This is a genomic window from Pontibacter diazotrophicus (assembly GCF_003367245.1).
Taxonomy (GTDB): Bacteria; Bacteroidota; Bacteroidia; order Cytophagales; family Hymenobacteraceae; genus Pontibacter; species Pontibacter diazotrophicus.
Window position 1 is genome coordinate 173,015 of record NZ_QRGR01000003.1, and the last position, 57,671, is coordinate 230,685.

The following is a 57,671-nucleotide window of genomic DNA, read 5'->3' on the forward strand; positions in this document are numbered from 1 at the left end:
AGAGCAGGTAAGTGAAAACACAAATGGCCTTTACACCCTTGCTTTCGAAGATTTGCAGATTAACCTGCTGACCGGAATAATCACACTGGAGCAACTGCACATTTCCCCCGATACGGCTGTGCACCAGGAGCAGCGCAGCACTGGTGCGGCTGCTCCACTGCTCTTTGAAGTGGAGACACCACACTTCCAGATTTACCATATAAACCTGCTGGATGCCCTGTTCCATAACCGGGCAAGCATCGGAACAGTAACCGCAGAAAGACCTCTTATCACGCTAATAGAGGATGAAAGTATAAAGGATGACACGGTAATTGATGAACAGCAAGACGGTGGTTCGCTTCCTGGTTTTCTTGATGCTTTACAAATCGGGAAAATTGATATTCAGGATGCTACTTTCCGCTACTCAACCCTTAGCGAGCGAGACCTTCTACAGCATGAGATACCGCAGGTTTCTTTGCTGCTGCGTGAGTTCAGCATCCCACCGCATGGCGAACCGGATTCCTCCCGCCTGTTTCATGCGGATGGCGTACAGCTCACGGTCAGGGACTATACCTACCAGGCACCTGATGGCATCAATCAGCTGCAGGTTGGCTTGTTATCTTACTCCTCAGAGGAGGCCACTCTTACGGCTGAGGGTATAGCGCTCCTGCCAAACCAACAAGCTAACGCAGCCCTCCCTCCTGAGGCAGCCAACCAAACCCTCTACAATGCAAATGTACCGGGGCTGCGCATGACAGGCATGGATTTGTTAGAAGCCTATCGCACAAAGCAATTACACGTCACCGAACTTCTCCTGGAAAAGCCAGTCCTTCATATTCTAAACGATTTAAATGTTCCCGCAACCACTGAAACGGCTGACTTATCTAAGGTATACAAGGAAGTATCAGCGTACCTGACAGAGATAGAAATTGGGGAGCTGCGCCTGACAGAAGGAACTATCAAAGTAAGTGAAAGCCTGGAGGAGCCTGTTACGGTGCACGAACTGACCGGAACGGAAATAGCCCTGCAGGAAATCCGCCTTGACTCCAGCACACTATTTCTACCGAAAAACAATCTCTTCGCTGAAGCACTGCTTTTTTCTGCAGAAAGCTATACCTACCAGCATCCTTTTAGTCCGCATACTATAATAACCGGCAACCTGGAGCTCTCTACCCGTGGCAATTATTTTCATCTGGACACCATACAGGTTATAGGTGACAAGGAGAAAAACGACAGGCTAAAACAAAACGGCAGCGCGCAGCCACTCATTTACAATATTAATGCACCTGGCCTGCGCTTTAGCAACATGGATCTGATTCAGGCCTGGCAAACCGACAGTCTCACCATAGGCACAATAGATGTTTTAAAACCTATCATAAAAATAGGGCGCGACAAATCTGTGCCTAAAGCAGATACTGAAGCCCAGCTGCAGGAGGCCTATACTGCTGTGTCTGGTTTTATCAGCGGGCTTTTTGTAGAAAACATAAACATACACGATGCATCCTTCACGCATATTACCGGAACCGGTCAGCTGAAGCGGGTCCAGGAGTTGCAACACATCTCCCTTGGCGCCACCGGACTGAAAATAGATTCAGCCTATATCTTCACCCCTTTAGCAGAAGACCTTCCTGTGGAAGAGGCTGTCCTGACAGCGCATGATTACACCTTCTGGACACCGGATAACCTCTATACCTTTACGCTGGACCGCATACACTACTCTACCCGCAAGCAGTTGCTTTCCGCCCGGTCTTTGGCACTGTCATACAACCAGGGAGCTCAAAACAGGATGAAGGGTACAGGTGATGCCAGCCGGAACCTCTATGATATTTCTGCCACTGGTTTTAGCGTGACCGGCCTCGATATCATAAAAGCGATTGAAACAGGCGAGCTCCTGATGGACCAGGTGTTGCTCCGGCAACCGGACTTTGCCATGCTGAAGGATCAGACTATACCTGCACCACAGGAGCAACGAGGGACAATGGATGAATTGTATAGTATTTTAAACCCTATCAAGGTGAATGTCCTGCGTATGGAGGATGGCACCTTTACATATTCTGAAAAAAGCGCTGACGTAACCCGCACGCAACTGTTGGATCATGCCTCCGCCACGGTGCTGGGCCTTAACCTTGGTTCTGCCAGGTTAGGTGCGCTGGATGACGTTCTCCCGATGCAGGAGATGAACCTGACAGCGGGAGATTATACGTACAGGTCGCCTGATGGTATTTATACTATCACGCTGGACAGCCTGTTATACTCCAGCCAACAGCAGGAGCTTTCTGCCCGCCGCATTGATGTCGCTTCTGATAAAGAAGCAAATGCACGCCTTAAACTCCAGGGCAGTGAACAGGCAAACCGCAACCTTTTTGATGTCTCCGCTGAACGTTTTCGTGTCAGAGGGTTAGACCTGATTCAGGCGTATGAAACAGGACAGTTTGCCATGGCAGAAATGCTCCTCACAGCACCCGAAGTAGCCGTTCTCCAGGACCGAAATGTGCCTCCCCGTAGCACAGATACCAGGGACGAAGAGGAAAACACGGAAGATTCAGAAGCACTGGAACAGATAGCCGAAGTAGTAGAGGCATTCAGAGTGGACAAACTGCGGGTAAATGACGGCAATGTTACCTTCAACATCCTGCAGGACACGGTAATGGCAAGCCAGAGTATAGCACATGTGTCGGTGGCAATGGATCAGCTACGAACTATATCTCTGGAGGCCAGTGATCCGCTGGAAATGTTCCGGGCAGATGAAATTGGCGTGCTGGTGCGGGATTACTCCTATTTACTTCCGGACAGTTTGTATAGGCTGGATATTGGGGAAATCAGGACATCACTGCAGGAGCAGTCCCTCTACATAGACAGTTTGCGCCTGCTGCCGCTTTACGGCAGAGATGAGTTCATGAGCAGGCTCACGTATGAGAATGATCGCTTTGATGTGCATGTTCCGCAAGTGCAACTGAGGGGAATAGACCTCGATGCGCTCTTTAACAACCAAGATATTATCATCGGGCAAGCACTCCTCCTTAACCCGCTACTGGATATTTACCGGGACAAGCGTATCCCGGAAGATCCGGACCGAAGGCCCCCCACCCCGCAGGAAATGCTTCGGCAGGTAGAGTATTATGTTGATGTAGACACCATTACTGTGGAAGGTGCCAACCTAACGTATGCAGAAGTAGCACCCAATGGCGAAAAACCAGGTGTACTAAGCTTTGTAGACGCTAACATGGAAGCCTATAATGTCACGAATGTTGCTACGCTGTTAAGCCAGGATAGTATTGCTCCGGTAAATGCTTCTGCTTTGTTAATGGGTGAAAGCGAGCTGAGTGTCCAATTCCTGTTTCACCTGAATCATCCGGAAGACCTGTATACTTACGAAGGAACACTGCAACCGATGGATTTCAGTGCCTTAAATCCCCTGTTTAAGAACCTGATTTTTGTAAGTATTGAAGATGGAAAGATTGATAAAGCCGCCTTTTCAGTTAAATCTACAGAACACATGGCAGAGGGGCAAATGCGGTTCTTCTACAATGACTTTGAAATATTGCTCATAGATGAAGATAACCCGGACAAACCTGGCTTTCTGCGTAAATCAGGCAGCTGGCTACTAAACAAATTTATCATTAAATCCAACAACCCGGCAGGGCGCAGGGATTTAAGAGAGGGAAATATAGAAGTGGAGCGTGACTATTCAAAATCTGTATTCAATCACATGGGTAAAGCTATGATTGATGGCATCACCTCCAGCCTGATGGTACCTTTTGTAGAACGCATAGCAGATAAGCTCATAGAGTTTTAGCATGGGACCTATACTCTCTGCTGGAGAAAGCACGAGAAGAAAGTAGTCTGGAATTTTGAAGATATACTTTTCGCTAAACATGCCCTAAAGTATGCATCAAGCGCCGAAGGCATGGATAGCTAAAAGGACTGAAAACAAATGAGCGTAGAGAATTATAGAGCCTCCAGTCCCATATTACCGTAATAGGACCCGGCAGCCATCAGAATACAGGAAATAATCACGCCTATACTTATCGCCAGGAAAGCACTTCCACGGCCAATCTTAAAAACATAAGCAGCAATGGTACCCATGTATGCTCCTGTACCGGGAAGGGGAATCATCACGAAAATCATCAGGCCCCAAAAACCATATTTCTGAACCTCATTCCCCACACCTTTCTTAGCTCTCTTAGATAAGTTGATGACACTTTTCCGATAAGTACGGTTAGGCCAAAGCTTAAGGCTGAATGTATCAATCAGCCACGAAAGCAGGGGGAATATCAGCAAGTTAGCAACCAAGCCTACCATAAAAGCCCAGGCTAAAGGCAAATCATTTAAGACAGCGTAAGGAATGCCAGCACGTGCCTCACCAAAAGGTGAAATGCTCAGCAGAAAGGTATAAATAAGTGTTTCCAGCATGTATTCTAAATAAGATGCGCAATTTCGCTAATTGCCGGAGAATTTTTATTCGGTTGGAGAAAATTTCAGTTGTAATATTTTGCCATGTCGCAAATTTCAGACCAGATAAGACACATATGTATTATGGTGCATATTTACTTCCAGCCTGACTACCCCCTGAAAAACAATTAGCAGGTAAGAACCATTCATATCAGTTCTTTTAACACAAATAACCACCTGTAATTAATTTTAACTAAACTTGTAAATTGAATAAGCGACAGGAACATCAATTTATGAACAAGCTCCTCAACCACAGGCATACCTGGATTTACTTTATAAGTGTCATTAGCTTAGCTTTATTAATCGGTGAAGTAGTGAATGAACGGCTATGGATGCATGACCTGGAGGTATAATGGCCTTTCTGGCTGTTGTAGTACATCTACACCGGGAATGGCACCTGGGCCAGGTAAATTTACTGCTATTGGGAATTTACATTTTCCTGATAAGAAGCTTTGTGCAGGAGAAGCCTGTCTTCACCGGATTGTTATTGGCAGTTAGCTTGTTCATCAAACCGTTTGGTTTGATCTTTTACCCTTACCTGCTCCTCAGGCAGCGGTATCGTGCCACCCTCTATTCAGTAGGATTTCTTATCCTGCTAGGGCTCTTGCCATTTTTGTTTTATTCCTCCATCCCAGCCTTTAAGCACTTATATACAAGCTGGTTTCAGGAATTGTTTTTTGAACTGCGGGCAAAGCAAAGCCTGCTCTCAGAGGGCAACCATACCATATTCTCAGTATTAGCCCGCTATACTCCGGTGCAATACGTTTTGACCAGTGCTGCAGCTATAAAGATTTACCAGTTCATTATGCTTGGCATTATCGGGAGCGCATTTCTGGTGTTTGTCAGATGGGGACGCCACTTGCCGCAACATAAAGTGCCGGAGTTATCCTTTTTGATAGCGCTGATTCCGTTATTCGCGTTTACAAGCGAGAATGCATTTTTGTTTACAGCCCCCTGCATCATTTACCTGATTTATCATTATCAGAAGTTTTCCCTTGCAGGCAAAGTGTGCCTGGTGTTGGCTTGCCTGCTCATAGGGGCTAACATCCGTGATTTAGTGGGCGCTGCCTTGTACGGGTACCTGCATGATATTTCGGTTTACAGCTTTGGCACTGTGCTACTTTTATTCCTGCTGTTTGTATTGAGGTATAAGAGAAGAACGCTTTTGAAGGATGAGCAATACCAGAAGGGGGAAGCCCTTACGGCTTAAGAGACTCCTCCTGCTTAGTGGTTTGCTCCTCTTCTTCTTGTGCTATGCCAGTTACTGCTCCTGCATACTGCGGAAACGCTAACATAGGCAGATGAAGCTCTTCAAGCAGTCTGCTTGTAATGCTGCTTTGAAGCAGGTTTTTCCAGAAGCCACGATTAGAAACGGTGAAGGCAACTAAGTCGGCATTATAGCCTTCTACAAAATGCTCTATGCCTTCCGCTATGTTATCACATCTTATTTGAGAAAAGGTATACGCATCTTCCGGGAAATTCTTCATCAACTCATTCCTTCTGACATCGATGTTCACATTACTTTCCTCCTGGCCGCAATTAACGTGCAGGAGCGTTATCGAAGAATTGAAGAGTTTTTGCACATCCGCCAGTTGCACCAGGGCATCTGCTTCGGCAGGGTCGAGCGCAGAGGCGTAAACAATCCTTTCAAGGTGACTGATCCAAGCCTTTTCAGGAACAGCTAAAACAGGGCTGGATGCATTTTTCACGAGATGCCTTGTGGTGGAACCGAACAGCCTGTTTTCTACGGATCCGCGCCCCGTGGTACCCATCACAACCAGGCTTACCTTCCTGTTTCTGGCCAGTTCCAGCAACTCCTCTACCACGCCTCCTGTCACTATGGTGCATTTTATCGGCACAGCCACCTCCGAATTCTTTCTCACCAGCTTCACTAATTTCCTTAACTTCTTCATAGCATCCTGCTTTGTGTCATATGCCGGTAAGGCATACACCGGATGATAGGCCTCTGCAACATACACAGGAGACTGGTACACATGGCATAGCAGTAGCTGCGCATGCACGCGGGAGGCTACATTCAAGGCAACTTCGAGTGCCCTGATGGATGCTTGGGAATAATCGACAGGAACGAGTATGGTTTTCATCTGTTCGGGTAAAAATTTCTGGAATCTTTCAGCTATATCAAAGTTGAACCTCGGTAAGCTTCTCTAATAGAGCGCTATTACTTTGCATGTTAACAGAAGGTAAAGCCAGCAGCGGGACAAAAGCTTTCGCCATCATTCGCTGTGTGATGCTCTTATTCAAGATGTTCTCCAGGAAAGAGTGCTTCTGAGGGATTAGTACAAGAAGCTCCGCATGCTTTTCGTGCACAAACTCCTGGATAGCCTCGGCTGCGTCGTTCCGCTGCTGGAAAATAACATCATAGTCAATGTCGTGCAGGTGCTTGTCTAGTGTGTCTAAAGCAGCTAAGGCATTGTCCTGCTGGTCATGCCGCATGTCTTTGCTATACAAGTGCAATACCTGTAGCTTGCTACCAAACGCCTTTACAAAAACACGAAGCGCATTAAATACCTGGGCAGATGGCAATTTGGATAGGTCAGAGGCAAAAACGATTGACTCTAACCCTTTATCGCATTCTGTGGAACAGCCAGTACAGGCACATGCACATCCCGCATAACGGCAATGGTCGTGCGGCCAAGCAAAGCCCGCTGTATCGCTCCTCCTCCCCTAGTTCCCATCACCACCAGGTCTGCCTGATGCACATTAACGGCTTTCAGAATTTCATCGAAGGCAAACCCATACTTGCACACACACTTTATTTTCAGCTTCGCTTTTTCAGCTGCCGGATTATGTATGTCGACGGCATGATACCCGCTTTTGGTTCGCTGCAGTTTGTTTCTCTCTTCTACACCTGTGGGAACTGTGGTAAGAAAGCGGAGCGAAAAGTCTTTAAATAACGACTCCCTGGCCTCATGCACATAAGTCTCCAGCTTCTTTACTTTTTCTCTTTCCTGCTCATGCACTACTGTAGAGAAATCTATGTGGTAGGGGTAAGATAGCGGCTTATAGAATGCATGAAACAGCACAATGTCTGACTCTGTTGCCTTTGCCAGTTCTATGGCATAAAGCAAGGCATTGTGTGCATTCTGAGAATAGTCGGTGGGCACTAAAATCGTTCTCATAATTTCCCTATTTAAAGTTTAATGTTCTACAGCCGCATCCTTAATTAGCTGGTTTACAACACAAAGCTACATTTAACAGCATGCTTCAGAGATGATGCACATCAGCAGAAATATTGATCTTCATCAACTTACATTGCTCAGGCCTTTGTGCTTCCGGGGAGTCGTTAACATCAGGCTATATTTAATTCTGTCTCAAACATAAACAAGGAGTTTGCTCCTTCACAGGACAGAAATAAGTCGGGAAAATGATTTGTGTCATTCTGAAGATCCCTTAATAATTTTATCTTTATACTATTGATATATAGCCACTTAATCTGCTGTCTGGTTTTATGCGCATGTAACGCAGCTTATATCATAAAAAGAATCACAGCAATATTTATTTGATAGTATAAAAGAGAATTAAGATGAAAACGGATAGAACAATCACTGTACTTGTGCTGCTCATTACGCTGTTAGCACTGGTAGCTACAGCAACCGGGATTTTTTCTGATGAGGGTCCGGGAGTATATGAGTATACTTCCATTCACGGGCAGGTAGTAATGATTTATGGAAAAGGACTGTACCAGCATATGTCCGCGGAGGTGGCCCCACAGGGTATTGCCCAGGATGTGGTTACCCTGGCAGTAGGCATTCCTTTGCTGTTGCTCTCACTCTTGCTGTTCAGGAAGGGGTCTCTGAAAGGCATGTTTCTCCTTAGTGGCACCTTAGGTTACTTCCTGGTAACGTACCTGTTCTACATGGTTATGGGAATGTATAATGCCCTCTTTCTGGCGTACGTCATCCTGCTTGCTTCCAGCTTCTTTGCTTTTCTGCTTTCGCTGCGTGCCTTCCGTACAGACACTATTCGCCCTTCTTTTGCTGATAACGCACCTGTAAAGTTTGCAGGAGGCTTTCTGATGTTTACCGCATTAGCCATCGGGGCACTTTGGCTAAGCATTGTAGTACCTCCACTTTTTGATGGTACTGTTATTCCCATACAGGTAGAACATTATACCACACTGGTAGTGCAGGGCCTGGACCTGGGGATTCTGCTACCTGCTGCCTTTGTCGTAGGTCTGTTACTGGTAAAGAAGAAGGCAATCGGTTATGTACTGGCACCCGTTTACCTTGTTTTCCTCTCCATCCTGATGACGGCCTTAACAGCGAAGGTGATTGCTATGGCTCTGTTAGGGTATAATGTAGTTCCAGTCGTTTTCATCATCCCACTGTTCAATATAACTGCAATTGTTAACGCTTGTTTCATGCTTAAGAGTATAAGGGAAACGAAAAATACACAAACCGGGGATATAGTAGTAGACCCATCAGGTAACCTAATATCTACCTCCTGAGTTGTGGGGAGGAACAATTTGACAGTTCAAAGCTATAGCACCACTTCACTTGCTGTTGATTGACGTTTTGCAAACCTAAATTGTGGCAGGTGATAAGTCCCAGCGGGACGACCTGTTGATAGTAATCCGTCCAACTACTTCTATAGCTCCAGAGGAGCGACCTGTATATTTTTCACAAACAGGCCGCTCCTCTGGAGCTAAGAGTACTTTAAGTTGAGCTAGCTATCAACAGGTCGTCCCGCTGGGACTATATCGCATATTTTATTCTTTCTTTAAAAGCGACTCTCTGCATCCCCCTTAAAATCTACTGCACTACTACAGGTCAACTTTATGCTTGTAAAGCCGTTTCAGAACCTTTGAAAGCATAAAGAACATTCATAGAGCTATAAAGAATTTAAATGACTCTTGATCAAAACGCAGAAAATATTGTGAGGGAACAGCTGGTGGAATTACTCAAAGGCGGCTTTGCTCCTAATGTTATCCTCCTAAAGGAATTTGACTACAGAAAGGCTGGAATCATGCTGGAGGGGCTGCATTTTTCTGCCTGGGTACTTTTGGGACACATAAAGGCACGGCAGCACACGCTGCTCAACTTCATGAAAGATCCGGAAAACTACCTGGATGTATGGCCGGATGCGCATTGGCCTGAAAACCACGTGCCTGAAACGCAGGCCGAATGGGAGGAAGCCATCAGTCAATATGAAGCGGAACTGCAGGAAATGATGCAGATTGTGGTGGATCCTGAGACACAGCTATTCCAGAAACAGGCAAATGGCTTAACCCTCTCCTGGGCTGCCATGACTACGCTACACCATACAGGCTATCATATCGGACAGCTCAAAACGGTTGGCAGGCAGTTGGGCGTTTGGTAGCTTAAATCAGGTATACAGCACTTCCTGCGAAGCGATGATTTCCTGTTTCAGCTGATCAAAATCCTGGTGGTGGTCGGGCTCTGTGGAAAATGTCATTGGCTGCCCCTTCTGCTCCGGATAATTCAGGAATCGGATCAGAGGACCCGCTATTATATCTGCTTTCTCAACTTGTTCATCCTTCAGTTGGTCCATCCAATAGCCGGACTGGCCCTTCTTCAGGTGCTTTGGATTTTTGCTTTTCAGGGTAGCGAAGCTCATGGCTTCCTGTAATGCATCTCGCTGGGCCTGGTTCAGGTCAATGTCAAGGTAATCCAGCAGCCGCCCCAGTTCCTGCTGAAAATCGAGCAGGAAGCCTTCATAAAAAGCAATGTGGATGTTGTACCTGCGGCTCAGGCGAAGGTGGTCGAACACATGCCACACCCACTCCTGCATCAGCTTTTCGAAGTTTTTCTCCAGGAATTGCTGCGGGTCCTTTTCCTCCTGGGGGTAATACTTCAGCATGTAATCTGAGCAGTAGTATTTAGAGGCTGATATGGCCCGGTCCCTTGAGTCTCTGATGATGTATACTTTCTTGTCGAACAGGTCCAGCAGTTCTCCGCTTCTTTTGCAGACAGGGGAATGTGTCCAGACATGATTTGTACGGGAGAGGTAGCTTTGGATATCTGTGATGGGCATTCTGAATATGCTGCTGATGCGGTAGCTGTATTGCAGGTCCGTTATCTCCAGCACATCAATGCTGGCCTGGCTGGGGTAGTTCAGGTCCCAGTTCCTGGCAAGTTCGTAAATGGGGTGCTGTTGTATAAAACTGCCTGTATCCCGGCCCGTCCTGGTCAGGATTTGCTGGATAATTTGATAGAGCCAGAAGTTTCCGCACTTAGGTGCTCCGCCTTGTAGTATTCTCATCATCATTTTTATATTTCTTGCCGGACAGCTATACGATGGCAGGCTCAAATAGTGTGCTTTAAGCTTCGAATATTTATCTCACGTGCATTTTCTCCTGAAGCCATTCCAGGCCGGTTGAAAACAGTGCAACAGCCAGCCCAACCCGTTTATTGAAATCTTCATTAGCCGTATATCCTTGTGCTGCATACTGCCGGATGAGCTGCAGGTTTTCCTCTAATTGAAGTGGCTCTACTTTATCATCTGCCTCTGCACGGAATGAAGAAAAGCGTTCATCATCGGCTTCAAAGGTTTCTGTTACAAAGGCACCATCCGGCTGGCGGGCAGCGCATAAAATACCACTTGCCTTGGCTAAAGATGGTGCCAGCGTTCCTTCCAGCCCCCTTTTCAAAACAATCACGCCTCTAAAACCAGCCATATCAGCCAACGTCACCATCTTCTGCATATAAGTAATATGAAAGACAGAAGTAATCAGAATATCTGCCTGGAAGGGGTTAAGTACTTTCTCCAAGGTCGCCAGGAATGGGCGTTTGAAAATAGTCCTTCTTCGATCAACCCATTTGTCTAAAGCAGGAGAAAGCGCTCTCTGGTCCAGCGCCCAGCCAAATTGCGGTGTATCTCCTTTTAGCTCCTTTGTATTCTGAATTAATGTACTGTCAAGGCCTTTGTATAAATCCAGTGTGTTCAAGGCAAGTTTAGGACCTGCCGATCTACCCATGGTTACAACCACCCGATATCCGGCTTCCTGTAAAGCTTTAGCCAGTAAAGGCGTTATCATATAGGAGTGTTCTACTCCGTCAAAAGGCTCTGCTAACTGAATAGTGGTTTCTGGAATAGCTATTGGCTCCTGAAAGCCTGGAGTATACGTAGCGACAACCGCATTCAGCAGGCCCAGGTATTCTTCATCAGTCTCGTAGCGGATACGCATCATACTGGCCGCCATTCCTCTGAAAGTCTCACCAGGAAAATCGGAAAAGATATAGTGGCCCAACTTCTCTGCTTCAGCTTCTGATAATGTTTCTTTCTGCAACAGCTTCACCCCTATCTCCCTCATTTCTGTGGGTGAGTCAGCGCAAAGTGTGTCATAGAGCTGGCGTACATCAAAGGCAGCAACATCTCCATCAGAAGGCAACAGTAGTTCCTGTTCCATTTGCGTAGGTCCTTTGGCAAGTAAAGCACCATAAAAGGCCCCTTTTTGGATTGGTACAACGTAGTCTTCAGCTTTCAGATATTCCGCAATTTTATGTAGTAAGGACTCTGGTAAAGGCTTACTCCCGTGTTTGCCGATCCCGATGATTTTTATTCCATCGACCAGCGGGTTATCCTGTAGTGTATAGTTAGCTTTCATGCTTTGAGATTTGAAGTATGACGATGAACGCAAATGAAGCAGCTGAACTTCCTGTTAACGTACCTTAGCTGCTGTTGTGTGTTCTCTCCTTGTTCTAAATGACAGCTATGATATCCAGGTCTGGCGGTATTGGTGTTATCAGGAATTGCCTTATCAATAACCAGACAAATCAAGGTCTTCCGTTTCAATCCTGGGAACCCGTTGCCCCATTTTCTTCTGGATTATCTTAAAGTGGTGCTCATCATCCGGTGTAACAAAAGATATTGCCTCGCCTTCCGATGCAGCCCTTCCTGTTCTGCCGATTCTGTGTACGTAATCCTTTGGGGAGCGAGGCAATTCGTAGTTGATAACATGAGGAAGGAATTTAATGTCTATACCCCGGGAGGCTAAATCCGTAGCGACCAGCACCCTGAGTTTACCGGCTTTAAACTTTTTCAATGCCTCCGTTCGGGCACCCTGGCTCTTCTCCCCATGCAGACCAGCGGCATCAATCCCATGCTTCGACAATTTGCCCACTACGTTATTCGCCGTCCTGATGGAAGATGCGAAAACCAATACCTGCTGCAGGTCGCCGGTCTTAATCAGGTACCTGAGCAGTGGTCCCTTTTTCTCCGGGGCGATACTGTAGGCCACCTGTTTGATCAGTTCGGGAACAGTAGCTTCTTCCTCTATCTGAATTTTGACGGGATTAGACAGAATCTTTGAAACCAATCCCTCTACGTCTTCGCCCAGCGTGGCTGAGAAAAGAACATTCTGGCGCTTCGCAGGCAACAGGGCAAAAATCTTGTCCACTTCCTCTTTGAACCCTAAACTCAGGATTTTATCTGCTTCGTCCAGCACCAATGTCTCTACCTCCGACAGCTTCACAGCGTTATGGTCGACCAGGTCAAGCAGTCTACCAGGAGTAGCCACCAGTATCTCAGTGCCTCTAAGCTGCATCATCTGCGGGTTAATGGAAACGCCCCCATACACCGCCTGGATTTTGGCTTTCTGTGGCAGCTTCGCGTTAAAAGCCTGGAATACTTCCAGTATCTGAATCGCTAACTCCCTTGTCGGCACCAGAATCAGGACATTTACATACCTGTTATTCACCGGCTTGTTCCCCTGGAACATCTCCAGAATAGGCAAAGCAAAGCCAGCAGTTTTACCAGAGCCGGTTTGCGCTATGCCCAGCACATCTCTTCCTTTTAGTATGGCTGGTATTGCTTCTTTTTGTACCGGATAAGGCTGTGTGTACTGCTGCTCGTCTACGGCTTTTAACAAAGGCGCCGATAAGCCTAAAGATGAAAATGACATAGTATGCCTGAATTTATGTGGTAAAGCTAATGCTTGTGTTTACAAAGATAGGGCTTATAATGTTCTTAGGAGCTGGGCGTGGTAGCCCAAACCCAAGCTCTCTATCCTGCATAGTTTTTTGTGCCCTTAAGTCCCCCCTACTGTAAATACACCAATCTATCACTCAAAAACCAGCGGCGGCATCATCTCCCCTTGGGTCAGCACCTCCTTCCATTCTTCCATCAGGCAGCACCAGGATTCCGGCGGCTCTTCCTATTCCTCTCGGATTGGGTGCTATCTTGTGCCCCTTTAACCAAAGTTGCAGCCCTGTACCGGGTCCCAGGGCACCCAATTCCGATAGCACCCAATCCGGCTCCCACTGGTGATGAAACCTGCCCGCATTTACGGCTCCCTGCATCGGTAAATCGTGCGCTATCACATTTAATATAATTTGATATACTGTGGTGATAATGGTGGAACCACCCATGCTGCCCACTACCATATACAGGTCTCCATCCTTTTCCAGTATAGTCGGCGTCATGGAGCTTAGCATGCGCTTGCCTGGTGCAATGGCATTGGCTTCTCCTCCGATTAATCCGTAGGTGTTGGGGTAACCGGGCTTTGCACTGAAGTCATCCATCTCATTATTCAGCAGAAAGCCAGCACCATCCACAAACACCAGCGCACCGAAATTAGTATTTAAGGTAGTGGTCACGGATATTGCATTTCCCATCGGGTCCACAATGGAGTAGTGCGTGGTCTGGGCACCTTCGTAAGCAGCTGGCTTCCCGGCATATACCTCTTCGCTGTCTGTGTCACTATCCATCGAAAAATCACGCATCCGTCTCTTAATATAAGCCTCCTCCAGCAGGCCCTCTACCGGCACATCAATAAAGTCTGGGTCTCCCAGGTGCTTTGCCCGGTCAGCATACACTCGTTTCTCAGCCTCTATCATAAAATGAGCGGTTTCAGTCGTTTTTATGCCCCACTCATCGACTGGATAATCCTCTGAAATAGTTAAAAGCTGTATCAGTGCAATTCCACCGCTGGAGGGCGGTGGCATAGAAATAACATTGTGTTCACCGACTTTGGCTGTAAGCGGCTCCCGCCAGATGGCGCGGTAATTTGCCAGGTCTTCTTTGCTGATAATGCCTCCTCCCCTTTTCATCTCGTCCACTATATACTGCGCCGTGGCACCCTCGTAGAACCCGGCCCTGCCCTGGTCTCTTATCCTTGCAAGGGTTTTGGCTAAGTCTGGTATCCGGAGGGTATCCCCTTCCTCCCAATTGTCTTTCAGAATAAACTCCGGTCGGCGGGTGCTGTATGTGATAAAATCATCCTGATTCTCATTCAGCTTTTCTGCTTCCTTTGCTGTCAGCGGAAAGCCGTTGGCAGCCAACAGCACTGCCGGCTGCACCAGTTCTTCCCAGGGCATGGTACCGTACTTTTCGTGCAGCTGCACCATGCCGTCTACTGTGCCGGGCACACCTGCTGCCAAATGGCCTTTTACACTTAAGTCCTCTATCACTTCTCCCTCCTCATTCAGGTACATATCCCGGTGAGCGTCTCCAGGTGCTTCTTCACGATAATCCAGTGCATCGACGCTGCCGTCCTGCTGGCGTAAAACAAGAAAGCCACCGCCACCTATGTTTCCTGCATCAGGGTATACCACGGCAAGAGCAAACTGCACCGCAATGGCGGCATCCACAGCATTGCCCCCACGCAGCATAATTTCATTCCCCACCGACGAGGCAAGCGGATGCGCCGACACCACCATCGCCTTATCTGTGATGAGACCCACTTCATCTAAGCTTCTGTTCTGGCACCCTGCTGTAATAATGAGAAGAAAGGGAATGAGTAATTTTTTGATCATAGAAAATGCTTGCTTTGTTAATATGGCTTACGCAGCGCCACCCTTAACAAGTTTTGTTGAAAGAAAATGTGCCAGAAGCAATAAGGTGACAAGGAGAGGCTGCCTGGGTGAAAGAACGCACGGGAATGACTTCGTATCTGATGTTGCAGAAGCGAATGTAGAGCTGAGACAGCGGGGAAGTAAAATTGAATATCTCCCTTGAAAAATAATTCCGTCTAGCACCTATAGGTAGCTAGACGGAACCTTTGAAGGAAAGCCATAGGATGCAATGTAAACCTGTCATCAGGCAGGCTGCACAGCAAAAGTCAGGTAGAGCTACATTGAAGATTAGCCCTCTCCGTGCACACGGAAAAGCTCCAAAGCTTCATCATTACCCTGCTGGTAGGCAAGATCAATTGCTGACAGACCACGGACATCCTGGATTTTTGTATCTGCACCTGCTTCTAGCAAAAGCTTCACCAGCTGGTTTCTGCCGAATAAAGTTGCAAACATCAGTGCTGTACCTCCGTTCCCGTTCTGTAGATTAAGGTCAGCTCCATTGTCTATTAGAAGCGTGGCTACCTCCGGATAGCCTTTAAAGCTAACTCCCATCAGGGCGGTATTGCCTGTTACATCCTGCGCATTGGGATCAGCCTTAGCTCCTAATAATACTTTGGTTGCCTCTACATGCCCATCGTAGGCGGCTAATATCAATGGTGTGAAGCCTTTGGCGTTCTGAACATTGATATCGACTCCTTCTTCTATCAGTTGATTCAGATAATCAACATCCCCTTTGCGGGCAGCATCAAAAAGAAGGTCTTGCTGGTTGGTGGAGTGAAATGTCATATAGCGTTTTTATTATGTTACGGAGATTTTACCGATGGGTACGGTAAAATAGCATAAATGGCTGTTCATTTCTGCTAAACTAAACCTACGTGGTGAAATATGAGTTTATTTTACTGAGGAAAAGCGCTATCACGTCCTATAATCGAAGAATTTCGTAGTAAAGCAAGATTTAGAGCATGCACTCACTTACATGAACTAGCTTTCTCTTTAAAAAAAAATTAAATTGCCTTATATGATCCTCTGGCTGCCTTGATGATGGCATGTCCATGCCTTTATCTCCCTTTCTAAGTTTCAGCTAATACTGGAAAAGGCCACCTGCCAATACTTGAAAGGCTTTGCCAGAATGAATTTTTAGATACAGTACTATTAAAATGAATAAAGTTTTCTACCCTTTTCTGCAACTGCTCATATTTATAGCTGCCATTTTTCCGGTTAAGGCTCAGGATGCTCCCTTTACCCGTACACTAACACTTGCTGATGCCGTACAACTGGCAAAGGAAAATTCCCCACGCTACCGCAGTGCCTCCGTGCGGTACGAAAACCGGCAATGGCAGTATAAGACTTTTCGCTCTAATTTCTATCCGCAGTTGAACCTGAGTGGGGTTTTACCAGAATATAACAGAACTATTGATCCGCGAATAACCGACACAGGAAGCCTCATTTTTATTAACACCCATAATGCCAACTCCTTTCTTCAGCTTTCCCTTGGCCAGGAGATATGGCCTACCGGCGGTTATATCTCTATCAACACGCAGCTAAAGCGGCTCGATGACTTCCAGGCAGAATCAAACCAGACAAGGTACTCTTCCATCCCAGCCACCATTACGCTCAGACAGCCAATCTTTGGGTTTAATAACCGTGCATGGGACAGAAAGATTGCTCCGCTCCGGTTTGAAGAGGCTAAACGGGACTTCTGGGAAGAAATGGAAGATATTTCCAGCGCCACCACTGACCATTTTTTTAACCTCCTGCTAAGCCAGATAAGTTTACAAATAACCGAGAAAAATGTCGCCAACAATGATACCCTTTACAAAATAGCGGAAGTTCGGTATGAGGAAGATGAAATTCAGGAGGATGAACTGTTGCAGATGGAATTGACGCTTCTGAACTCTTTACAAAATCTGGAACAGGCAATACTGGATGTAGAGGCAAATACACTAAGGCTAAAAGTGTTTCTAGGCATTACCGATAATTACCCCATCACTTTGATTCCACCTGATGCAACTCCTGAATTTGAAGTAGATGAAGAAATCGCTCTGGAGCAGGCTCATAAAAACCGCCAGGTAATAATTGGCTATAAAAGAGAAATACTGGAGGCAGAGAGGCGTGTAGCACAGGCCAAGGGAGAAACTGGTTTCACAGCCGACCTTTTTGCTTCGTTCGGGCTTACCCAGCAGGCACTGGAGTTTCAGGAAGTGTATAAGGAGCCTGCCCCGCAACAGCGTGTACGGATTGGCTTTAATATGCCAGTCATGGACTGGGGCCGGACAGCCTCCAGGCTAGGGACTGCCACAGCAAATGAAACACTGGTGAAAGAGAACGTGGAACAACAGCGGGTAAACTTCGACCAGGAGATTTACCTCAATGTTAAACGTTTCCGGGTGCTTCGAAAGCAAATGGCAGGAGCAAAACGTGCCAATGAAATTGCTGAGAAACGCTACAACCTTACAAGGGCCCGCTACCTAAAAGGACAACTGAGCCTGTTGGATTTGAATGTTGCCACTGAAGAGAGAGATAAGGCCACCCGCAGCTATATCAGCTCCCTTGAAAGCTTCTGGTCCGCTTATTACAGAATACGCCGCCTTACCTTATATGATTTTGAGCGTAATGAGTCTTTGCTTGCCGAAATTCAATAATTGAAACAGGCAGGTGAAAAATTACAGATGGCATAATAGCATCTTCGGTGGAAAATAATCCTTAATAAAAGCTCAAACCTCCCGCAGGATTTATTCCTGCGGGAGGTTTTTGTTAGGCACAAGCCTTCATTTTGATCAATGACTCTCTTCCCAGCTCTCCAGATTGAAGCCTTGCTGTTTCCTGTACATAGATCAAACGAAAGGCTACTACATTACCTCTTTACAGTTACAGGATTGCTTTTCGATTTTTCCAAGGCATCATATACCACCTGTAACACATTGGTCCGGGTATTTAGCTGACTAAGCTTAAGGTTTTCTCGAGTGGGGTGTACCCTGTTCGACAGGAATACATACACCAGGTCATTTACAGGATCTATCCAGGTATAGGTTCCCGTAAAGCCGGAATGCCCGAAGCTTTCTACCGGTGCACCCGGAGCTGCGTTACTATTCTGTGCGCCGGGTTTAGCCGGACGGTCGAAGCCAAGGGCGCGGTAGTTGCCAAAGTCGCAGAACTGGCACTTACTGAATTCACTGACCGTGTTACCCGCTATGTACTGCTTCCCGGCATACTCTCCGTCGTTGAGGTACAGTTGCATCAGCTTCGCCACATCATTGGCGTTGCCAAACAAACCGGCATGCCCACTGATACCGCCCAGCATAGCAGCCCCCTCATCGTGCACGGTGCCGTGCAGCAGTTGCTTCCGGAAGTGTGGCTCATACTCTGTTGGCACAATGCGGGAGGCAGGGTACTTTTTGTAAGGGTTGAAAGTTAACGTGGTGGCACCTAATGGCTCATAAATACTCTCCTTCAGGTAAGACTCAAAGTCCTGGCCCGTAATATTCTGCACCACCAGTGGCGCAAGTATAAAAGACAAATCACTGTACACATAGCCAGCCTGCTGGTTCATCGGAGACTCCATGATCTGCTCATATATCTTATCGGTGTATTTGCGGTGCATGTACAGGTTCTCTGCCACTTTGATAGGGAAGCGGGCAGAGGAATCGGCTTTGAAGGTTCTCCATTTAAACTTCCCGCTTTTCCTCACAGTCTCTTTCCAGAACGGTATCCACGATTTTAGCCTTGCCTGGTGCGTAAGAATGTCTTTATAATTCAGGTTTTCCTTGTTGGACCCTACTGCCATCGGCAAATACGTGCCGAGTGTTTTGTTCGGGTCGAACTTTCCTTCCCCTTTGAGCTTCATAAGGGCCGCCAGAGAAGTGCTGACTTTTGTAACCGATGCCAGGTCGTAAAGGTCGTTGATATGCACCGGCACCTCGTTGTCGTAGGTATGGTACCCGAAGGCTTTCTGATAGATAACCTTGCCGTTCTTAGCCACCAATACCTGCGCACCCGGCGTGGCTTTTTCCTGCATGGCCTGGGCCACCAGCGAGTCTATGCCAGCCAAATCCTGTGTCTTTATCCCTACTGCTTCCGGCACACTGTACGCTAACCGAAGGCCTCCCTCCGTTTTCAAGCCGTCTCCCAACCTGAATGCATTCGAAACAGTAACCGGCAAACTTCCCTTTGCGCCGATGCCACCAAAAATCATCTGTGCTGCCAGGTCCTGTGTCAGGGGCGTCTCCTGATAGGCCGTCAGCACAGCATCGGCATTTTCGATGCTTTCGAATTTAGCAAGGCTATACACATTACCGAATACACTCACAATGGTAAGCTTCGACCGGATAAGGTCTTTCAGGAACAGGTTCATTTCGGCGGTGATGCCGAAATTAGCGCTGCCGGCTTTCAGCTGCAGCTTATGAACGCCAGCTATAACCAGGTTATACTCCTGCAACTTCTCTTTCAGTTGTTGTAACTCAGCAATGGTACTGTTGGCCGGCAAGAAGAAGGTATCTACCTGCATATACCGGGACAGACCATGCTGGAAGTCTGTCTCCTGCGTTGTGCCTATAGCTAATGCGGCTATCCGCAGCGTGTCCAGGCCCTGGATTGGCAGGATATTACTTTTGTTACGTAGCAGGGTGAGTGAAGCTTCTGTGAGTTGATGATTGAGGTAAAGGGCATGTGGGTTGTTCAGGTCCTCAATAAGATGTTCGGTTTCGATAGGTTGCCATTTGTCCAGGCCCACCCATTGCTTGGCAGCCAGTACTTTCCTGCAACGGGCATCAACCTCTTCCTGTGTAATTTCATTGTTCAGTATCGCTTTCTTCACCTCCTGAATCGTCATCTTCACATCCATCGAGTTCAGGAGCATGTCGTTGCCAGCCAGCAAAGCTTTTACGTCTACCACACCCGGCTCATAATATTTGGCCACCCCCTGCATGTTCAAAGCATCCGTGAAAATCAGGCCTTTATACCCCAACTCTTCTTTTAATAGTTCACTGACAATAGGCTTTGAGAGTGTGGAGGCAAGATTGGGCGTATTGTCCAGCACAGGGATGTTCATGTGGGCTACCATCACGCTTCCCAACCCATTTTGCATAAGCTCCCTGAAAGGGTATAACTCTACTGAGTCCAGGCGTATGCGCGAGAAATTTATCAGGGGCAGCCCATAGTGCGAATCCACATTGGTATCGCCATGGCCGGGAAAGTGCTTGGCACTGGCCAGTACGTGCTGATCCTGCATACCGCTCATATATGCCAATGACTTTCGCGTAACATTATACTTATCCTCCCCGAAGGAGCGGAAGCCGATAACAGGGTTGTTAGCGTTGTTGTTAATGTCTACGGTTGGGGCGAAGTTCACATGAATGCCCAGTCGCTTACACTGGCGGGCAATCTCTGCTCCCATTTCATAAATCAGTTGCTCATCCTCTATCCCACCTATCGACATCTGGTATGGAAAACGCACAGTGCTGTCGAGGCGCATTGCCAGCCCCCATTCCGCATCGATGGTCACCATCAGGGGCACTTTGCTTTCGCTTTGGTAGCGGTTGGTCATCTTGGCCTGCCGCACCGGGCCTCCCTGGAAGAAGATCACCCCTCCCACTTTATAGGTCCTGATGAGGTTGCTGATGGAGTCGATGTGCGCCTGATCTCTGTTGGAGTACACCGGAATCATAATCAACTGCGCGATGCGTTCTTCAGGCGTCAGGGTTGCAAAAACGGAATCTACCCACGCTTGCTTTGCATTCAGAAAAGCGGGGTCTTTGTCAGGATTAAAAGAAGCAGTATCAGTTCTCTGGGCAGCAGGCTCCCGGAACTTACTGCGGGAGGTCTGCCCCTGCAGTCCGTATGTTCCAAACATCATTAGCATGATGAAAACAAGGCAAAAAGATGTATATTTTTTCAAGGTACTCAGGCAGATTGCAGGTTCGTGGAAAATCAGTGTATTCCCCCACAAGATAACCAGAATTGCTCACAAATGGTAGTTCGCAGGCAAAGCCTGGCAATAGGATTTCTTCAAAGTGATACCAAACCAGAAGAAGCAGTAAGAAACAAAAAGGGAGGAAATCTACAGCAATATAAGCTATAGAAAAAATTCATATACTTCACATTAAGCATATGATTATCACAATAGTATACTAACACCACAATAAGCTATCTAAAGATTTTAGCCAGAGAAAATATAGACACAAAAATCTATGAAAGCCAAACCAAACTATGGCGGCCAATCTTTTAAGTGCTTTCTGGAGCCGCCGCCTAAGCCACAACTTTTTAGACAGGCTTTATGATAGCTTATCTTACAAAAGGCCCGGAGGGAGGAGAAGTACATAAAAACAAGCCCTAAAGTACACCACAACCAGCGGGTGGGCTGTAAATCTTACTTAAACAGGCCCACGCGAGCTGGAATGGTGGCAATTCGGCTTAAACTTTGAAAGAAGTATTGAATGAATATCTAATTGTTAAAAAAAAGAAAATTTAAATATCCTGCTCGCCAATAGCTGCATCCTGCTTGTCAGGTCTTACTTCGTTTATTAACTTCTGGACAGCGGCATTGGCAACCATGTCATCCGACTTATGTTTCACCGTCACCATGGTAGATCGGAGCTCTTTATACTTCTCCCAGTCAAACTTGATGAGGAAGTTAGCTGCGCCCCTCACCCCGGTTTCAAACAACCGAAGCTTTTCCTCATCCGGCATACTGAAGTCAAGCCAGTCAAAGTGGTCAGTATCGAGGCAATGTACCAGGTGGCGATAGTCAGGGTTCTTTGTAATGAAATCGAAATCATGCACCTGCCGGGCTGAGTCGAAAATAGCACCCACTAAATTGGGGAACTTGCTTATTATTTTAGGCTTGTCACGGTCTGCTCCCAATTTTACACCGAAGGTAGGCGCCTCAGGTACTTTATTATTGTCGTGGAAGAGGTCGATGGGGAAGTTAGAGTTTATACCGCCATCAATAAAAAAGACCTCATCAGGAATATTACCTGTATAGCCGACTTCCCTCCATTTCTTTAACTCATTGGGGCCATAAGGAAGGTCTCTGAGCCGGAAAGGGTGAAAGAAGAAAGGAATAGACATGGAAGCGCGGACAAAATCAGCCGGGTTTACCTGATCAGGGTCTGCCCAGTACATATCAGCCATAGCAGGGAAGTTCACCTTCGTTTGAGTCGTAATATCAGCGGCCACCAGAGCTAACCTGCCTACTGTATCTGAAGTATAGGCGCTGCCATCTCTAAGCTTTAAGTTCTCATTCCCCTGCAGCCTGAGCTGCTTTAATTTGCCCCAGGTGTCTACTCCCCTTTCCTTGAGAAGCGCTGATAACCAATCATGAAAGTTCTGCCCCGGGTTCAACCCAAAATCATCCCGCATATTATCTATCACCTGTGCACCTTTCCAGAGAAGCTTCTTTATGCTGCTGTCTGCGGTAATAGCCTTCACAAAATCTTTGGCATCAGAGTCTCCGTCCACAAACTCTTCGAAGTTTTTATTGGCTAATATCTCCAGAATCCACTTGCTGGCCTCTTTATTTTTTGGTCCTGCAGCCGCCATCAGCATGGCATTAATAGAACCTGCAGAGGTACCGCCTAATTGTAAAAACCGTATTCCCATCTGCTCCAGCACGTATACATATCCCACCAGGGCAATGCCCAACATGCCTCCACCTTCCATTACCAGGTCCACATATTGGTGTCCTTCGTCATCAACCACATCAGAAAATGTTTTTCCTTTCACCCGCTCTCGCAGTTCAGCCAGCTCAGCCTGTACAAGGCCGTTGTTTGTAGTAAACTGTTCTACTTTCATTTTTTATCTTTATTGAAGGTTATAAAAAACTACTCCTAATTATCTGGCTAAGACCGCACCCTCAGCCAAGGCGACAGAAAAACAATCTTATTCAGCAGCTACCAATGCAGCACATATTATAAAGCACATTTACCGTGCAAAGCAGCAACATTAAGCCAAGAGGGTGAAGCTTTTATAAAGGACGGTTGAAACAGCCAGCTACCATACAGGTGTACAAGCCAAGCGTATGCTTATCCGGTCTGATTCAAGCTGAAAATGATGGATGGACAGAAACAGCTTATGTTATAGTATGAGCGCAACACATCAAGGGGAAGAACCTGAGTATGAAGAGATACTTCAGGTTGACAGGAAGCTGTTCCGGGGGGCTTTCAACGTATTGCCTGCTCCCGTATTTCACCAGGAAGGCATTCAAAGCGCAGGGTGTATACTTTGATAAAGGCCTCTCGATGCAATAAAGCACGTTTCTACTATTGACAGTGCCTGAGAAACTATAACAAAGTGACGCAGTACCTTTGTCAATGCCTACTACTTATTAGCAGCTATATAACAGGATATATAATTTAAAATACGTCTTTTAATCCAATTGGATACAAGTTTATCACCAAATATATCTAATAATAGTGCTTGTAGGCCTACTATTAATTTGGTTGAGCTCTGTAAGCTATTTTTAGACCAGATACTTTCGCGCGACCCACCCCTCCAGGTCCATTATGCCGTGCACCACATCCAACACTTCCACAAAAGACCAGTTGCCCTCCTGCTTCAGGGATAGCACTCTGGTACCGGCAGGCAGTGGCCGGCTTAACACGCTATAGCCGGCTCCAGGGCCGGAGCGGATGTTCAAATCTGTTGAGGTGACATATTCATCAAGCGTTTCGTCCCTCCTGCCCATGGCCCTTGCCCTAAAGCTGCTCATCGGAAAAGCTGGCCCCGGATCTGACTTGCGCAGTGGAGAAATATCCTCATGCCCCAGCACATCCTGCAGGTTATATGCGTTCACCAGCAAAGAGGCTATATGCAGACTGACCTCCAGCTGCTGTTCCGTATATTCGTGCCAGCCAGCTACCTGATTTTCATTTTTATGTACAGCCATCACCACATTATCGTCAGGGACAGGCCGACCATCAACCGGACATACCCATTTTGCTCCTTTCCGCACAAGCCTCCCTCCGTTTACAAGCTCAATACCTATAGAATGCCAGTTAAGCCCGGATAAGCCTCGCCAGCTGCTTCTGCCAGCATGCCAGGTAACCACGTTGAAGGGTGCGAACTGATGGATAGCACCATCTCTACCGATAAGCAAATGCGCCGAAGCCTGCGCATTCGGGTTCTGAAACCAGTTAACAGTAGATTGCATGGTGGTTACAGCAGTGTAATGCATCACAAGGTACTTCGGAACATATAAGCCGCTTCTATTGGGAGTATGGCTGTAAGTGATTCGGGTATTGTCCGGATCGTAGAGGACGTGATTTTTTATTTCCATAGTAGCAGATGTCGCGGGGTTAGGTATTGGTTCTGTTTAGCATAAAATCTTAGATTCTTGGATCAAACGGCAGGACTTCCACCTCTACCATCTATCATCAAAGCTCTAAATCAGCCGCTTAAACTAATCTTCATAAAGGAATACTGTACTACTACTCTTCTACGTATATTATATTCTTTGTATATATAATCATATTAATTCCCTACAAAGAAGAAGTCGAAGAGATTAATCTCTTCGACTTCTTCTTTGTAGGAATCTTTTAATAACCCGTACCTGTATGCTTCAGCTGATATAGGCTATAACTCCTGTTCTTGCATCAGAAACATCAAACCTCTCTTTTCTTTGGAGCAGCATAATTCTTTTTCGCATCGTCCAGTATCAGCACCCAGTCATTGTCTGGGCCGTTGGTAGGTGGCGTAAAGACTTTAGTGCCTTCGTTTCTGAACTTCCCTATAGAGGTAGATTCTCCTGTACGCGGATCAAACCACGTGGCGTTTATTCTTTTACCAGAAATGACGCCCATGTTTACGTCTATTGGTTTACCAGCTGTGCTGTATATAAAGGCAAAGTCTTCGCTCCGCGTGGCCTGTATGCGCTCCGCTCCTGTATAAGCTTCCCGCACCAGCTTCTGGTCTGGAACGCGCATCAGGAAAGGCCGTGATTCCATTAGAGTCCGCACATGCGTCATTTGTGTAGCTCCGGGTAAGTCAAGCGCTTCTTTCCACGATCTTCTGGGCCCGTTAATAGCATTTCGCTCCGGCGTGTACATCTGCCAGATGTCGTGGCAGCCGTAGGTGTGGCCATGAGCACCGGCAAACAGGTCCTGATAAGCAGCGCGACGCACATCATGCGCCTCTGAATAACCTAACTCCTTTGCGTTGAAACAAACGGGATGGTCTTCGTAAATGGGCTCTCCATCCATAGTTGGCTTGGTTGGAGTTAAATTGTAATCATGCGTTATCTTCTCGTACACCTTCGCGTCACGGCAGTGGCCTGTCTGGTACATGTTAAAATCCAGCCAATTGTCGTTATGGAACCACTTAGAGGAACCAGAGCCTCCTGAAGGATGGAAGGTTATCATTACCTTCGCCGGATCACCATCCCCTGCTCCCGCTGTAATGCCTTCCGCCATGGCAGTCCATACCGCTTCATCCTGCTCGTGGCGTGGGTCGCGGTCTCCACCCATAATCCAGATGATAGGCTTGTCTTTATAGCGCCTGCCTACATACTCCCCAAAGACTTTAGCATTAGAAGTATTGAATACCTCTGGTCCTTGTCCCCAGGTGTTCTTAAACAGCTTATCACCCCAGGTGGGTAACATACCGATGGTCAAGCCCAGTTCTTCCGCCTTATTCACGATGTAGTCCACATGCTGAAAGTAGGCATCGTTTGGCTTCGTTGGGTCTTCGTTATATAGTGGCAAATCGCCGTAGGGGTTCGGGTCCCGAAGGCCATTCACCTCTGCCAGCACTACTGCCTGAATTACTGTAAAACCCTTCTCGGCCCGGTTCTTTAAATACAGGTCTGCTTCTTCGCGGTTTAGCCGATGGAACAGTTCCCAGGCTGTATCACCCAAGTAGAAGAAAGGAGTGCCGTCTGCTTTAACTATATAGCGCTCGTTATCGCTGACACGAAAGTGCTGCGCCGCAACAGGCAAAAAGCTTATTAAAAAAAGTGAAGCACCAAGGGTAAGTAGTTTAGAAGTCATAAGATGTTATGTTTGAGAATCTAGCCAGAAGAATTCCGCAGTATTACTTCACCCTTAATGTAAAGCTTTCCGGGGCAAAAGACAACAGCGTCTACTATTGCAAAAAATGCAAGGGCATCAGCTTAATTCTAATTTAAACTCTCAGGCAGCGCAAAGGCAACATATTCGTCACCGGAGGGACTGCCGATTTTACCTCCACCACAGGCAATCACTACATACTGCCTGCCGTTCAGATTGTAGGTGGCAGGGGTGGCATAGCCTGCTGCAGGCAACTTCGCCTCCCAGAGCACCTTTCCTGTCTTTTTATCAAAAGCCCTTATTTTTTCGTCCTTTGTCGCGGCAATAAACACAAGGCCTCCTTTCGTAACCAATGGGCCACCGTAATTCTCTGTGCCTGTTGGTGGAATGCCTTTCCTTGTCAGCTCCTCATACTCCCCCAGCGGTACCTTCCAGAGCAGTTTGCCACTGTTCAGGTCTACTGCGTTCATCGTGCCCCAGGGAGGTTTGATGCCAGGGTAGCCGTTCTTGTCCAGGAAGCGGTGATAGCCGGTAGATACATAAGGGATATCACCGATAATGTTCTTTGTGCCTGCTATGTTATCGGCCTCGGCACCGCCAACTTCCTTTGCCAGTTCCAGTTTGGCGTGGGCTTCCTTATCTTCTGTGTTCAGCAGAAAGGCAATCAGAGCGACCCGTTCATTTTCGGGTATCTGCCTGAAAGCCGGCATCATATTGCGGCCGGACGCAATGATGCTGTTTACCTGCTCCTCATTCATGCGCTTGTTCAAAGCTGATAAATCCGGAATGGAGGTGCCGTTTCCTTTCAACTCAGTTCCATGGCAGGAGATGCAATACTTGTTGTACACAGTTTTACCAATGCCCTTCACGGAAAGATCTTCACCGGCTTCTTTGGGCACATCCATCATGGTGAGTATCCAGGGCAGTTCGCTGCTGTTAACATACATAATACCAGATTCCGGGTCTACGGCAGCACCACCCCACTCCCCTCCACCATCATAGCCAGGGAAAATCCAACTGCCCTCTTTACTTGGAGGATAAAACATCTCCTTGTGCTGCACCTGTCTGTACTTTTCCAGCATTTGCTGATGCGTTTCCGGTGTCAGGTCAGACACATCCTCTTCCTCAAACTTATGACGGGCAAATGGTTCTGGCAGTGTGGGAATGGGCTGGGTTGGCCACACTTTTTCACCGGGCAAACCATGGGTTGGCACAGGCTTTTCTTCAATAGGAAAAATGGGTTCGCCGGTATCCCTATTGAACATAAATATATAACCGTGCTTGGTAATCTGAGCAACGGCATCTATTTTCTTACCGTCCTTGTTAATTGTCACCAGGTTCGGGTTGGCAGGCAGATCGCGGTCCCACAAATCGTGGTGCACCACCTGGTAATGCCAGATGTAATTTCCGGTAGCGGCATCCAGGGCAAGCAGGCTATTGGCAAATAAATTCTGACCTTTGCGCACGCCGCCATAAAAGTCGGGGCCGGCCGTACCGGTAGGCACATACACAATGCCCCGCTCCTCATCAAGCGACATACCCGCCCAACTGTTCGCTCCGCCTATTTTTTGCCAGGCATCCGGGTCATCCCAGGTGTCATACCCTTTCTCTCCCGGATGGGGAATGGTATGGAAGATCCACCGGCGCTCACCGGTGCGTACATCAAAAGCCCGGATATGGCCGGGTGCGGCATCACCATCTTCGGTAACACGCATGCCCATTATGAGCAAATCTTTGTATATGACACCGGGTGTAGTGCCCGCAATGTAGGCATCCTCTGTTCCTTCCCTGTCCAGACCTGCTGCCAAATCTATGGAGCCACCTTTGCCAAAGCTTTCAATGAGTGTTCCATCTGCAGCATTAACCGCAAAAAGTCTGGGGCCTACACTATACAGTATCCGTTTTTCATTTCCTTCGGCACTCTCCCAATACACTACGCCCCGGTTTACCTGGTGAAACCAAGCCATATCACCGTCCGGGTTGCTTCCTGCATGTGCCGGATCGAACAGCCATTTTTGCTCACCTGTTGCAGCATCAAGGGCAAACAGCTTCAGGTAGGGCGATGTGCCATATAGCACACCATCCACCATAATAGGGTTACACTGAATCTGAGAGTGATTTTTTGGATCTTTGTCGCCCGTACTGTAGCGCCAGGCTATCTCTAATTGGTTGATATTCTCTGGCGTAATCTGCTCGTTTGAAGAATAGCGGTTTCCTGCTTTGCTGCCGGCATACGTGGGCCAACCGCTGAGAACCTCCTGCTCCTCTTGTTTTATTGCAGGTTGCGTTGCACAGGAATAGGACAGTGCTCCGGCGAGGGGCAAAACAACCCATAAAAGCTTTTTTCTCATTTTTTAGCTGATGAAGAAGCCACTCCATATCGGAGAGTGTGTTCCCTTCTATTGATTGGCTATCGTCTTTGAAATCAGGATCAATATAGTAAAACAACACAGGATTCCCCACTGTAAGTAAAAGTATCAGGCGTAGGGCTGATCTGGCTTTATGGTTTGGCAAAAAGATTTCTTGAGAGGTCGTCGCTTATTGAGGGAAGGAGTTGTTTCAGCAGAGTTTTTCTTATATTCTACTATTTCTACTATGTTCGCTGGTATCAGTGAAGCTTGCTGCTGATACCACTCGTCAGTTAAACCAAAGCTATACGCTATGAGCTGATGCATGATGTAGTTATGTAGGCTTGGAAAGGTGTAGCAATGGCGAGCGCAGTTCTTTCTGAGTAGAAAATGGTATGGTGTTAAAACATTTGAGTGTGAATAGAGAAGCTAATCATATTCTTTTTTGAACTGATGAAAGGAACCGAACACGAACATGAAAATGCCATAGGCAATTGTTCCGCCGGCAACAAGTATAAAAGCGATATCTCCTAAAACACTACCGCCAGCGCCGATAAAATCAAAAGCGGTGTCCGTGTCTCCAATTTCCTGGGGATCTATTTGTATGGCCGCTTTGATAAAAAAGTAACCCAGCACTAACAAGAGAATGCCTCGGGCACAAAAGCCAGCCCACGCCAAGGCATGTACAGCTTTCGCCCAGCCTTCCGAAAACTCATCCATATGTATCCGCTGGGTATAGTCACCCTTCGCCACGTAATAGAATTCCGTTATCCCTGCCAAAGCAGTCATCAGGCCTGACAAACCTACCAGCCAACGGCCTCCTGCCCAAGTAAAAACCTCTGCTATAAATAGCTGTGTCTCCTGCTCATTACCACTACTATTGCCTGACATGATTTGAATCGTGGTATAGGCTACCAGACCATAGCCAAAGCCGCTCAGGGCAATGCCTGTTCGCTTTGCCAAGCCGGAATAGTCTCCTCCCATTTCATAAGGGTCTGTTACAGCCTCAAACACACGCCATACAATATACCCCCCAAGTCCTATAATCAGGATCCATAACAGCACCTCTCCTAAAGGCAAATCCATTATTATCTCGACCATGCGTGCTTCATCAGCAGCAGCTTTGGACATTTTCAGAAAGGACAAAATGGCTATAACCCCCACTATAAGATACACCATGCCGATAGAGAAACATCCATAACGGGCAAGCAGATGAACAATGTATTTGTGTCTTTCTTTTACAGCCATGTGAGTGCATTACGAAGCATTTTGTGCTTTTGCTTCGTTAAAATATTATCTACAAACTTACACCGGCAGGGTGAGCCGTTATGTTTATTTATTTCTCCGCAAAGGATTTTCCTTACGTATACAAAGCTTTTCAGGCCTTTGATGCAGCTGTACGTAGTTTTACGTACTAACAGAGCATTTTCTACCTACTTTATCTAAAATCGATAATACTAAATTTCACATATGCCAACAAACGGAAACACAAATGAATGGGACGATGAAAAATACAATCTCCTGAATGCGCACTTTCGCCAGAAGATAAATGAACTGCTGCGTTCAGACCCTTACCTGCAGCAGGCAGTGAGCGAGGGAAAGGAGCTACAACTCGGGGAACTTATAGACAGGATGACGGCACAGGACAAAAAGCTTTGGATAGAGTTTATGAGGCTAGACCGGCTGAAACTGGAAATGGACATGAAAGACCATCTGGAAGGGAGAGGCACTCCCTATAATGCGCAAAACGGCTTTGGGAACAGCACAGGCAGTATTAGCGATGAGGAGCAGCCCTGGTAAAACAGGCTGATAAGAAGAACAGTGCTTTGTGTATTCTAATGATAAGCGAAAAGGAAAGCATACGCCTGAGCAAGTTTCTGAGTCATGTTCTGAGGCACCGGCCCGAAAAGCTGGATATTACACTGGATGAGCAGGGATGGGCTGATGTTGATTTCCTGATCCGGCAAATGAACAGGAAAGGTCTGGCTGTCACTCCTGAAATGTTGCAGCATGTGGTGGAGACGAACAACAAAAAAAGGTTCGCCTTTGATGACAACAGAACAAAAATAAGGGCAAATCAGGGACACTCTGTTGCAGTAGAACTCTGCTATACTGCACAAACACCTCCCCCCATGCTTTACCATGGTACCAGCAAAAAACATTTGCAGGCCATACTGGCATCAGGACTTGAGAAAAGAAAGCGGCACCATGTGCATCTCTCTACTGATGTTGCTACTGCCCTGCAGGTTGGGAGGAGACATGGCGAGGCAGTTGTATTATGCATCAACACAGCAGGCATGCATTCAGATGGATTTCAGTTCTTCGAGTCAGAAAACAAGGTATGGCTCACAGAACAGGTACCGGTTCAGTACATAACTGTACTGGAAGGTTAGAAGTGCTAATAATTCTTTGCCTTACAAGTTTTTTTCGCCGCCACACATTTGCCGAATGAATTGTATACAGGCTTTTTAAACCGCCAATACTTCAGGAATCGTAAGAAGGATTAAGAGGAGAAAAGATGATGAGGGTAGCGCATGTATTTGAAGTCCTTTTGCTGGCGATGATGCCATTACTTAGCTTGGGGCAGGAACGCAGTTGGGAAATAGGCATAGCAGGCGGCGCTGTACATAACTTTAGGTCTCCCTTACGCATACAGCAGGCAGATGCAGCGCCGATACGTCTTATGGCCGATTACCGCACGGAGCCATTTACGCCACCGATTTATTATGACGTGCGGCTAAGTTCCTTGAAAGAAGAAAAGGGATGGGAGCTGAAATTTACACATCACAAGCTTATTCTCCATAACAATCCTCCGGAAGTACAGCGGTTATCCATAACTGATGGTTTTAATTTACTCACGATTAACCGATTATGGCAAATCAAGGGGCTCACCTGGTCGGCCGGAGCAGGCATTGTTATCACGCACCCTGAGTCTACTATCCGGAACAAGCCTTTCCCTGAGAACAGAGGCATTTTCCACAAAGGGTATTACATTTCCGGACCTACCGTGGAGGCCGCTGTCGCTAAACGATATTATTTTTCTGAACGGTGGTTCGCTTTCTGCGAAGGCAGAGTCACAGCCTCTTATGTTCAGGTGCCTGTAGTGGACGGGCATGCACGGGTAACAAATGCAGCGGTGCACCTCCTTTTTGGTGCAGGAATGAGGTTGAACAAAATAAAGCAACCTGGCACTGAGAATTAAGCTCAAACTTGCGCTTACTCCAGCACTTCGTAGAGCATGACAGGGGTGATTTTGTTTTTAAGCTTCACTTCGCCTAACTGGCGGCACATAAAAGATTCTTTTACCTTCTCATAAACATTAGACGTGATCACTATCTGACCTGGCTGGGCTGAGGCTTGCAAACGTTGCGCTACGTTTACTACATCGCCAATAACAGTATAATCCAGCCGTTTAAGTGAGGCCGAACCTATGTTACCCGATACCATTTCGCCTGAACTTAAACCGATAGACACCTGTGGTTTGTATACGGTGCCATCAGACACTATTTCCTCAACGGCTTCAAATTCTTTCCTGATGGCTATAGCTGCGTCTATTGCTCTGTCCAGGTGATACTCCCCCCTGAATACAGCGAGTATGGCATCTCCCATAAACTTATCTACATGGCCTTCCTGGGCTATCACCCCCTTCACCATCAGGTCAAACAGCCTGTTGAGTATGTTGATTACTGTATTGGCGGGCACATTCTCTGTAATAGCCGTAAAGCCACAAATGTCGATGAACATTACCGTGGCCTCTATCGTCTCGTTCAGCATCAGGCTGTTCTCAAATTCCTTATGCGTCATGAAGTTGAGAACATTCTCGTCCACATACATTTTGAGGATATTGTTTTCTTTGATGGCCTTCAGGGTTGCCCGCATCTGATTAACGTGCTGGAAGGTTTTCTCCATCGTAAGTTCCAGGTCTTCGAAGTTCACTGGCTTGCATACAAAGTCGAAGGCCCCGCGGTTCATGGCTGTCCGGATGTTCTCCATATCGCCATAAGCTGACACGATAACTGCTTTGATGATGGGGTTTATTTCCGGAAGCTTTGTGAGCAGCGTTAAGCCATCCATCTCCGGCATGTTAATATCGCTGAGCACGATATCCAGATCAGGATGTTCCTGAAGCCTTTTCAATGCTTCTAAACCGTTCTGCGCAAAAACAAATTTGTAAGTGTTCTCCCGTATCTTCCGTCTGAACTTCTGTTTGATCAGAAGCTCCAGATCGGCCTCATCATCTACCACGAGTATCTTTGCCATCAAATAGCCAGCGTTTTAAATTTATCCTTTAGAGCACTGAAGTCCAGCGGCTTTGTTAAAAAATCATCAGCTCCGTACTGCATCGCCTGCTGGTAATTTTCCTCATCACTATAAGCAGTGATCATCATGACAACCGGAGGAGGCGTATTGTATTTCCCCCTGATCTGCCGGAGCAATTCGATACCGCTCATACCAGGCATGTTAATGTCGGACAATATGAGAACTATCTCCGAGGGATGTTGCTCCATATAATTAACCGCCTCTTCTCCGGAAAGAGCAAATGAAAAACTGATTTCGCCATTCCGTATCTCTTTGCGAAAGCGCTGTACAAACAGTGGCTGCACATCAGCTTCATCGTCAACTACAAGTACCTTCATCGTTTAAAATGTATAATACAATATAATTGAAAAAAACTTATATTATGTGTTTTTATACGCAGATTCATAAGAATTAATAATAGATTTAGACATAAACTGTTCCCTACAGATGCTGTATAATTGTTATTCTTCTCGGTGTTTTAACATTGTGAATCTTTAGCAGTTACAACCCTGCTCACTACTCATGAAATAGAACCAGTTGTTACCTCAATAGCCATCATTATGGATTGGGAATCCATAACTAATATTACTTCTTATGGCTTAAATTTTAAAGTGACCCGTTTCACTTAACTGTATCTGCCGCTTTTTTTAATTGACAACTGAATGATAAACTCAGTGTATTCGCCCTCCTGACTTTCTACCTGCAGCTTACCTCCGTGCCCTTTGGTAATGATGTCGTAGCTAAGCGAGAGCCCAAGTCCGGTGCCCTGTCCGCATGGTTTGGTTGTAAAAAAAGGCTGAAACAGCTTTTCCTTTACCTTCTCGCCAATACCTGTTCCATTATCGTGCACCCGCACCTCCACTTTATCGCTTAACTGCCGCGTACTTACGCGCACCTCCGGCTTATATTCCGGCCCTGACTGCCGCTGCTTCTGTTGAACGGCATAAAAGGCGTTATTGAACAGGTTAAGAAAAACACGTCCGATTTCCTGAGGCACCACTTTCATTTTGTGGAGCTTCTCATCAAAACGTGTAATAAGGGCAGTGTTAAAGCTCTGGTCCTTTGCACGCAGACCGTGGTAAGCCAGGCGCATATACTCGTTTGCCAACGCGTTTAAATCTGTTTCCTCTTTCTGACCTGTACTGTTGCGCGAGTGCTGTAGCATCCCCTTTACAATGGCTTCGGCCCTGTGCCCATGCTGCTGAATTTTGTGAAGGTTCTGAACGAGGTCAGCTAATGATGCACGCGCCTCCTCCAGCTGGTTCGTATCCAGCTCCTGCTCAATTTCTGCGCACATTTCTACGCTTACTTCCGAAAAGTTAGTGACAAAATTCAGGGGGTTCTGGATTTCATGTGCAATGCCTGCCGTCAGTTCACCTAAAGAGGCCATCTTCTCAGACTGCACAAGCTGCGACTGCGTCGCCTTCAGGTCTGTCAGTGCTTTTCTAAGTACATCCCGCTGTAGCTCTGTCCGCTCTTTCTGCTCTTGTATTTCTTCGTTCAGTTGGGCTAACTCTTTATTACGTCGCCTGAACGCCTCCATTTCCTTGATAGATTTCTCTATCCCCCGTGTAATCTCCAGGTCAATCACTTTCTTGCTCATAGCATCACTGTAAATCTCTTTGTCAAGTGCTGTATGTTTTTCATAGTGTAAAAGTGCCTCCTGGTACCTTTCTGCCTGCTTCAAAACTTTATAGTAGCCTTTGTGGATTTTGGAGAGTGTATCTTTTGCCTTTATTTCCTCTCCTATTTTCAAGCCTTCATCTAGATACTCTATAGCTTTGGTGGTATCTGCCTTTGGATAAGCTTTATCACAATAGAGTTCGCTGAAGCTAAACAAAACATCCGCCTGGCCCTTCTTATCATGTATCTCCACTCTTATCTGCTGGCTTCTGTTCCAGTTCAGCTGTGCCTTTTCATAGCTCCCGAGCTTAAGATAAATGCTGCCAATATGCAATAGCGCATTTGCCTGTCCTTTCTTGTCTCCAATTGATTCCGCTATTGATAAGCTTTGCTGGCAGAATGCCAAGGCCTTTGCACAGTCTCCTATTTTATAGTAGGCGGTGCCTATGTTATCCAGACATCCCGCTTCCCCCCACCGGTCTCCGCTCAGTTTGCGGAGGCTTAAGCTCTGCTGATAGTACGAGAGCGCTTTGTTGAATTCATTGCTCTCATAGTAGATAAGGCCTATATTGTTCAACACATAGGATTCAGTTAAAGTGGCTTTCACCTTTCTTGCTTCCTGCAGGCTCTTCAGCAGGTAGTTTAGTGCCTTGCTGTAGCTCCCCAGGTATTTGTAAGTTATTCCCAAATCGTATAAGTTCAAGGGAATATCTTCCTGGTTCGACAGTTTTTCTCTTATAGCTAAAGCTTTGAATAAATATTCAAGTGAAGACGCATAGTTGCCCTGGCAACGTTCAATAATGCCTTTGTACTGCCACACATCAGCTTGACCTTTCAAGTCATCTAATGATTGGAAGATCGGAAACGCTTTCTCTAAGCAGCTAACCGCATTATCGTGCTCTGCGCGCCGGATGTGGCAAAAGCCCAACGTCTGCAAGCCTTCTGCTTCGCCTTTTGCATAGGCTATACCTTCAGAAAGACGCACCGCTTCCTGGCTTAGTGCAAGCGCCTGATTAGAACTGATAACCATAAGCGCTCTTGCTTCGCTATTCAAGATATCCACCTTTTGCTTAGTGGATTCAGCTACGGAAGACATGCCCCTCTTCTGCATCAGCGTCAAATTAGAAATAGCTCCCATTGTATTCGGCCTGGATCTTTATACGCAATGTCTTTTTTATTTAGAGTAGTATCTTTTTTCACGCCTGTCTAGTCTACACCTGTACCCATTAGTGCCTGTGCCACTCATTGCAACCTTTATTCATTCGCACTACCATACCAAATGATAGTGATTAAGCACCGCTTCTCTGCCTTCCGCTATATAGCCCGGCTTATAACCGACAACGTTTGCCCTAACCACAAAGCCAAACAGGTCTGGCTTTGTGGTTAGGGCAAAGCCTGAAATATTCTTGTAGAACTTCTTCGTTTGGTTCATATCCTTATTATACCTTAATGCAATAGGGTGAATAACAGGATCTTTGATATTGATGGCCAGAAGAGGATGTGTAGTAGTAAAATTGAGACGAAAGACCTAAAAATCAGAAGTTAATACACCGGCGGTGCCAGATTGCAACCCGCTGTATCCTCCTCCTTGGGGTGAGGTAACAGACTGAATTTACTAATAAACCTCAAAGAATGAGGGAACCAGCGGATCAGCCAAATCAAATACAGCTTGATTTAGCCTGAGTGAAACAGATGATGTTGCTGCCTTTAGTGTGGAATCAGCACCTTCTCATCTACATGCATCAAGGGCACCTGTATAATAAACTCACTGTACTGGCCTTCTGCTGTTTCAAAGTACAACTTTCCTCCATGGCCTTTCGTCACGATATCATGACTCAAAGACAGTCCTAAACCCGTTCCCTGGCCTGTTGGTTTGGTAGTGAAAAAAGGTTGAAATATCCGGCTTACTGCTTCTTTGGAGATTCCTGTGCCGTTGTCTTTCACTCTTATTTCAAAGGCATCCCCGAGGCGGTGTGTGCTTACGGTAATCTGTGGCTGATAGGCCAAGCCCGCCTGCTTTTGCTTTGTCTGCACCGCATAAAAGGCATTGTTCAACAGGTTCACTAACACCCTTCCCAGATCCTGCGGGATAATCTCTACCTTGCCCACCTCTTCATCAAACTCAGTGACAATTTTAGCTGTAAAAGTTTTGTCCTTTGCACGCAGGCCGTGGTAAGATATGCGCAGGTACTCATCCACAAAAGCGTTGATGTCTGTAGCCTCTTTGCGGCCCAGGCTCTTACGGGAATGTTGCAGCATGCCTTTTACAATGGAGTCAGCGCGCAGGCCGTGCGCGTAAATCTTGTCCAGGTTCTGCTTCAGCTCAGAGAGCAGGCTGGTAGCTTCGTTTCTTGGCTCTTCCTTCAGCAGCTGAAGCGGGCCATCGCGTAACTCATCCACCAGTTCAGTACTGACTTCTGAAAAGTTATTAATGAAGTTCAGGGGGTTCTGGATTTCATGTGCAATACCTGCCGTCAATTCGCCCAGTGATGCCATCTTCTCCGACTGTACGAGTTGCGCCTGTGTAGCTTTCAGATTGTCCAGGGTGTGCTGCAGTTCCCTTTTCTGTTGCTCCAGTTCATTTGACTTACGCTCCAGTTCAGCAGTACGCTGCGCCACAAGGCTCTCCATTTGCTCTGCATAGCGCCTCAAAGATGCTGTCATTTTGTTAAACTGCTGCGCCAGCGCCCCTATCTCATCCTGTACCTCAACAGGCACCTCTACTTTCAGCTCACCGGCATTTACCCGTTCCACGCCTTCCAGTACATAGTTGAGGGGCCGCAACAAGCTTTTTTGAAAAAAAGGCGGAATTACCAGCACAATGATGAGCGTGGATATTGGAATCAGGAAAGCCAGAAACTTCAGAGCATCTCTTGTATGTTCATCTGCCGCGCCAATGGCATTGTTGTTCCCATATAGCATAAAGCCCAGCATGCCCAGAATAATAAGGTTAAGGCACATAAACAGGCCAACCAGTTTTGCCAGAAAAGTCGTTTTCTCCTGGGCATAGGTCATATAATTGATAACAATACCCGTGATCAGCACCAGGTAAATGCCGTGATGAAGGGGTTCCCACCAGCTGGAGGTGATGCGGAAAATACCAAGATTTGCGTTTAGCCAGGCAATAACAAGTAGCAGGCACCAAAGGGCAAAAGCCCGGTACGCTTTTGTGTCGCGGGTAGAAGGCCTTTCCAGTTCTTTCCGTATTGCTTTCCACCCTCCCGAAAAAGAGATTGAATGACCAGAGCCGGGAGCTATTGCTCTTTTCGGCTGAACCTGAGCGGAAAAAATAGCTTTCCTTATAAATACATGCACAAACCAAATGGCCAGTATAAGCTGTATAGGAAAGGTCCAGGGATAGCCCACCTGATGAAAATACAGGCCAACACACATCAGCACAAAACTTACAATGAGTACTACGCGCATTTCGCGCGGGAATGGGTTATACCGGTAAGCGTAGCAAAAAAGCAAATTATAGAGGCCCAGAATTACCAGTATAATACTGTGCACCCACACTATTGGCATATAGGCGTAAGTGTCGAAAGCGGAATTACGGAGAAATGATACGGCATTATATAGTGTATGCAGTACAAACATACCTGTGATCAACAAGCCATCCTTCGATTTATTTTTGATGCTCAGCAGGTACATAGCTAACGTCAGGCAGAGTGTGAACTCGGCAAGAGCTGCTATCGACTGCGGTCGGAGTTGAAACCATTCCATCATTTTTTACTCTAATTACTTTTCATACCCGCCTTTCTTCCCAATTTACTATCTGTTTAAGTATTCAAGATTATCCTGCACAGCCTTCCCGTCTTATACTGCTGCTTCATCAGCAGCAACCAGGTCTCTCACCGGCAGTGAAATGCTGAATTCCGCATATTCGTCCTTTTCTGTTTCCACCTGTAGCTTGCCTCCGTGGCCTTTCGTAATGATATTGTAGCTAAGCGAAAGCCCAAGGCCTGTGCCCTCCCCCGAGGGCTTTGTGGTAAAGAAAGGCTGAAAAAACTTATTCTTTAAGTTTACTGCTATGCCTGTGCCATTGTCGCGCACCCGCACCTCTACCCTGCTCTCCAACTGACGAGTACTCACACGCACCTCCGGAACATAGCCCTGTACAGCCTGCTCCTGCCGCTGCTGTACGGCATAGAAAGCGTTGTTGAACAGGTTCAGGAATACCCGCTCCATCTCCTGCGGCACTACTTCTACCTTCTCTACTGCCGGAACAAAATCCTTGATCAGCCTCACGTTGAAGGCCTTGTCTTTGCCGAAGACATACCGAAATCAGTTAGCAGTAAAAGGCTAGCAAGCATGAAGAGAGAACGATAGGCTTTCATAACATCTGCTCAAAACAGTGAAATACCTGCTCTGCAAAACTACAACAGGGCACTTATGCACGCTGATGCAGCACTATGGGTTTTAACCGGAACCCATCCTGAAGAAGAAGCTAATCAGGGCGTTTTAGCTTTTAATACTCAAAAAAATCACCCTCTACACTTAGAGAGGCATTCAATTTCTTGAAAGTGTATTTGCTTTAGTCCAATTAAGCAGACACAGTTACACACTATAATTATACGTATAATAAATTTTACTAATAAGCTAATCAGGTGTTTTCTTCAGATATTTTTAGCTGGTGTATGAATTATTTTCACCAAGCGCTGTATTCAACCCAAAGAAGCTAAAAGAGAGTCAGCTTTTGTTTACAGTAATATGTGGGAGAGCAGTAAAATGGTATAAATACAAACTCCTCTCACACCGCAATTAGTTTAAGAAGTTCATCTGCACCATCAGGAGAAGAGAAACAGGCTTAAATCAAAAAACCGCTTCATTATAAAATGAGCGGCTTTTTTGAATAACTAACAAACACACTAACTTAAAAAGTCATAAGAACATATTCAGGAAATCCTGCTTGCCGTTCAGGTACTCATAGGCAAAGCCCTCTTCCGTCATCCGAGCTTTAATAAGCTCCACGTCCTGCGACTGTTTCACTTCTATACCTATAAAAACAGGACCTTTCTCCTTGTTGTTTTTCTTGATGTACTGGAAGTGAATGATGTCATCGTCCGGGCCAAGCACTCTATTCATGAAGGTCCGGAGCGCACCGGGCGTTTGGCTGAACGTGATCATGAAGTAATGCTTCAGCCCCTGGTGCTGCATTGCCCGCTCTTTGATGTCCTCCATGCGAGTAATGTCGTTGTTGCTGCCGCTGATGACGCAAACTACATTCTTGCCTTTGATCTTATCAGCATAATATTTCAGCACAGAGATAGACAATGTACCGGCCGGTTCCAGCACTACGCCTTCTTCGTTATACATTTTTAAAATGTCCACGCATATCTGGCCTTCCGGCACCAGCACAACGTCATCCAGCAGCTCCCTGCAAATCCCGAAGGTTAGCTCTCCCGGGCTTTTCACGGCAGCGCCATCCACAAAAGAATCAATGGTGTCCAGCGCCAGGCGCTTCTGTGCCTTGAGTGAGTTGTACATGGACGGTGCCCCCTGCGGCTGCACACCTACCAGCTTTGTATTCGGGCTCAGTTGTTTAAACACACTGGATACCCCGGCAGCCAGACCGCCGCCGCCAATCGGCATAAAAAGGTAATCAATCTGGAAGTTCGCTGACTCCAGTATTTCCAGCCCCACTGTTGCCTGGCCTTCAACGATAGCGATATCATCGAAGGGAGGCACAAAGGTACTGCCGCGGCTATCCGAAAACTCCTTGGCGGCTTTAAACGTGTCGTCGTAAGTGTCACCTGTCAGCACCACCTCTACCCACCCCTTACCGAAACCGCGCACTTTGCTCACTTTTTGAGCAGGAGTTTTGGCTGGCATAAAGATATAGCCCTTCAGCCCGAGCAGCTGGCACGCGTAAGCCACACCCTGGGCATGGTTTCCGGCGCTGGAGCAAACGATTTCCCGCTCCTCCTGCTGTGGCAGGTTGCTCATTTTGTTGTAGGCACCCCTGATTTTGTATGAGCGCACCACCTGCAAATCCTCCCGCTTCAGGTACACACGGGCATCGTATAGCTGCGATAGCCAATGGTTCTGCAGCAAAGGGGTCTTATTAATGACCCCTTTCAGGTTCTTGGCTGCCTTTTCTACTTTCTCTAATGAAACAACGGTGTCTAAAGCGACTATATCTTTATCCATTTGCCTTTACTTTGATCGGGAGCGCAGCTTTCTAACTGTTGCTCCTGTTTGCCATAACTCTGACTCGCGCAGTTCTTTCAGCTCTGCCTCAAGTTCTTTTCTGTAACCCGGAGTTGAGCCACGCTGAATGGTGCGCGCTGCTTCTTTCCCGGATTCCACACTGTCATATAAATCGTTCAAAACCGGCAGCGTAGCTTCTTTAAACTTGCCTTTCCAGTCTAAGGCACCACGCTGGGCCGTTACGGAGCAGTTGGCATACATCCAATCCATGCCGTTTTCACCTACCAGGGGAACAAGGCTCTGTGTCAATTCTTCAACCGTTTCGTTAAATGCCTCTGAAGGTGAATGTCCGCGCTCGCGCAACACCTGGTACTGTGCTTCAATGATGCCCGCCAATGCGCCCATCAGCACACCACGCTCGCCTGTCAAGTCGCTGTATACTTCTTTTTTGAAATCTGTTTCGAAAAGATAACCGGAGCCTACACCGATACCCATCGCTACGGCTTTCTCATAGGCTTTGCCTGAAGCATCCTGGAATACAGCAAAAGAGGAATTCAAACCGCCACCGCTTACGAACAACCTGCGCAGGCTGGTACCGCTTCCTTTAGGGGCCACCAGAATAACATCAACATCTTTTGGTGGAACAATGCTGGTTTGCTCTTTAAAGGTGATGCCGAAGCCGTGAGAGAAATACAATGTTTTACCCGGCTTAAGTCTTTCTTTGATAGTAGGCCAAAGTGCTATCTGGCCTGCATCTGAAAGGAGGTTGGCAATGATAGTACCGCGCTCAGCGGCTTCTTCTATAGAGAAAAGGGTTTCTCCCTCTACCCAGCCGTCTTCCAGGGCTTTTTCCCATGAAGGAGAGTCTTTACGCTGCCCCACGATGACATTGAACCCGTTATCTTTCATGTTTAGTGCCTGTCCGGGACCTTGTACACCGTATCCAATCACTGCAATAACTTCGTCTTTCAGCACGTCCAGTGCCTTGGAAAGCGGGAATTCCTCACGTGTAACTACTGTTTCGTCTACTCCTCCAAAATTGATAGTTGCCATTTTGTTTTAGCTGGTTATAAGTTTATGATTTTTGTTTTTACTGATTGATTCTAGCTGTGCTATTGTTTTCAGTTACTCGGAAAGGCATTTACCCACCCCTGCCCCTCCGAGGAGGGGAAAAAATTACTCTTGCAGAAATTCCCCTCCTCGGAGGGGCAGGGGTGGGTCCTTTTATTTTCTTTATCTGTTTTTGTTGTATCTGTGCTTGCGCTATGTCAACTAAAGCGCATTAATCAATCTACATCGAGAAAATCTTTTCCCGGCTGTTGAGGTACTCGTTCTCGAGTGTTTCGCTGCCGGGCTCGGCACGCTCGAACTCACGAAGTTTCCGATTGAAGCCTTCGCTGCCTTTGATAATCGCGATGCGGGCGCTGCGCACAAACTCAATGAGCCCATAGGGCTGCAGCACTTTTATCAGGTTGTCTGTTTCTTCACGGTGGCCGGTTGTTTCAAAAACGGTATAGTCTTTCCGTATCACCACAGCACGGGCTCCATTCTCCCGAAGGAGTCGCTCTACCAGTGCCTTTTCAGCGATGACGTCGGTTGGCACCTTGTACAGCGCCATTTCCTGCCATATCACGTCTTCGTTGGTATGGTAATACACTTTCAGCACCTCCACCTGCTTCTCAATCTGCCGCGTCAGTTTGCGTATCACATCCTCTGTTTCGTTAATCACGATGTTAAAGCGGTGAATACCTTCTATTTCTGACGGAGAAGTGTTCAGGCTTTCAATGTTCATCTTCCTCCTCGAAAAGATGGTGGCAATCCGGTTCAGCAGCCCCACGTGGTGCTCGGTATAAACCGTGATGTTGAACTCCTGCCTGTCGATATGATTCTGATTCATACTGTTCTTTTGTTTGGGCTTACTTCAACCTGATTTCACTTACACTGCATCCCTGCGGCACCATCGGGAACACGTTGTTCTCTTTGGTTACCATCACCTCTAACAGGTAGGAGCCTTTGTGCGCAAGCATCTCCTGCAGGGCACTTCTCAGGTTTTCTCTCTCAGATACTTTTTTGCCGGCGATACCGTAGCCTTCCGCCACTTTGATATAGTCCGGGCTAATGATGTCTACAAAAGAGTAGCGGCGCTCGTGGAAGAGCTGCTGCCACTGCCGCACCATACCCAGGAACTGGTTGTTCACAATGATGATTTTCACGTCCACGCCACTCTGCATGATGGTACCCAGCTCCTGAATCGTCATCTGGATACCGCCATCGCCTGCAAAAGCTACTACCGTTCTGTCGGGTGCGCCAAATTTGGCACCAATGGCTGCCGGCAAGGCAAAACCCATCGTGCCTAAACCACCGCTGGTGATGTTGCTGCGGGTGTGGTTGAGCTTTGCGTAGCGGCATGCTACCATCTGGTTCTGCCCCACATCACTTACAATAATGGCATCGCCGTTAGTGAGTTCGTTCAGCTGCTGCATCACCTCTCCCATTGTCATTTCGCCGGAAGTCGGATGCAGCTCATCCTGTATGACCTGCGCTACTTCCTCGGCTGCATAATCATTGAACTTCTGCAACCACTCCGGATGGTTTTTCGCCTCCACCAGCTCTGTAAGAAGCGGCAGTGTTTCTTTGCAGTCGCCCCACACCGGCACGGTGGCTTTTACATTCTTATCTATTTCAGACGGATCTATATCGAGGTGAATCACCTTTGCCTGCTTTGCGTATTTGTCCAACCTTCCCGTCACGCGGTCGTCGAACCGCATGCCGATGGCAATCAGCACATCGCACTCATTCGTAAGCACATTGGGGCCGTAGTTGCCGTGCATGCCCAGCATGCCTACATTCAGCGGATGATCGCTCGGTATGGCCCCAGCTCCCATAATGGTCCAGGCAGCAGGGATCCCGCTTTTCTCTATAAATGCCTTAAACTCCTGTTCTGCCGAACCCAGCACGATTCCTTGGCCCCATAGTATAAAGGGCTTTTTTGCCTGGTTGATCAGCTCCGCAGCCTGTTGTATATACTCCTTCCGGACAATGGGTTTAGGGCGGTAGCTGCGTACATGGTAGCAAGGGGTATGCTCTCCACAGGTGAATTGCTGTAGCTGCGCGTTTTTCGTTATATCAAGTAGCACGGGGCCAGGGCGGCCGCTTTTAGCGATGTAAAAAGCCTTGGCCAACGCCTCCGGTATTTCACTTGCATCCGTCACCTGGTAATTCCATTTGGTGACAGGGGCTGATATACTAATCACGTCTGCTTCCTGAAAAGCATCCGTTCCCAAAAGATGCGCGAATACCTGCCCTGTGATACATACTAATGGTGTGCTGTCAATGAGGGCATCGGCCAGACCAGTTATAAGATTTGTAGCACCGGGGCCGCTGGTGGCAAACACCACCCCCACTTTGCCGGATGCACGGGCATAGCCCTGGCCAGCGTGGATACCACCCTGCTCATGGCGCACCAGCACGTGGTTTACCTGGTCACGGTAATCGTACAGGGAATCATATATGGGCATGATAGCACCGCCCGGATAACCGAAAATAGTGTCTACCCCCTCCTTCAGCAGACCACGTATAAGCGCCTCACCTCCTGATATTGTCTTCTTCTCTTCAAGCAATTCTGGAGCTTGTTTCTCTTGCGTTAACATAATCCTCTTCTAAATCTGTTATACATCCGTTACTTGCATCGCTCACCGTCCTGATATACTTCTGCAATACTCCCCTCTTCACTTTCGCTTCCGGGGCTACCCATTTATCGCGGCGCAGGGCCAGCAGGGCATCGTCTACCTGCAGGTGCACACTATTGGTGGCCACATCCAACGTAATCATATCACCGTCTTCTATTAGGGCAATATTACCGCCGTCAAATGCTTCCGGGCAAACGTGGCCAATCACAAAACCATGTGTTCCACCAGAGAAGCGCCCGTCCGTTATTAAGGCTACTTTATCACCTAAACCGGCCCCCATAATGGCAGAGGTTGGTTTCAGCATCTCCGGCATCCCCGGCCCGCCTTTCGGCCCGACATAGCGGATAACCACGACATCGCCTGCTTTCACTTTATTTACTTTCAGTCCTTCGTTCAGTTCTTCTTCTGAGTTGAACACAACAGCCGGACCTTCAAATTTTAATCCTTCTTTACCCGTTATCTTCGCCACGCCTCCCTTGGTAGCCAGGTTGCCATACAGGATTTGGATGTGCCCATCGGCTTTAATAGGGTTGGATAGCGGTCTTAGCAGGTCCTGCTCTTCGCCCAATGGCTTTACATCCGCTAGGTTCTCGGCCACGGTTTTACCTGTTACTGTCAGCAGGTCACCGTTGATGAGGCCTTCGTTCAGCAGCGTTTTCATGACAGCCGGCACTCCGCCCAGGGAGCAAAGGTCTTCCATCAGGTATTTGCCGCTTGGCTTCATGTCGCCGAGCACCGGCACCCGGTTGCTCACCGCCTGGAAATCTTCCAGCGTCAGCTTCACGCCTGCCGCAGAGGCAATGGCTATCAGGTGAATCACCGCGTTTGTAGAACCGCCTAGGACCGTTATTACCACCATGGCGTTTTCGAATGCCTCCCTTACTAGTATGTCACGCGGCTTGATGTCTTTTTCCAGCAGGTTCAGCAGGTAGTGCCCTGTCTGGAGGCATTCGTCTTTCTTCTGCTGGCTTACAGCCGGAGAGGAAGAGGTATAGGGAATAGACATCCCCAGTGCTTCCGCCGCAGAGGCCATGGTGTTGGCCGTATACATACCACCGCAGGCACCCGGCCCCGGACAAGCATTGCGGATGATGCCTCTGTAATCCTCCTCTGAGATATTATTATTCAGTTTCTGACCATAAGCCTCGAAACAGGAAACGATGTTTAGCTTCTCACCTTTGAAATTTCCTGATTTAATCGTGCCGCCATACACCATCAGCGATGGTCTGTTGAGGCGGGCCATCGCGATAAGCGAACCCGGCATATTTTTGTCGCAGCCGACCACACAAGCCAGTGCATCGTAATTATGAGCTCCTGTAATGGTTTCAATAGAGTCAGCAATTACTTCCCGCGAAACAAGGGAATAGCGCATGCCTTCCGTGCCGTTCGTGATACCGTCGCTCACACCGATGGTGTTGAAGCGCAAGCCTACCATCCCCAACTGATTCACTCCCTTCTTTACTTCATCTGCCAGTCCGTCGAGGTGCATGTTGCAGGTGTTGCCTTCGAAGCCCGTGGAGCAAATGCCCACAAAAGGCTTTTGCAGATCTTCTTCTGATAATCCGGAGCCTATCAGCATTGCCTGTGATGCAGGTAAGCTGTCGTCTTTCGTGTAAATGCGGCTGTACTTGTTTAAGGCCATTGTGGTGCTTTGCTTTTATTCACTAAGAGAAGTTTCAAGCAGCTGATTTGAATAGCTTATGACTAAAGTGCTGCTGTGTCTTCTTTCTGATTGGTAAATAGATTTCTTATTGTTGCTCTACTGAATAATAGTGATTCTTTACTTTTAAACTTTCTACAATGTCATGCTTTTGCTCCTGCTCTGAAAATGTACCTTCGAATTACCTACTATTTCCATGAGGGCACACTTTACACATAAGTTATTGATTATAAGTTATTTATTAATGAAACCAATACACTATCTAATAATTTTAAGACATTCCTATTTGCTTATGAAGCATCGCCATTTTTTAAAAGGTAGACCTGTTAAGAGGGCCTTGGCCAATAAAAAAGCAGCCATCCCAGGAGATGGCTGCTTTATATGCTGTGCTTTTGTGCACTTATGTTTAGCAAACTATCTCCACCCCTCGTGAAATAATCATGAGGATAATAATGAAGCGGATGACAGTTTTATTTTGCATGAAGTTTTAGATGATAGTGCTCAAGCCTACTTCGATGTTGCTTTTGTGTGGAACAACTAAGGCTCCTTCCAATACATAATAGGCGATAAAGCTCCCCACCTGCTCTGTGCTGTAAGGCGAAGTAGGATTCAGTTCCGGCGTCAGCACCTGTTTTTCTAAGGCGTTGTGTACGGCTTCTTTTACAAGGTCTGCCTCCTTCTGTAAGTTGAAATGCTCGAGCATCATCGCCGCTGACAGAATAGCCGCAATCGGGTTGGCTATTCCCTTGCCTTTTGCCTGCGGATAGGACCCATGGATTGGCTCAAAAAGAGATACATGATTTCCTACTGAAGCAGAAGGCAGCAAGCCAAGTGAACCGGCTATAACAGACGCTTCATCAGACAGGATATCGCCGAACATATTTTCTGTCAGTATCACATCAAAGGCGCGCGGATTAAGAATCAGCTGCATGGCGGCATTGTCCACGAACAGGTAATCTACGGCTACATCCGGATATCCCTGTGCCATGTCCTGTACTACCTCCCGCCATAAACGGGATGTCTCCAGCACATTGGCTTTGTCTACCAGCGTCAGTTTCTGGCGTCTCAAAGCGGCAGACTGGAAAGCAAGGTGTGCGATGCGCACGATTTCCAGTCTGCTATAGGTGCAGTTATCGTATGCGCTGTCGGCTGTGCGTCCTTTTTCACCAAAGTAAATGCCGCCTGTCAGCTCACGGAAAATGAGCATATCAGCGCCTGCAATGCGTGTGTTCTTTAGCGGAGAGTGATCCAGCAGCACATCATAGGCTGTAACAGGTCTGATATTGGCATAAAGCCCCAAAGACTTGCGCAAGCGCAGCAGACCCTGCTCTGGCCGCACTTTGGCTGCAGGGTTATTGTCATACTTGGGGTCGCCGATGGCACCCAGCAAAATGGCATCTGCCTCCATGCAGGCATCCACTGTTTCCTCCGGAAGCGGGTTTCCTGTTGCGTCAATGGCGCAGGCTCCCATCAGGTATTTTTCGAAATAAAAGCGATGCCCAAACCTTTCAGCTACAGCTTCCAGTACTTTGATGGCTTCGTTACAAACTTCAGGTCCGATGCCGTCGCCCGGCAACACTACTATCTTCTTATTTAATATGCCCATGGTCTTGTGCTTTCGTATGCTTCTATCGCCTCTTTCTGGCTCACTAAAAAATCAATATCGTCGTAGCCGTTTATCAGGCACTCTTTTTTATACAGATCAATATCAAAAGTAACCCTTTCGTCCCAGGCCGGAACATAAAACTCCTGTTCCGGCAGGTTAACCACTAACTCTGTTTGCGGGTCTTTTTCTATTTGCTCAAACAGCCTTTGCAGCATCTGGTCCGACACCTGTAAAGGAAGCAAGCCGTTGTTAAGGGCATTGCCCCGGAAAATATCTGCGAAGTAACTGGATATCACCACCCGGAAACCGGCATCGTAGATAGCCCAGGCGGCATGTTCGCGGCTGGAACCACAGCCAAAGTTTTTACCTGCAACCAGAATCTGGCCGCTGTAACGCGGGTTATTCAGGGCAAAATCTGCTTTGGGGTTGCCGCTGTTATCGTAGCGCCAGTCTCTGAACAGATTCTCTCCGAATCCTTCTCTGGAAGTTGATTTCAGAAAGCGGGCAGGAATAATCTGATCAGTATCTATGTTTTCAATCGGTAACGGAACGGCGCCCGACTGTATTATCTCGAACTTTTCCATTAATTCAGGTATTGGGTAATGTCAACAATTTTACCTTCTACAGCAGTGATGGCAGCTACTAAAGGACTAGCCAGTAGTGTTCTGGAACCTGGTCCCTGGCGGCCTTCAAAGTTCCTGTTAGAGGTAGAAACACAATAGGCTCCGGCCGGTATTTTGTCTTCATTCATGGCTAAGCAGGCGCTGCAGCCCGGCTCACGTAGCTCAAAGCCCGCCTCTGCCAGCAATTTATCCAGGCCTTCTGCTATAGCCTGTTGCTCTACATGCTTGGAACCCGGCACAATGATCGCCTCCACATGACTTGCTTTCTGGCGGCCTTTCACAAAGTCTGCCACTATCCGAAGGTCTTCGATGCGTGAATTGGTACAACTGCCAATAAACACGTAGTTTATTTCTTTGCCAATCAAAGACTCTCCCGGCGCAAAGCCCATATACTGCAACGACTTATCGAAACTGGCCGCCTCACCTGTCGGCACATTTACCGGAATAGAGGAACTAATTGGAATACCCATACCCGGATTCGTACCAAACGTAATCATCGGGGTGATGTCGCTGGCATCAAAGAAGTACTCTTTATCAAAAGTAGCTCCTTCTTCTGTGTACAAGGTCTTCCAGTAGGCCAGAGCCTGCTCCCATTGTTCGCCTTTCGGCGCATGCTCGCGGCCCTTTACATAGTCGAATGTTGTCTCGTCGGGTGCAATCATACCGCCACGTGCACCCATTTCGATACTCATGTTACACACCGTCATGCGGCCTTCCATGCTCAGGGAGCGGATGGCACTGCCGGCATACTCTACAAAATAGCCTGTTGCCCCGCCTGTGCCTAATTTAGAGATCACATAAAGAATCAGGTCTTTGGCAGACACACCTTTGTGCAGCGGACCATCAATGGTGATCCGCATCTTCTTCGGCTTGCTAAGCAGCAAGCACTGCGAAGCCATGACCTGGGCCACCTGGCTGGTACCAATACCAAAGGCGATGGCACCGAAGGCACCGTGCGTAGAAGTATGGCTGTCGCCACATACGATGGTCATACCCGGTTGTGTGATACCGAGTTCAGGACCGATGACGTGTACAATACCCTGGTTCTGATGCCCCAGGCCAAACAGCTCTACACCATACTTGTTGCAGTTCTCGGTCAGTTTATCTACCTGCAACCGCGAAAGCGGCTCCTGTATAGGCAGGTGCTGGTTTTTTGTAGGAACGTTGTGGTCGGCAGTGGCAACTATTTTATCTTTTCTGAATAGCGGCAGGTTGCGGGCTTCTATTTCATCAAAAGCCTGCGGGCTTGTAACCTCATGTATCAGGTGCCTGTCGATATAAAAAACATCCAGGCCGCCCGGAATAGAGCGGACCACATGGGCATCCCAGATTTTATCAAATAATGTCTGTTTCATATTAGCTGGCCGTAACCAGATTTTTTTCTTCAACTAAAGTATGCAAATCATTGTCCACAACTTCTTTCTTACTATCTGCTATCTGCAGGAAAGAAGCATAAGCTTTATCGAGTGTACCTTTATCAAAATTGTACCCGATTTTCTGCAGGCGGTAAGCCAGTGCTGCCCGCCCGGATCGTGCCGTCAGCACAATAGACGAATCCGGCACCCCAACATCGCGTGGATCGATGATTTCGTATGTCTCGCGATGCTTGATGACACCGTCCTGGTGAATGCCACTGGAGTGGGAGAAAGCGTTTGATCCGACAATAGCCTTGTTCGGCTGCACCGGCATGCGCATCATGTGCGATACCATGGCCGAAGTTTCCGCCAACAATTTAGAGTTGACGTTGGTGTCAAGTTTCAGGTACGGGTGCTGGCGTAAGATCATAACCACCTCCTCTAAGGCTGTGTTTCCTGCGCGCTCACCTACTCCGTTGATGGTGCACTCAATCTGGCGGGCACCGTTCACCACACCTGCAATAGAGTTGGCAGTAGCCAGCCCTAAATCGTTGTGGCAATGCGTGGAAAGACGGACTCTGTCAATGCCTTTCACGTTTTCGTACAGGTACTTTATTTTTGCACCGTACTCTTCCGGCAGGCAGTAACCGGTGGTATCCGGGATATTCAACACGGTAGCACCCGCTTTAACGGCTGCCTCGCATATTTTTGCCAGGAATTCATTTTCTGTTCTTCCGGCGTCTTCTGCATAGAACTCTACATCTTCCACAAAGCTCTTGGCCAAGCGAACCGCCTCTATTGCACGCTCCATCACTTTCTCTTGTGTAGTGCGCAACTTAAATTTTATATGCGATTCGGAAGTGCCGATACCAGTGTGTATTCTTGGGTTGCGCGCAGTGGCAAGCGCCTCTGCCGCAATGCGTATATCCTGCTCCACAGCCCTTGACAATCCACAGACCGTAGCTTCCTTTGTCTGTGCCGCTATTGCTTTCACTGCCTCAAAATCCCCAGGGCTTGATACCGGGAAGCCAGCTTCAATCACATCTACCCCCAGAAGTTCGAGTTGCCGAGCTATTACCAGTTTCTCATCCATGTTCAATTTGCAACCAGGCACTTGCTCGCCATCCCTTAAGGTGGTGTCAAAGATTTGTATTTTCTGAGCCGACATACTTTATTTGATTTATTATTGCAGATATAATTCTTAATAGAAGCGTAAATAAGGATATAAACAGCAGCCACCAAAACTATTTAAAGTATAGCCTGTTATTTCTAACTTTAGCTTTTACCGCCACAACTAGCTGTATTACAGCCAATTAATCAATTAATTGATACAATGTCTAACAAAACAAATGATCCTGTTTTTCAACTGGTTAAATCCCTTACCAAATCAGAGAAGCGCCATTTCCGGTTGTTTTCCAAAAGGCAAGGCGTTTCTGAGGGGCTAAAGTTTCTTCAGCTTTTCGATGCCATGGATAGCCAGACAGGGTATGACGAAGAAAAAGTGCTGGCGCTGGCCCCGGACGTAAAAAAAGTACAACTGGCAAATATGAAGGCCAACCTGTACAAGCAGCTTTTATCCAGCCTTCGCCTGTACCACGCAAACCAAAACCTCGATATCCAACTACACGAGCAGCTGGATTATGCCCGGGTGCTTTACAATAAAGGATTTTACCAGCAAAGCCTGAAAATGCTTGAAAAGGTAAAGGTGGGGGCACTACAGGCAGAAATGCCACACATTGCCTTAACCGCTATCGATTTTGAGAAGCTAATCGAGTCGCAGTACATTACCAGAAGCCTAGAGGGAAAAGCAGAGGCGCTTTCTTCTGAAGCGATTGACACAGCCCTGCATGTATCCCAGATACACTCCCTCTCCAACGCTGCACTACGCCTGTACGGCTTGTATATAAAGGTCGGGCACGCCCGTAATGTGGAGGAATACAATAGTACAACCGCCTTCTTCAGGGAAAACCTGCCTGTGATAGACCTGGAACGTGCCGGATTCACTGAAAGGCTGTACTACTACCAGGCACACGTCTGGTATAATTATATCATCCAGGATTTTAAAGCCTGCTACAGGTATGCGCAGAAGTGGGTGGATCTGTTTGAGGATAATCCGGAAATGAAGTATAAGCAGGACATGCTTTATATCAAAGGCCTGCATAATTTACTTCTTGCCCTGTACAACATGCTGTACTACAGCAAGTTTAAAGAAGTACTGCAGAAGCTTGAAGACTTTGCTGCTGACCCGGAAAGACGCTCCAGCCCAAACTCAGAGATGCTGCTCTTCCTCTTTATCTATACCAACAAGATAAATAACTATTTCCTGGAAGGAAACTTCACCGAAGGTTTGCAGATAATACCCGAGTTGCTGGAGAACCTGAACCGCTATAAATCGCACCTTGACCCGCACCGCAGGCTTATATTTTATTATAAAATAGCCAGCCTCTACTTTGGGAGCGGAGACTTTCATCAGGCCATTAAGTACCTCCAGAAGATCATCTATTACAAAGACATCAGCCTGCGGGAAGACCTGCAGTGTTTTGCCCGCATCTTAAACCTTATTGCACACTATGAGGCCGGTGAGGACGAGGTGCTGGAGTATCAGATAAGGTCAGTCTATCGCTTCCTGGGTAAGATGAACGACCAACAGCAAATGCAGGTGGAGATATTCAAATTCCTGCGCAACTTAGGTGATGTTACGCCCGGGGACTTGAGAGACGCCTTTGCTGCCCTGAAGGAAAAACTGATGACCATATCCCTGGACCCATACGAAAAGAGACCTTTCCTTTACCTGGACATTATCTCCTGGCTCGAAAGTAAGATAGAAAACATCCCGGTTCAGGAGATTGCAAAAAGAAAGCATAAGGGGATGAAGTAAGGAGAGGGATAGATAGGATTCATAGGCCGCTCCTAATGCAGTATTTCTGAGAAGCCTTGCTACCTTTTTAGTTGTCTCCTGCTCCTAACTTTGGTAAAGCAAGAGGTAATAAAGCCAATCATCCCTGTCATCCTGAAAAGATCTTGTGAATTACCTAAAAGCAACTAACAAGATCCTATCAGGATGACAGGGATGTAAAACTGTTCTTTCTTACAGTTCCTTTTATCAGGCTGTAAAGCGTGAGGAAAAGATAATCATTACTGCCTCGATACAAATACAGGCGTCTCCGTTACAATGATTTTCAGCTTTCCGTTCTTCGTCATCACCGTTTCTTTTTTCATTTCGTCGGCACCTTCCACGAAAGAATGGACAACAGCTTTGTCAGTTCCCAGGCTCAGTTCATATTCTCCTGTTCTGCTCACCTGGTCTGGTATCCAGAGAACGTAAATTTCATTTTTGTTCAGCTCATACACATCAACAGCAGGGTCAGTGTTGAGGGTCTTTTTGTAGGTGTAGCTGCCCATCAGTTTGTTCAACTGCGCTTTGAAATCAGCCGCTGGCCGGCGCTTGTAGCCATTTACTTTATCAATCTCACCAGAGGTAGAGTACTTACCGGAACTTGGATTAGTCACATCGGTAGCCATGTAAGTATAAATCCGGTAAATGCCTAGCCGTGCATAGAGAAGTGCTGCTCTGATACCCCAGTCAGCCTGCGTCTGTAAGATGCTTCTGGTTGGTGTGGCCATCGCTCTTTGAGGAGACTCGGGATGAATGTCATAGCCTGTTTCAGAAATCTGCACAGGCATGCCCCCGCATTCTTCATACGACAGCTGCAGAAAGTCTTTCGCTCTTTCTGTTGCGGTAGATAGTTCCGGACAGATTCCGGTGGTGTTTGCTTGCTGGTCCTGCGTTGAGTTGGCGGTATTATGGTACACGTGGTAATCAATGATATCAAAAGGCAGGTCTACTACCTTCTGCCCTTTGTCATTCAGTTTATACCCTCTGTTCTCTTTGCTCCAGTCTATCATGCCCCTCATAAACCCGATGTCTCCTACAAGGCCTCCCACCACTACCTGCATGGACGGATCGGCCGTTTTAACGCCATAGCCCGGCCCCATTTTGCCTTTATGCCCATCGTAGCAGGCAGAGCTTCTGGCTGCATATTCCCGGCCATTCTGATACGCCTGCCTGCCATGCCAATAGCGATCTGGTTCATTATCTACCTGCATATACTGTACAGTACCCAAACCCGCTTTAGGTTTGTTAGCAGGTTGATTCGGGTAAAACGGCTTTTCCTTTACTGAAAGAAACTCTTCCGGAATGTCTTTGTTTCTGCCGTAGCGGGCGGAAATACGATAATAAAGGTGAGCTACTTTCTCGTAAGACTTCCAGTCTTCTCCATCCGCATCCCATGCTTTCGGCACATTACTCTCGCCTCTCTGTTCAGGGGGATAGTTGGCTTCCTGAAACCAATCGGGTACTTTCTGTGGGCACACCATCACCTCTTTCCCTTCATCGTGCATGCGCTGATAGTAGGTGTCTCTTAAGGCGCCACCCCAGGCGGAAGGTTCATAAGAAAACTCCCCCTCTTTGCCTTCGAAAGTTTTCCAGTCGGTATAGTCGCGGAAGCAGGTGTATCCCTTTAGGGCCTCCCATTTATGCTCGGCCACACCGTCCCATACATTCCGTGGGTCTACCACATCCGGCCATAGTATCACCATGCCCAGCATGTTGCCGATTGGAGCCATCTCCGGCACGTGCGGCGCGGGCTCCTTGTAAGGAAGCCAGTTGCCTGTCAGCCTGATTTCGTTGGGCACGTGGGTGTCTATTTTAAAGATGATATAGGCTACATCTATTGCTTCAGGCAATGTATACCTTGCATCCGTATTCTCCGGCGACCAGGACAGCGGGTCCTTTCCTGTAGTCCATTCCCTGAAATCTTTACCGTCAAATACTGGGCCTTGCTCCCTTTTCCAGGTGCCATCGGCAACAGCACTTCTGCGGACAAAATAGGTCCGCATCGCTCCTTTTACTATGTCGCCATTACCGTCATAGAACTCCATGTTCTCGAGGTTAAACTCCAGTTCTTCCGGAATCCGCACCCACAGCTCAGAGGGCTTTACGAGTGGTGTCCAGTCCAGTACCACGCTGTTATCTACATCACCGTCAAACAGCTTCAGTACGTCCTGCTGTTTGCTGTGGCTCAGGTGGTATGCCTGGATAAACTCAGAGGGTAGTATACCCTTATACCTTCCGGAGGGAAGTAAAACAGGGTCATCGTTGGATGCCCCTCCCTGATTTCCGCTAAAAAACTGCCTCGTTTCTCTTAAGAGCACGAATGCGCGGTCCTGCGTTAGCCGTGCTATTTTCTCTATAGCTTGCCCCTTCATGATTTTAGTCGAAGCATTGTGTTTTACTTCCAGGAATGTAAATCCGCATAAAACCAATACTAGTCCGAATATCAGGAAAGGGTGGGGCTTAAATGTGTTTAACTTCATGTAATGCGCCGAATGTGATAAGAGCATGTATACTTTTTATGATTAAAAGCGAAAACGGGTGATTTCGGGTTCTGACAAGACTCCTACTGAATAAAATAAATGCGCTTCTGCACTAACAACAGCTATGGCAGGGCTTTAAAAGTGTGCATTTGCAGCTTAAATTAAAAGATTCAAACATGCTCTATGCTAATAAATTATAATGAATGATATATGGGAAAAGCTTTTTCATCCTTTGGAAAAGCAAGTTTCCGTTAGAGTATAGTACGTGCTTTACAAGGTGTTCTTTTTCGCGGTCTTATTTTACTTCAGAAGAAAAAAATTGTTTCAACTCAGATCTGAGCTGTTCCTTGAGTATGGCCTGAAAAGCTTTCATGAGGTAAATGCAGTTAAAATTTTCATGGGCACTATCAGAGGGTTTTACTTAAGCGCCTTCTTAAACAGCTGCTCCTGCCCTTCCCCTGCCCTTCCATTAGCTAATAATTATGAAGAGAGGTAGCCTGTGTCCCGCTTATTGAGGTAAACAATCACATCCTCTACAGAGGCGAGATCACCTTTCTCATGATACTTACGGATGCGCTTCATTTCTCCGGCAATCAGACCGGCCCTTGCAGCCTGCACCTTCCCCTGTGAGTGAACCACTTCCTCTTTCCAAGGCAAAGCTTTTCCGGGATGGCTGTAGATATGCAGCTCCGGGTAGCTTTGAAGGGCAGCCGTTACAGCGGCCATAAAGGCACGGGGCTGCTGAAAAGGAGAAGCTGTCACGATAAGGTGCTTATACTGTTGCTTCAGCGCATGTGCCATCAACGACTCTGCCTCAATGCCGGTATGTAATATATCCGTATCTGCCGGCACAGGAGGTACCGGCTCAAGCAGTTCCACCCCCACCCCTGAATTGACCAGTGCCTTTTCCCAGCTTTCGAAGCCGGGGTATCCACTGATGGGCCCCGTATTCAGAAACAGCAACTTTTTAGCTCGCTTCTGCTGCAGTAGCTGCCGTGCAACCGCAAACACTGATTCCTGGTTGTCTTCGGTCTGGCCAAAAATGAACAGGGCATCTGCAGGTTCTTCAGGTAGCGTATCGCAAAGGGTGCGAATTATCAGTTCTTCTATCATAGCTACCCTTATACGGGGAGTGGTTGCACCGGATGCTTTTTAAATGTACGGAATACCCGACTAGCTAAAAATTAGTGAAGGCACACTTGGTTTGGATGGTGTATGATCTCCTTTACTTCTATGATGTATAGCAGCGTTGATCTATCGCGCTATCTTTTACTCTCCTTTGGCTGAATAAATTCCTCCAAACCCAAAATCTAAAACAGTTGTTTTGGAATCACTGTTAGCTGAGCCCATCTGTTCACCATTCTTAATCCCCTGCACCTTACTTATAACTTTACCTTTCTTGGCTTTAGTGGTAACGGTATATTTCCCATTTTTTAAGTTGAGCTTATATGGGGCCTTCAAATTTTTCTTCTCCATATTAAAAGGTTCGTGGGCTCCATTCTGAGTAAGGATAACACCAGTTACTGATAAATTGAACAGCGCGGGTTTTTGCGTTGTTGATTCCACTGTTACTTCAAAAGTGTACTCCTCAAAAGCTCTGGTAGGCTCCTGCAGAGAACTCATTAAAAAGCCAAGTGGCAATAATAAAAGAGCAAGGAGCAATTTCATCTTATTTGATTTTTAGTTGATAAACAGGAGTTCCTTTTGCGCCACACCCACCAATAACTTATAGACTATAAGTAAGTTATAAAAAACCCCATTATTACACACACTATTATAAAAAAAACCTTAACTATAATGAATACCACTTTTAGCTTTCCAAAGGCTGGAACCGCTCCGTGAGAAGTCCTGATCGGTAACAGCTTAGCAAATCTTTGAGATCTTCGATCATTGATTTAATCTTATCCCCATCTCTGATGTCTGCTACTTTCAGGGGTTTATCTGAATATGAATAGAGTGTTTCGCTTGACAGGATGTCAATTTCATCTTCTATCGCTTTTTCAGTGGATTCAAAAGGTAAATGCGCGATGATTTGCTTTCCCAGATCATCAAATATTAAGGTATAACCTGCAATGCCTGTCTCACTCTGGTACGCTTTGGCAAAGCCCCCATCAATCACGATGAGCTTTCCGTTCGCCTTGATAGGGTTTTCCCCCTTCTTTACCACCACGGGAACGTGGCCATTTATGATGATTGAATTTTCTGCATCCAGGCCAAAATCCTCTAAAATTTTGTTAACGGTTGCTGTGTCATCCCTATAGTAGTAATAATATCCTTTTGCCTCCTGGTGGATGGAGGGGTCGTTAATAAAATAGCGCTCAAAAGTCGTCATTTTGTCTTTCCCAAATAAAGGCGACTGAGGCCCTGCCCACAGGTACCACATCATATCGACTGCCAGATCATTTTCGGCCGTGCCCACCATTCCTGAAAAGGCTTCTCGGGCTATTTTGTCCAGAAAATCCAGGTACTCCCTGCCCTTCAGCTTTTTCCCCAACATTTCTACAAGGGCCAGGTCTCCGTTTTTATCAATCGGAATGCTCCCGTGGAACAGCAGACAATCATTAGATATATGATACATTGATCCTTTTTCAAACAGGAACTGGACATGCTCCTTCAGCCTCTTGCTATGCTGAAACGACTCTGAAAGCTGTGCAACCAGGTCCTGCTCTTCTTTCGAAAGTTTGGTAGGGTCTGCAGGGTCAATAGTGGGGAAATAGGTATCTTTTAATGCGTAGGTCT

General features: G+C 47.1%; 43 protein-coding genes (2 of these 43 running past the window's edge). 9 read left to right on the forward strand and 34 right to left on the reverse strand.

Features of this window, described 5'->3' with window-relative positions; translation table 11 throughout:
* Positions 1–3,775, forward strand: partial view of an AsmA family protein gene (locus tag DXT99_RS02890; protein ID WP_147294161.1) — the 3' portion only. It extends 143 nt beyond the left edge of the window; the window shows 3,775 of its 3,918 coding nt (coding positions 144–3,918); its start codon lies beyond the left edge, outside the window; it ends in the stop codon at positions 3,773–3,775.
* A 152-nt stretch (positions 3,776–3,927) separates the two neighbouring features.
* Here DXT99_RS02890 and DXT99_RS02895 read toward each other — a convergent pair whose 3' ends face one another.
* The gene (locus tag DXT99_RS02895; protein ID WP_115564020.1) at positions 3,928–4,392 is read right to left on the reverse strand and encodes a COG2426 family protein; all 465 of its coding nucleotides are present in this window, start codon (positions 4,390–4,392) and stop codon (positions 3,928–3,930) included.
* A 391-nt stretch (positions 4,393–4,783) separates the two neighbouring features.
* Here DXT99_RS02895 and DXT99_RS02900 point away from each other — a divergent pair, with 391 nt between their 5' ends.
* A complete protein-coding gene (locus DXT99_RS02900) occupies positions 4,784–5,641 on the forward strand; it encodes a glycosyltransferase 87 family protein (RefSeq protein ID WP_115564021.1) in 858 nt (285 codons plus the stop codon).
* Here the strand turns inward: DXT99_RS02900 and DXT99_RS02905 are convergent.
* The 3 genes from DXT99_RS02905 to DXT99_RS02915 all read right to left on the reverse strand — a co-directional run bounded on the left by DXT99_RS02905 (position 5,631) and on the right by DXT99_RS02915 (position 7,571).
* Positions 5,631–6,533, reverse strand: coding sequence for a universal stress protein (locus DXT99_RS02905; protein ID WP_115564022.1), 903 nt, complete (start codon positions 6,531–6,533; stop codon positions 5,631–5,633). The genes DXT99_RS02900 and DXT99_RS02905 overlap by 11 nt on opposite strands.
* Before the next feature lie 37 nt (positions 6,534–6,570).
* Positions 6,571–6,885 carry a universal stress protein gene (locus tag DXT99_RS02910; RefSeq protein ID WP_115564023.1) on the reverse strand — a complete coding sequence of 105 codons (315 nt, stop codon included), beginning with the start codon at positions 6,883–6,885 and terminating at the stop codon, positions 6,571–6,573.
* A 122-nt stretch (positions 6,886–7,007) separates the two neighbouring features.
* Positions 7,008–7,571: a universal stress protein gene (locus DXT99_RS02915; RefSeq protein ID WP_115564024.1), complete on the reverse strand. Its 564-nt coding sequence runs from the start codon at positions 7,569–7,571 to the stop codon at positions 7,008–7,010.
* A gap of 404 nt (positions 7,572–7,975) precedes the next feature.
* Between DXT99_RS02915 and DXT99_RS02920 the strand changes: the two genes are divergently transcribed.
* Both DXT99_RS02920 and DXT99_RS02925 read left to right on the forward strand, forming a co-directional pair.
* Entirely contained in the window at positions 7,976–8,899 is a 924-nt protein-coding gene (locus DXT99_RS02920; RefSeq protein WP_181885010.1) for a hypothetical protein, read from the forward strand.
* A 398-nt stretch (positions 8,900–9,297) separates the two neighbouring features.
* Entirely contained in the window at positions 9,298–9,771 is a 474-nt protein-coding gene (locus DXT99_RS02925) for a hypothetical protein (protein WP_115564025.1), read from the forward strand.
* A gap of 6 nt (positions 9,772–9,777) precedes the next feature.
* On the opposite strand, the gene DXT99_RS02930 is transcribed toward DXT99_RS02925, so the two are convergent.
* From DXT99_RS02930 to DXT99_RS02950, 5 genes are all read right to left on the reverse strand, one after another.
* Positions 9,778–10,680, reverse strand: a complete 903-nt coding sequence (locus tag DXT99_RS02930; protein WP_246000420.1) for a sulfotransferase domain-containing protein — start codon at positions 10,678–10,680, stop codon at positions 9,778–9,780.
* A 67-nt stretch (positions 10,681–10,747) separates the two neighbouring features.
* Positions 10,748–12,019 carry an anthranilate phosphoribosyltransferase gene (locus DXT99_RS02935; protein WP_115564026.1) on the reverse strand — a complete coding sequence of 424 codons (1,272 nt, stop codon included), beginning with the start codon at positions 12,017–12,019 and terminating at the stop codon, positions 10,748–10,750.
* Positions 12,020–12,172: 153 nt separating this feature from the next.
* Positions 12,173–13,315, reverse strand: coding sequence for a DEAD/DEAH box helicase (locus DXT99_RS02940; protein ID WP_115564027.1), 1,143 nt, complete (start codon positions 13,313–13,315; stop codon positions 12,173–12,175).
* A 163-nt stretch (positions 13,316–13,478) separates the two neighbouring features.
* Positions 13,479–15,167, reverse strand: coding sequence for a gamma-glutamyltransferase (gene ggt, locus DXT99_RS02945; RefSeq protein ID WP_115564028.1), 1,689 nt, complete (start codon positions 15,165–15,167; stop codon positions 13,479–13,481).
* A gap of 327 nt (positions 15,168–15,494) precedes the next feature.
* The gene (locus DXT99_RS02950; RefSeq protein ID WP_115564029.1) at positions 15,495–15,992 is read right to left on the reverse strand and encodes an ankyrin repeat domain-containing protein; all 498 of its coding nucleotides are present in this window, start codon (positions 15,990–15,992) and stop codon (positions 15,495–15,497) included.
* 371 nt (positions 15,993–16,363) lie between these two features.
* Here DXT99_RS02950 and DXT99_RS02955 point away from each other — a divergent pair, with 371 nt between their 5' ends.
* A complete protein-coding gene (locus DXT99_RS02955) occupies positions 16,364–17,848 on the forward strand; it encodes a TolC family protein (RefSeq protein ID WP_115564030.1) in 1,485 nt (494 codons plus the stop codon).
* Positions 17,849–18,060: 212 nt separating this feature from the next.
* Here DXT99_RS02955 and DXT99_RS02960 read toward each other — a convergent pair whose 3' ends face one another.
* The 6 genes from DXT99_RS02960 to DXT99_RS02990 all read right to left on the reverse strand — a co-directional run bounded on the left by DXT99_RS02960 (position 18,061) and on the right by DXT99_RS02990 (position 29,799).
* A complete protein-coding gene (locus DXT99_RS02960; RefSeq protein ID WP_246000421.1) occupies positions 18,061–21,057 on the reverse strand; it encodes a glycoside hydrolase family 3 N-terminal domain-containing protein in 2,997 nt (998 codons plus the stop codon).
* 611 nt (positions 21,058–21,668) lie between these two features.
* Positions 21,669–22,994, reverse strand: coding sequence for a patatin-like phospholipase family protein (locus tag DXT99_RS02965; protein ID WP_115564032.1), 1,326 nt, complete (start codon positions 22,992–22,994; stop codon positions 21,669–21,671).
* 667 nt (positions 22,995–23,661) lie between these two features.
* Complete coding sequence (locus DXT99_RS02970; RefSeq protein WP_115564033.1) at positions 23,662–24,477, reverse strand: N-acetylmuramoyl-L-alanine amidase; 816 nt, start codon at positions 24,475–24,477, stop codon at positions 23,662–23,664.
* 325 nt (positions 24,478–24,802) lie between these two features.
* On the reverse strand, positions 24,803–26,185 hold the full coding sequence (locus DXT99_RS02975) for a glycoside hydrolase family 140 protein (RefSeq protein ID WP_115564034.1): 1,383 nt from the start codon (positions 26,183–26,185) through the stop codon (positions 24,803–24,805).
* A 128-nt stretch (positions 26,186–26,313) separates the two neighbouring features.
* Complete coding sequence (locus DXT99_RS02980; protein WP_115564035.1) at positions 26,314–28,554, reverse strand: outer membrane protein assembly factor BamB family protein; 2,241 nt, start codon at positions 28,552–28,554, stop codon at positions 26,314–26,316.
* 426 nt (positions 28,555–28,980) lie between these two features.
* Complete coding sequence (locus DXT99_RS02990) at positions 28,981–29,799, reverse strand: DUF1206 domain-containing protein (RefSeq protein WP_115564037.1); 819 nt, start codon at positions 29,797–29,799, stop codon at positions 28,981–28,983.
* 222 nt (positions 29,800–30,021) lie between these two features.
* On the opposite strand from DXT99_RS02990, the gene DXT99_RS02995 reads away from it, so the two are divergent.
* The 3 genes from DXT99_RS02995 (at position 30,022) to DXT99_RS03005 (ending at position 31,753) form a co-directional block, all read left to right on the forward strand.
* Entirely contained in the window at positions 30,022–30,351 is a 330-nt protein-coding gene (locus tag DXT99_RS02995) for a hypothetical protein (protein ID WP_115564038.1), read from the forward strand.
* Between the two features lie 38 nt (positions 30,352–30,389).
* Complete coding sequence (locus DXT99_RS03000; RefSeq protein ID WP_181885011.1) at positions 30,390–30,944, forward strand: RNA 2'-phosphotransferase; 555 nt, start codon at positions 30,390–30,392, stop codon at positions 30,942–30,944.
* Between the two features lie 125 nt (positions 30,945–31,069).
* Positions 31,070–31,753 (forward strand): hypothetical protein, encoded by a 684-nt coding sequence (locus DXT99_RS03005; protein ID WP_147294162.1) that lies wholly within the window; start codon positions 31,070–31,072, stop codon positions 31,751–31,753.
* Positions 31,754–31,767: 14 nt separating this feature from the next.
* Here the strand turns inward: DXT99_RS03005 and DXT99_RS03010 are convergent, their stop codons facing one another.
* From DXT99_RS03010 to DXT99_RS03075, 15 genes are all read right to left on the reverse strand, one after another.
* Complete coding sequence (locus DXT99_RS03010; protein WP_115564040.1) at positions 31,768–32,814, reverse strand: adenylate/guanylate cyclase domain-containing protein; 1,047 nt, start codon at positions 32,812–32,814, stop codon at positions 31,768–31,770.
* On the reverse strand, positions 32,811–33,188 hold the full coding sequence (locus tag DXT99_RS03015) for a response regulator (protein WP_115564041.1): 378 nt from the start codon (positions 33,186–33,188) through the stop codon (positions 32,811–32,813). The genes DXT99_RS03010 and DXT99_RS03015 overlap by 4 nt, the downstream gene beginning before the upstream one ends.
* Before the next feature lie 287 nt (positions 33,189–33,475).
* Positions 33,476–35,503, reverse strand: coding sequence for a tetratricopeptide repeat-containing sensor histidine kinase (locus DXT99_RS03020; RefSeq protein WP_181885013.1), 2,028 nt, complete (start codon positions 35,501–35,503; stop codon positions 33,476–33,478).
* Positions 35,504–35,740: 237 nt separating this feature from the next.
* Positions 35,741–35,905, reverse strand: coding sequence for a hypothetical protein (locus tag DXT99_RS26950; RefSeq protein WP_181885014.1), 165 nt, complete (start codon positions 35,903–35,905; stop codon positions 35,741–35,743).
* Between the two features lie 275 nt (positions 35,906–36,180).
* A complete protein-coding gene (locus tag DXT99_RS27470) occupies positions 36,181–38,199 on the reverse strand; it encodes a sensor histidine kinase (RefSeq protein WP_115564043.1) in 2,019 nt (672 codons plus the stop codon).
* 90 nt (positions 38,200–38,289) lie between these two features.
* Complete coding sequence (locus DXT99_RS03030; protein ID WP_246000422.1) at positions 38,290–38,721, reverse strand: sensor histidine kinase; 432 nt, start codon at positions 38,719–38,721, stop codon at positions 38,290–38,292.
* 633 nt (positions 38,722–39,354) lie between these two features.
* Complete coding sequence (gene ilvA, locus DXT99_RS03035; RefSeq protein WP_115564044.1) at positions 39,355–40,623, reverse strand: threonine ammonia-lyase IlvA; 1,269 nt, start codon at positions 40,621–40,623, stop codon at positions 39,355–39,357.
* A gap of 6 nt (positions 40,624–40,629) precedes the next feature.
* Positions 40,630–41,676: a ketol-acid reductoisomerase gene (ilvC, locus tag DXT99_RS03040; RefSeq protein ID WP_115564045.1), complete on the reverse strand. Its 1,047-nt coding sequence runs from the start codon at positions 41,674–41,676 to the stop codon at positions 40,630–40,632.
* 238 nt (positions 41,677–41,914) lie between these two features.
* Positions 41,915–42,520: an acetolactate synthase small subunit gene (gene ilvN / locus DXT99_RS03045; protein WP_115564046.1), complete on the reverse strand. Its 606-nt coding sequence runs from the start codon at positions 42,518–42,520 to the stop codon at positions 41,915–41,917.
* A gap of 19 nt (positions 42,521–42,539) precedes the next feature.
* Entirely contained in the window at positions 42,540–44,273 is a 1,734-nt protein-coding gene (gene ilvB, locus DXT99_RS03050; RefSeq protein ID WP_115564047.1) for a biosynthetic-type acetolactate synthase large subunit, read from the reverse strand.
* The gene (gene ilvD, locus DXT99_RS03055; RefSeq protein ID WP_115564048.1) at positions 44,236–45,954 is read right to left on the reverse strand and encodes a dihydroxy-acid dehydratase; all 1,719 of its coding nucleotides are present in this window, start codon (positions 45,952–45,954) and stop codon (positions 44,236–44,238) included. Before ilvD ends, ilvB begins: the two co-directional genes overlap by 38 nt.
* 505 nt (positions 45,955–46,459) lie before the next feature.
* A complete protein-coding gene (gene leuB, locus DXT99_RS03060) occupies positions 46,460–47,578 on the reverse strand; it encodes a 3-isopropylmalate dehydrogenase (protein ID WP_115564049.1) in 1,119 nt (372 codons plus the stop codon).
* Positions 47,566–48,162 (reverse strand): 3-isopropylmalate dehydratase small subunit, encoded by a 597-nt coding sequence (gene leuD, locus DXT99_RS03065; protein ID WP_115564050.1) that lies wholly within the window; start codon positions 48,160–48,162, stop codon positions 47,566–47,568. The genes leuB and leuD overlap by 13 nt, the downstream gene beginning before the upstream one ends.
* Positions 48,162–49,556, reverse strand: coding sequence for a 3-isopropylmalate dehydratase large subunit (leuC, locus tag DXT99_RS03070; protein ID WP_115564051.1), 1,395 nt, complete (start codon positions 49,554–49,556; stop codon positions 48,162–48,164). Before leuC ends, leuD begins: the two co-directional genes overlap by 1 nt.
* Position 49,557: 1 nt before the next feature.
* Positions 49,558–50,724, reverse strand: a complete 1,167-nt coding sequence (locus DXT99_RS03075; protein WP_115564052.1) for a 2-isopropylmalate synthase — start codon at positions 50,722–50,724, stop codon at positions 49,558–49,560.
* A 165-nt stretch (positions 50,725–50,889) separates the two neighbouring features.
* Here DXT99_RS03075 and DXT99_RS03080 point away from each other — a divergent pair, with 165 nt between their 5' ends.
* Positions 50,890–52,434, forward strand: a complete 1,545-nt coding sequence (locus DXT99_RS03080) for a hypothetical protein (protein ID WP_115564053.1) — start codon at positions 50,890–50,892, stop codon at positions 52,432–52,434.
* Between the two features lie 257 nt (positions 52,435–52,691).
* On the opposite strand, the gene DXT99_RS03085 is transcribed toward DXT99_RS03080, so the two are convergent.
* The 4 genes from DXT99_RS03085 to DXT99_RS03105 form a co-directional block, all read right to left on the reverse strand.
* Positions 52,692–54,932 carry a hypothetical protein gene (locus DXT99_RS03085; protein WP_147294163.1) on the reverse strand — a complete coding sequence of 747 codons (2,241 nt, stop codon included), beginning with the start codon at positions 54,930–54,932 and terminating at the stop codon, positions 52,692–52,694.
* Positions 54,933–55,412: 480 nt separating this feature from the next.
* On the reverse strand, positions 55,413–56,045 hold the full coding sequence (locus DXT99_RS03095; protein WP_115564056.1) for a YdcF family protein: 633 nt from the start codon (positions 56,043–56,045) through the stop codon (positions 55,413–55,415).
* A 156-nt stretch (positions 56,046–56,201) separates the two neighbouring features.
* Positions 56,202–56,600 carry a hypothetical protein gene (locus tag DXT99_RS03100; protein ID WP_115564057.1) on the reverse strand — a complete coding sequence of 133 codons (399 nt, stop codon included), beginning with the start codon at positions 56,598–56,600 and terminating at the stop codon, positions 56,202–56,204.
* Positions 56,601–56,742: 142 nt separating this feature from the next.
* Positions 56,743–57,671, reverse strand: partial view of a fructose-1,6-bisphosphatase gene (locus DXT99_RS03105; protein ID WP_115564058.1) — the 3' end only. The gene runs 1,045 nt beyond the window's last position; the window shows 929 of its 1,974 coding nt (coding positions 1,046–1,974); its start codon lies beyond the right edge, outside the window; the stop codon is at positions 56,743–56,745.

What these genes read in the sequence shown, in the direction of transcription:
- DXT99_RS02895 (WP_115564020.1), bottom strand. Translation starts at nt 4,392, where the DNA reads ATGCTGGAAACACTTATTTATACCTTTCTGCTGAGCATTTCACCTTTT.
- DXT99_RS02900 (WP_115564021.1), top strand. Translation starts at nt 4,784, where the DNA reads ATGGCCTTTCTGGCTGTTGTAGTACATCTACACCGGGAATGGCACCTG.
- DXT99_RS02905 (WP_115564022.1), bottom strand. Translation starts at nt 6,533, where the DNA reads ATGAAAACCATACTCGTTCCTGTCGATTATTCCCAAGCATCCATCAGG.
- DXT99_RS02910 (WP_115564023.1), bottom strand. Translation starts at nt 6,885, where the DNA reads ATGCGGCATGACCAGCAGGACAATGCCTTAGCTGCTTTAGACACACTA.
- DXT99_RS02915 (WP_115564024.1), bottom strand. Translation starts at nt 7,571, where the DNA reads ATGAGAACGATTTTAGTGCCCACCGACTATTCTCAGAATGCACACAAT.
- DXT99_RS02920 (WP_181885010.1), top strand. Translation starts at nt 7,976, where the DNA reads ATGAAAACGGATAGAACAATCACTGTACTTGTGCTGCTCATTACGCTG.
- DXT99_RS02925 (WP_115564025.1), top strand. Translation starts at nt 9,298, where the DNA reads ATGACTCTTGATCAAAACGCAGAAAATATTGTGAGGGAACAGCTGGTG.
- DXT99_RS02930 (WP_246000420.1), bottom strand. Translation starts at nt 10,680, where the DNA reads ATGATGATGAGAATACTACAAGGCGGAGCACCTAAGTGCGGAAACTTC.
- DXT99_RS02935 (WP_115564026.1), bottom strand. Translation starts at nt 12,019, where the DNA reads ATGAAAGCTAACTATACACTACAGGATAACCCGCTGGTCGATGGAATA.
- DXT99_RS02940 (WP_115564027.1), bottom strand. Translation starts at nt 13,315, where the DNA reads ATGTCATTTTCATCTTTAGGCTTATCGGCGCCTTTGTTAAAAGCCGTA.
- ggt (WP_115564028.1), bottom strand. Translation starts at nt 15,167, where the DNA reads ATGATCAAAAAATTACTCATTCCCTTTCTTCTCATTATTACAGCAGGG.
- DXT99_RS02950 (WP_115564029.1), bottom strand. Translation starts at nt 15,992, where the DNA reads ATGACATTTCACTCCACCAACCAGCAAGACCTTCTTTTTGATGCTGCC.
- DXT99_RS02955 (WP_115564030.1), top strand. Translation starts at nt 16,364, where the DNA reads ATGAATAAAGTTTTCTACCCTTTTCTGCAACTGCTCATATTTATAGCT.
- DXT99_RS02960 (WP_246000421.1), bottom strand. Translation starts at nt 21,057, where the DNA reads ATGATGTTTGGAACATACGGACTGCAGGGGCAGACCTCCCGCAGTAAG.
- DXT99_RS02965 (WP_115564032.1), bottom strand. Translation starts at nt 22,994, where the DNA reads ATGAAAGTAGAACAGTTTACTACAAACAACGGCCTTGTACAGGCTGAG.
- DXT99_RS02970 (WP_115564033.1), bottom strand. Translation starts at nt 24,477, where the DNA reads ATGGAAATAAAAAATCACGTCCTCTACGATCCGGACAATACCCGAATC.
- DXT99_RS02975 (WP_115564034.1), bottom strand. Translation starts at nt 26,185, where the DNA reads ATGACTTCTAAACTACTTACCCTTGGTGCTTCACTTTTTTTAATAAGC.
- DXT99_RS02980 (WP_115564035.1), bottom strand. Translation starts at nt 28,554, where the DNA reads ATGAGAAAAAAGCTTTTATGGGTTGTTTTGCCCCTCGCCGGAGCACTG.
- DXT99_RS02990 (WP_115564037.1), bottom strand. Translation starts at nt 29,799, where the DNA reads ATGGCTGTAAAAGAAAGACACAAATACATTGTTCATCTGCTTGCCCGT.
- DXT99_RS02995 (WP_115564038.1), top strand. Translation starts at nt 30,022, where the DNA reads ATGCCAACAAACGGAAACACAAATGAATGGGACGATGAAAAATACAAT.
- DXT99_RS03000 (WP_181885011.1), top strand. Translation starts at nt 30,390, where the DNA reads ATGATAAGCGAAAAGGAAAGCATACGCCTGAGCAAGTTTCTGAGTCAT.
- DXT99_RS03005 (WP_147294162.1), top strand. Translation starts at nt 31,070, where the DNA reads ATGATGAGGGTAGCGCATGTATTTGAAGTCCTTTTGCTGGCGATGATG.
- DXT99_RS03015 (WP_115564041.1), bottom strand. Translation starts at nt 33,188, where the DNA reads ATGAAGGTACTTGTAGTTGACGATGAAGCTGATGTGCAGCCACTGTTT.
- DXT99_RS03020 (WP_181885013.1), bottom strand. Translation starts at nt 35,503, where the DNA reads ATGGTTATCAGTTCTAATCAGGCGCTTGCACTAAGCCAGGAAGCGGTG.
- DXT99_RS26950 (WP_181885014.1), bottom strand. Translation starts at nt 35,905, where the DNA reads ATGAACCAAACGAAGAAGTTCTACAAGAATATTTCAGGCTTTGCCCTA.
- DXT99_RS27470 (WP_115564043.1), bottom strand. Translation starts at nt 38,199, where the DNA reads ATGATGGAATGGTTTCAACTCCGACCGCAGTCGATAGCAGCTCTTGCC.
- ilvA (WP_115564044.1), bottom strand. Translation starts at nt 40,623, where the DNA reads ATGGATAAAGATATAGTCGCTTTAGACACCGTTGTTTCATTAGAGAAA.
- ilvC (WP_115564045.1), bottom strand. Translation starts at nt 41,676, where the DNA reads ATGGCAACTATCAATTTTGGAGGAGTAGACGAAACAGTAGTTACACGT.
- ilvN (WP_115564046.1), bottom strand. Translation starts at nt 42,520, where the DNA reads ATGAATCAGAATCATATCGACAGGCAGGAGTTCAACATCACGGTTTAT.
- ilvB (WP_115564047.1), bottom strand. Translation starts at nt 44,273, where the DNA reads ATGTTAACGCAAGAGAAACAAGCTCCAGAATTGCTTGAAGAGAAGAAG.
- ilvD (WP_115564048.1), bottom strand. Translation starts at nt 45,954, where the DNA reads ATGGCCTTAAACAAGTACAGCCGCATTTACACGAAAGACGACAGCTTA.
- leuB (WP_115564049.1), bottom strand. Translation starts at nt 47,578, where the DNA reads ATGGGCATATTAAATAAGAAGATAGTAGTGTTGCCGGGCGACGGCATC.
- leuD (WP_115564050.1), bottom strand. Translation starts at nt 48,162, where the DNA reads ATGGAAAAGTTCGAGATAATACAGTCGGGCGCCGTTCCGTTACCGATT.
- leuC (WP_115564051.1), bottom strand. Translation starts at nt 49,556, where the DNA reads ATGAAACAGACATTATTTGATAAAATCTGGGATGCCCATGTGGTCCGC.
- DXT99_RS03075 (WP_115564052.1), bottom strand. Translation starts at nt 50,724, where the DNA reads ATGTCGGCTCAGAAAATACAAATCTTTGACACCACCTTAAGGGATGGC.
- DXT99_RS03080 (WP_115564053.1), top strand. Translation starts at nt 50,890, where the DNA reads ATGTCTAACAAAACAAATGATCCTGTTTTTCAACTGGTTAAATCCCTT.
- DXT99_RS03085 (WP_147294163.1), bottom strand. Translation starts at nt 54,932, where the DNA reads ATGAAGTTAAACACATTTAAGCCCCACCCTTTCCTGATATTCGGACTA.
- DXT99_RS03095 (WP_115564056.1), bottom strand. Translation starts at nt 56,045, where the DNA reads ATGATAGAAGAACTGATAATTCGCACCCTTTGCGATACGCTACCTGAA.
- DXT99_RS03100 (WP_115564057.1), bottom strand. Translation starts at nt 56,600, where the DNA reads ATGAAATTGCTCCTTGCTCTTTTATTATTGCCACTTGGCTTTTTAATG.